This window comes from Paenibacillus glucanolyticus NBRC 15330 (assembly GCF_004000885.1).
In the GTDB taxonomy this organism is placed as follows: Bacteria; Bacillota; Bacilli; order Paenibacillales; family Paenibacillaceae; genus Paenibacillus_AQ; species Paenibacillus_AQ glucanolyticus.
Window position 1 is genome coordinate 1 of sequence record NZ_BIMC01000013.1, and the last position, 57671, is coordinate 57671.

At 39.7% G+C, this 57671-nt stretch carries 59 protein-coding genes, 1 tRNA gene and 1 pseudogene (1 of these 61 running past the window's edge); 39 read left to right on the forward strand and 22 right to left on the reverse strand.

Annotated features, from left to right (window positions below; translation table 11 throughout):
• From PGL02S_RS18145 to PGL02S_RS18160, 4 genes and pseudogenes are all read right to left on the reverse strand, one after another.
• A pseudogene (locus PGL02S_RS18145) lies at positions 1 to 248 on the reverse strand (IS3 family transposase); the annotation flags it as partial.
• A gap of 207 nt (positions 249 to 455) precedes the next feature.
• The gene (locus PGL02S_RS18150) at positions 456 to 1016 is read right to left on the reverse strand and encodes a cupin domain-containing protein (protein ID WP_036643448.1); all 561 of its coding nucleotides are present in this window, start codon (positions 1014 to 1016) and stop codon (positions 456 to 458) included.
• Between the two features lie 235 nt (positions 1017 to 1251).
• Positions 1252 to 1671 (reverse strand): universal stress protein, encoded by a 420-nt coding sequence (locus PGL02S_RS18155; RefSeq protein WP_036643449.1) that lies wholly within the window; start codon positions 1669 to 1671, stop codon positions 1252 to 1254.
• A gap of 16 nt (positions 1672 to 1687) precedes the next feature.
• Positions 1688 to 3151 carry a SulP family inorganic anion transporter gene (locus PGL02S_RS18160; protein WP_076152815.1) on the reverse strand — a complete coding sequence of 488 codons (1464 nt, stop codon included), beginning with the start codon at positions 3149 to 3151 and terminating at the stop codon, positions 1688 to 1690.
• Positions 3152 to 3311: 160 nt separating this feature from the next.
• On the opposite strand from PGL02S_RS18160, the gene PGL02S_RS18165 reads away from it, so the two are divergent.
• Both PGL02S_RS18165 and PGL02S_RS18170 read left to right on the forward strand, forming a co-directional pair.
• Positions 3312 to 3854, forward strand: a complete 543-nt coding sequence (locus tag PGL02S_RS18165) for a recombinase family protein (protein ID WP_036643451.1) — start codon at positions 3312 to 3314, stop codon at positions 3852 to 3854.
• 502 nt (positions 3855 to 4356) lie between these two features.
• On the forward strand, positions 4357 to 5526 hold the full coding sequence (locus PGL02S_RS18170; RefSeq protein ID WP_036643452.1) for a cation:proton antiporter: 1170 nt from the start codon (positions 4357 to 4359) through the stop codon (positions 5524 to 5526).
• A 533-nt stretch (positions 5527 to 6059) separates the two neighbouring features.
• Here the strand turns inward: PGL02S_RS18170 and PGL02S_RS18175 are convergent.
• Positions 6060 to 6587 carry an arsinothricin resistance N-acetyltransferase ArsN1 family A gene (locus PGL02S_RS18175; protein WP_036638462.1) on the reverse strand — a complete coding sequence of 176 codons (528 nt, stop codon included), beginning with the start codon at positions 6585 to 6587 and terminating at the stop codon, positions 6060 to 6062.
• 225 nt (positions 6588 to 6812) lie between these two features.
• Entirely contained in the window at positions 6813 to 7262 is a 450-nt protein-coding gene (locus tag PGL02S_RS18180; RefSeq protein ID WP_036638464.1) for a MarR family winged helix-turn-helix transcriptional regulator, read from the reverse strand.
• Between the two features lie 212 nt (positions 7263 to 7474).
• On the opposite strand from PGL02S_RS18180, the gene PGL02S_RS18185 reads away from it, so the two are divergent.
• The 12 genes from PGL02S_RS18185 to PGL02S_RS18240 all read left to right on the forward strand — a co-directional run bounded on the left by PGL02S_RS18185 (position 7475) and on the right by PGL02S_RS18240 (position 19730).
• Positions 7475 to 7789 (forward strand): ArsR/SmtB family transcription factor, encoded by a 315-nt coding sequence (locus PGL02S_RS18185; protein WP_036638466.1) that lies wholly within the window; start codon positions 7475 to 7477, stop codon positions 7787 to 7789.
• Between the two features lie 60 nt (positions 7790 to 7849).
• Positions 7850 to 9256 (forward strand): NAD(P)-binding domain-containing protein, encoded by a 1407-nt coding sequence (locus tag PGL02S_RS18190; RefSeq protein ID WP_036638468.1) that lies wholly within the window; start codon positions 7850 to 7852, stop codon positions 9254 to 9256.
• 69 nt (positions 9257 to 9325) lie between these two features.
• Positions 9326 to 10288: a thioredoxin-disulfide reductase gene (gene trxB, locus PGL02S_RS18195; RefSeq protein WP_036638472.1), complete on the forward strand. Its 963-nt coding sequence runs from the start codon at positions 9326 to 9328 to the stop codon at positions 10286 to 10288.
• A 159-nt stretch (positions 10289 to 10447) separates the two neighbouring features.
• Positions 10448 to 11791 (forward strand): MATE family efflux transporter, encoded by a 1344-nt coding sequence (locus PGL02S_RS18200; RefSeq protein WP_036638475.1) that lies wholly within the window; start codon positions 10448 to 10450, stop codon positions 11789 to 11791.
• Positions 11792 to 11819: 28 nt separating this feature from the next.
• Positions 11820 to 14147 carry a bifunctional glutamate--cysteine ligase GshA/glutathione synthetase GshB gene (gshAB, locus tag PGL02S_RS18205; RefSeq protein ID WP_036638478.1) on the forward strand — a complete coding sequence of 776 codons (2328 nt, stop codon included), beginning with the start codon at positions 11820 to 11822 and terminating at the stop codon, positions 14145 to 14147.
• Positions 14148 to 14551: 404 nt separating this feature from the next.
• A complete protein-coding gene (locus PGL02S_RS18210) occupies positions 14552 to 14875 on the forward strand; it encodes an ArsR/SmtB family transcription factor (protein WP_036638480.1) in 324 nt (107 codons plus the stop codon).
• A 120-nt stretch (positions 14876 to 14995) separates the two neighbouring features.
• On the forward strand, positions 14996 to 16291 hold the full coding sequence (locus PGL02S_RS18215) for an arsenical efflux pump membrane protein ArsB (RefSeq protein ID WP_036638482.1): 1296 nt from the start codon (positions 14996 to 14998) through the stop codon (positions 16289 to 16291).
• Positions 16292 to 16318: 27 nt separating this feature from the next.
• Entirely contained in the window at positions 16319 to 16738 is a 420-nt protein-coding gene (gene arsC, locus PGL02S_RS18220; RefSeq protein WP_028407113.1) for an arsenate reductase (thioredoxin), read from the forward strand.
• A 63-nt stretch (positions 16739 to 16801) separates the two neighbouring features.
• Positions 16802 to 17161, forward strand: coding sequence for an arsenite efflux transporter metallochaperone ArsD (gene arsD, locus PGL02S_RS18225; protein ID WP_036638485.1), 360 nt, complete (start codon positions 16802 to 16804; stop codon positions 17159 to 17161).
• 23 nt (positions 17162 to 17184) lie between these two features.
• Positions 17185 to 18948 (forward strand): arsenical pump-driving ATPase, encoded by a 1764-nt coding sequence (arsA, locus tag PGL02S_RS18230; RefSeq protein WP_036638834.1) that lies wholly within the window; start codon positions 17185 to 17187, stop codon positions 18946 to 18948.
• Between the two features lie 36 nt (positions 18949 to 18984).
• Positions 18985 to 19269, forward strand: coding sequence for an iron-sulfur cluster assembly accessory protein (locus PGL02S_RS18235; protein WP_036638488.1), 285 nt, complete (start codon positions 18985 to 18987; stop codon positions 19267 to 19269).
• Positions 19270 to 19295: 26 nt separating this feature from the next.
• Entirely contained in the window at positions 19296 to 19730 is a 435-nt protein-coding gene (locus PGL02S_RS18240; RefSeq protein ID WP_036638491.1) for a protein-tyrosine phosphatase family protein, read from the forward strand.
• Positions 19731 to 19973: 243 nt separating this feature from the next.
• Here the strand turns inward: PGL02S_RS18240 and PGL02S_RS18245 are convergent, their stop codons facing one another.
• The 3 genes from PGL02S_RS18245 to PGL02S_RS18255 form a co-directional block, all read right to left on the reverse strand.
• Positions 19974 to 20438 (reverse strand): putative iron-sulfur cluster-binding metallochaperone, encoded by a 465-nt coding sequence (locus tag PGL02S_RS18245; RefSeq protein ID WP_076152817.1) that lies wholly within the window; start codon positions 20436 to 20438, stop codon positions 19974 to 19976.
• Positions 20439 to 20489: 51 nt separating this feature from the next.
• Positions 20490 to 21476 (reverse strand): arsenic resistance protein, encoded by a 987-nt coding sequence (locus PGL02S_RS18250; RefSeq protein ID WP_036638493.1) that lies wholly within the window; start codon positions 21474 to 21476, stop codon positions 20490 to 20492.
• 185 nt (positions 21477 to 21661) lie between these two features.
• Positions 21662 to 21997, reverse strand: coding sequence for a hypothetical protein (locus PGL02S_RS18255; protein ID WP_225595923.1), 336 nt, complete (start codon positions 21995 to 21997; stop codon positions 21662 to 21664).
• A 283-nt stretch (positions 21998 to 22280) separates the two neighbouring features.
• Between PGL02S_RS18255 and PGL02S_RS18260 the strand changes: the two genes are divergently transcribed.
• The 3 genes from PGL02S_RS18260 (at position 22281) to PGL02S_RS18270 (ending at position 25234) form a co-directional block, all read left to right on the forward strand.
• The gene (locus PGL02S_RS18260; protein WP_036638494.1) at positions 22281 to 22676 is read left to right on the forward strand and encodes a MerR family transcriptional regulator; all 396 of its coding nucleotides are present in this window, start codon (positions 22281 to 22283) and stop codon (positions 22674 to 22676) included.
• 228 nt (positions 22677 to 22904) lie between these two features.
• Positions 22905 to 24149 (forward strand): MFS transporter, encoded by a 1245-nt coding sequence (locus PGL02S_RS18265; protein ID WP_036638495.1) that lies wholly within the window; start codon positions 22905 to 22907, stop codon positions 24147 to 24149.
• A 20-nt stretch (positions 24150 to 24169) separates the two neighbouring features.
• Positions 24170 to 25234 carry a flavin-containing monooxygenase gene (locus PGL02S_RS18270; RefSeq protein ID WP_036638496.1) on the forward strand — a complete coding sequence of 355 codons (1065 nt, stop codon included), beginning with the start codon at positions 24170 to 24172 and terminating at the stop codon, positions 25232 to 25234.
• 274 nt (positions 25235 to 25508) lie between these two features.
• On the opposite strand, the gene PGL02S_RS18275 is transcribed toward PGL02S_RS18270, so the two are convergent.
• Positions 25509 to 25721 (reverse strand): SHOCT domain-containing protein, encoded by a 213-nt coding sequence (locus tag PGL02S_RS18275; protein ID WP_255308649.1) that lies wholly within the window; start codon positions 25719 to 25721, stop codon positions 25509 to 25511.
• Between the two features lie 344 nt (positions 25722 to 26065).
• Between PGL02S_RS18275 and PGL02S_RS18280 the strand changes: the two genes are divergently transcribed.
• The 3 genes from PGL02S_RS18280 to PGL02S_RS18290 all read left to right on the forward strand — a co-directional run bounded on the left by PGL02S_RS18280 (position 26066) and on the right by PGL02S_RS18290 (position 29301).
• Positions 26066 to 26401 carry a metal-sensitive transcriptional regulator gene (locus PGL02S_RS18280; protein ID WP_036638840.1) on the forward strand — a complete coding sequence of 112 codons (336 nt, stop codon included), beginning with the start codon at positions 26066 to 26068 and terminating at the stop codon, positions 26399 to 26401.
• A gap of 227 nt (positions 26402 to 26628) precedes the next feature.
• Positions 26629 to 26829: a copper ion binding protein gene (locus PGL02S_RS18285; protein ID WP_036638843.1), complete on the forward strand. Its 201-nt coding sequence runs from the start codon at positions 26629 to 26631 to the stop codon at positions 26827 to 26829.
• 33 nt (positions 26830 to 26862) lie between these two features.
• Entirely contained in the window at positions 26863 to 29301 is a 2439-nt protein-coding gene (locus tag PGL02S_RS18290; RefSeq protein WP_036638497.1) for a heavy metal translocating P-type ATPase, read from the forward strand.
• Here the strand turns inward: PGL02S_RS18290 and PGL02S_RS18295 are convergent.
• Entirely contained in the window at positions 29295 to 29945 is a 651-nt protein-coding gene (locus tag PGL02S_RS18295) for a hypothetical protein (RefSeq protein WP_127502889.1), read from the reverse strand. The two genes, PGL02S_RS18290 and PGL02S_RS18295, sit on opposite strands and share 7 nt — an antisense overlap.
• 257 nt (positions 29946 to 30202) lie before the next feature.
• On the opposite strand from PGL02S_RS18295, the gene PGL02S_RS18300 reads away from it, so the two are divergent.
• The 5 genes from PGL02S_RS18300 (at position 30203) to PGL02S_RS18320 (ending at position 35738) form a co-directional block, all read left to right on the forward strand.
• Entirely contained in the window at positions 30203 to 31606 is a 1404-nt protein-coding gene (locus PGL02S_RS18300; RefSeq protein ID WP_082834220.1) for a fused MFS/spermidine synthase, read from the forward strand.
• 179 nt (positions 31607 to 31785) lie between these two features.
• The gene (locus PGL02S_RS18305) at positions 31786 to 32001 is read left to right on the forward strand and encodes a hypothetical protein (RefSeq protein ID WP_063477376.1); all 216 of its coding nucleotides are present in this window, start codon (positions 31786 to 31788) and stop codon (positions 31999 to 32001) included.
• 96 nt (positions 32002 to 32097) lie between these two features.
• Positions 32098 to 33369, forward strand: coding sequence for an IS110 family RNA-guided transposase (locus PGL02S_RS18310; RefSeq protein ID WP_063477375.1), 1272 nt, complete (start codon positions 32098 to 32100; stop codon positions 33367 to 33369).
• Positions 33370 to 34062: 693 nt separating this feature from the next.
• Positions 34063 to 34662: a hypothetical protein gene (locus PGL02S_RS18315; RefSeq protein ID WP_063477374.1), complete on the forward strand. Its 600-nt coding sequence runs from the start codon at positions 34063 to 34065 to the stop codon at positions 34660 to 34662.
• A 29-nt stretch (positions 34663 to 34691) separates the two neighbouring features.
• Entirely contained in the window at positions 34692 to 35738 is a 1047-nt protein-coding gene (locus tag PGL02S_RS18320; RefSeq protein WP_197477050.1) for an ADP-ribosylglycohydrolase family protein, read from the forward strand.
• A 123-nt stretch (positions 35739 to 35861) separates the two neighbouring features.
• Here PGL02S_RS18320 and PGL02S_RS18325 read toward each other — a convergent pair whose 3' ends face one another.
• Together PGL02S_RS18325 and PGL02S_RS18330 are read right to left on the reverse strand one after the other, a co-directional pair.
• Positions 35862 to 36419, reverse strand: a complete 558-nt coding sequence (locus PGL02S_RS18325; RefSeq protein ID WP_063477373.1) for a hypothetical protein — start codon at positions 36417 to 36419, stop codon at positions 35862 to 35864.
• A 251-nt stretch (positions 36420 to 36670) separates the two neighbouring features.
• Positions 36671 to 37009 carry a helix-turn-helix domain-containing protein gene (locus PGL02S_RS18330; protein ID WP_063477372.1) on the reverse strand — a complete coding sequence of 113 codons (339 nt, stop codon included), beginning with the start codon at positions 37007 to 37009 and terminating at the stop codon, positions 36671 to 36673.
• 501 nt (positions 37010 to 37510) lie between these two features.
• Here PGL02S_RS18330 and PGL02S_RS18335 point away from each other — a divergent pair.
• Entirely contained in the window at positions 37511 to 37669 is a 159-nt protein-coding gene (locus PGL02S_RS18335; protein ID WP_082834219.1) for an aspartyl-phosphate phosphatase Spo0E family protein, read from the forward strand.
• Between the two features lie 489 nt (positions 37670 to 38158).
• Here PGL02S_RS18335 and PGL02S_RS18340 read toward each other — a convergent pair whose 3' ends face one another.
• Positions 38159 to 38386 (reverse strand): hypothetical protein, encoded by a 228-nt coding sequence (locus PGL02S_RS18340; protein ID WP_063477370.1) that lies wholly within the window; start codon positions 38384 to 38386, stop codon positions 38159 to 38161.
• Positions 38338 to 38679 carry a sigma-70 RNA polymerase sigma factor region 4 domain-containing protein gene (locus PGL02S_RS18345; RefSeq protein WP_063477369.1) on the reverse strand — a complete coding sequence of 114 codons (342 nt, stop codon included), beginning with the start codon at positions 38677 to 38679 and terminating at the stop codon, positions 38338 to 38340. Before PGL02S_RS18345 ends, PGL02S_RS18340 begins: the two co-directional genes overlap by 49 nt.
• A 172-nt stretch (positions 38680 to 38851) precedes the next feature.
• Between PGL02S_RS18345 and PGL02S_RS18350 the strand changes: the two genes are divergently transcribed.
• From PGL02S_RS18350 to PGL02S_RS18380, 7 genes are all read left to right on the forward strand, one after another.
• Positions 38852 to 39043 (forward strand): hypothetical protein, encoded by a 192-nt coding sequence (locus PGL02S_RS18350; protein ID WP_063477368.1) that lies wholly within the window; start codon positions 38852 to 38854, stop codon positions 39041 to 39043.
• 100 nt (positions 39044 to 39143) lie between these two features.
• Positions 39144 to 39911 (forward strand): hypothetical protein, encoded by a 768-nt coding sequence (locus PGL02S_RS18355; RefSeq protein WP_063477367.1) that lies wholly within the window; start codon positions 39144 to 39146, stop codon positions 39909 to 39911.
• Positions 39912 to 40327: 416 nt separating this feature from the next.
• Positions 40328 to 41452, forward strand: coding sequence for a hypothetical protein (locus tag PGL02S_RS18360; RefSeq protein WP_063477365.1), 1125 nt, complete (start codon positions 40328 to 40330; stop codon positions 41450 to 41452).
• Between the two features lie 37 nt (positions 41453 to 41489).
• Entirely contained in the window at positions 41490 to 41690 is a 201-nt protein-coding gene (locus tag PGL02S_RS18365; protein WP_063477364.1) for a hypothetical protein, read from the forward strand.
• A 415-nt stretch (positions 41691 to 42105) separates the two neighbouring features.
• Positions 42106 to 43581: a COG1470 family protein gene (locus tag PGL02S_RS18370; protein ID WP_197477049.1), complete on the forward strand. Its 1476-nt coding sequence runs from the start codon at positions 42106 to 42108 to the stop codon at positions 43579 to 43581.
• Between the two features lie 83 nt (positions 43582 to 43664).
• Positions 43665 to 46931 (forward strand): RCC1 domain-containing protein, encoded by a 3267-nt coding sequence (locus tag PGL02S_RS18375; protein ID WP_063477362.1) that lies wholly within the window; start codon positions 43665 to 43667, stop codon positions 46929 to 46931.
• Between the two features lie 85 nt (positions 46932 to 47016).
• Complete coding sequence (locus tag PGL02S_RS18380) at positions 47017 to 47622, forward strand: WxL domain-containing protein (protein ID WP_063477361.1); 606 nt, start codon at positions 47017 to 47019, stop codon at positions 47620 to 47622.
• 207 nt (positions 47623 to 47829) lie between these two features.
• On the opposite strand, the gene PGL02S_RS18385 is transcribed toward PGL02S_RS18380, so the two are convergent.
• Entirely contained in the window at positions 47830 to 48345 is a 516-nt protein-coding gene (locus PGL02S_RS18385; protein WP_082834217.1) for a site-specific integrase, read from the reverse strand.
• Positions 48287 to 48760, reverse strand: coding sequence for a phage integrase SAM-like domain-containing protein (locus PGL02S_RS29125; RefSeq protein ID WP_409372509.1), 474 nt, complete (start codon positions 48758 to 48760; stop codon positions 48287 to 48289). The genes PGL02S_RS18385 and PGL02S_RS29125 overlap by 59 nt, the downstream gene beginning before the upstream one ends.
• 712 nt (positions 48761 to 49472) lie before the next feature.
• Here PGL02S_RS29125 and PGL02S_RS18395 point away from each other — a divergent pair.
• Positions 49473 to 50591 (forward strand): hypothetical protein, encoded by a 1119-nt coding sequence (locus PGL02S_RS18395; protein ID WP_063477358.1) that lies wholly within the window; start codon positions 49473 to 49475, stop codon positions 50589 to 50591.
• Positions 50592 to 50641: 50 nt separating this feature from the next.
• Here PGL02S_RS18395 and PGL02S_RS18400 read toward each other — a convergent pair whose 3' ends face one another.
• The 5 genes from PGL02S_RS18400 to PGL02S_RS18420 form a co-directional block, all read right to left on the reverse strand.
• Positions 50642 to 51271 carry a copper amine oxidase N-terminal domain-containing protein gene (locus PGL02S_RS18400; RefSeq protein WP_063477355.1) on the reverse strand — a complete coding sequence of 210 codons (630 nt, stop codon included), beginning with the start codon at positions 51269 to 51271 and terminating at the stop codon, positions 50642 to 50644.
• Positions 51272 to 51755: 484 nt separating this feature from the next.
• Positions 51756 to 52172 carry a hypothetical protein gene (locus PGL02S_RS18405; protein WP_063477354.1) on the reverse strand — a complete coding sequence of 139 codons (417 nt, stop codon included), beginning with the start codon at positions 52170 to 52172 and terminating at the stop codon, positions 51756 to 51758.
• Positions 52173 to 52190: 18 nt separating this feature from the next.
• A complete protein-coding gene (locus tag PGL02S_RS18410) occupies positions 52191 to 52652 on the reverse strand; it encodes a hypothetical protein (RefSeq protein WP_076153587.1) in 462 nt (153 codons plus the stop codon).
• A 765-nt stretch (positions 52653 to 53417) separates the two neighbouring features.
• Positions 53418 to 53654: a glutaredoxin family protein gene (locus PGL02S_RS18415; RefSeq protein ID WP_063477352.1), complete on the reverse strand. Its 237-nt coding sequence runs from the start codon at positions 53652 to 53654 to the stop codon at positions 53418 to 53420.
• Positions 53655 to 53685: 31 nt separating this feature from the next.
• Positions 53686 to 53757, reverse strand: a tRNA-Cys gene (locus PGL02S_RS18420).
• 135 nt (positions 53758 to 53892) lie between these two features.
• On the opposite strand from PGL02S_RS18420, the gene PGL02S_RS18425 reads away from it, so the two are divergent.
• From PGL02S_RS18425 to PGL02S_RS18445, 5 genes are all read left to right on the forward strand, one after another.
• Positions 53893 to 54825, forward strand: coding sequence for a S8 family peptidase (locus PGL02S_RS18425; RefSeq protein WP_255308650.1), 933 nt, complete (start codon positions 53893 to 53895; stop codon positions 54823 to 54825).
• 249 nt (positions 54826 to 55074) lie between these two features.
• The gene (locus PGL02S_RS18430) at positions 55075 to 55305 is read left to right on the forward strand and encodes a hypothetical protein (RefSeq protein ID WP_063477350.1); all 231 of its coding nucleotides are present in this window, start codon (positions 55075 to 55077) and stop codon (positions 55303 to 55305) included.
• A gap of 17 nt (positions 55306 to 55322) precedes the next feature.
• The gene (locus PGL02S_RS18435; protein ID WP_063477349.1) at positions 55323 to 55571 is read left to right on the forward strand and encodes a hypothetical protein; all 249 of its coding nucleotides are present in this window, start codon (positions 55323 to 55325) and stop codon (positions 55569 to 55571) included.
• A gap of 254 nt (positions 55572 to 55825) precedes the next feature.
• Complete coding sequence (locus tag PGL02S_RS18440; RefSeq protein WP_063477348.1) at positions 55826 to 57016, forward strand: PD-(D/E)XK nuclease family protein; 1191 nt, start codon at positions 55826 to 55828, stop codon at positions 57014 to 57016.
• A gap of 278 nt (positions 57017 to 57294) precedes the next feature.
• Positions 57295 to 57671, forward strand: partial view of a competence protein CoiA family protein gene (locus tag PGL02S_RS18445; RefSeq protein ID WP_063477347.1) — the 5' portion only. 952 nt of this gene lie beyond the right edge of the window; 377 of the gene's 1329 nt are visible here — the first part of the coding sequence; the start codon lies at positions 57295 to 57297; its stop codon lies off the right edge, out of view.

Sequence of the window (57671 nt, forward strand, 5' to 3'; positions counted from 1 at the left end):
ACAGCGGTATCCATGAGAGAAGCGTCTGATTGAGCCATATGACTGAGTACGTCCAGTTTAAAGCTTGCCGGATAATTTGTATAGCCGTTAGTAAAGACAGTCTCACCATGCATCTCATAGAGCTTCAACCAATATTGGAATTGAGACTTGGTAACGCCCACTTGATTTGCGTATTCGGTCTGAGATAGAAGATCAGAGTCATACCCTTGAATTAATGCCAATTTGCTATCCTTAGTAAATTTAGTCATAAAAAAACTGCACCTCCAACTATTAGATGTGTCTAACAATTGGGGTGCAGTTCAGTCCATCAAACCGACAAGCTTTTTTTATGGCTAACACGTTAAATCTGATGGGATTCTTTGAGCAGGATGAGGCGGAGTTTTGAAAGGGGAATAAATACAGCGGCTAACTGAGATGTCAAAACCCAAGTTTGCCGCTGTTTTAATTTAATGTTACTATCCTTTATTGTACCTAGCATACATGGCATCTGCTTTTGTTTCATGAACCGTGCCATATGGATGCTCAGGAGGAGCATAGATCACGTATACTTTTAGTGGTACATTACCCATATTGGTTACATTGTGCCATTTTCCAGCCGGTATCATGATCGCATAATCATCATAGGCCATTTTTTGAAAATCCAGATTATCTTTACTATCACCCATTTGAACAAGTCCCTGACCTTGTTCAATTCGTATGAATTGATCAGTTGTTGGATGAACTTCTAAACCAATGTCATCTCCAACATTAATGCTCATTAGTGTCACTTGTAAGTGCTTCCCTGTCCATAAAGCGGTTCGGTAAGTATTGTTTTGTTTAGTTGCTTGATCAATATTCAACACAAGCGGTCTTTGCCCATAATCTGTTAATTTCAAATTTTCATTATAACGACTCCAGTTGGTATTGTTCCAACTTGAATAATGAGGATTCAAATAATTGCTCCAGTTTTGGTTATTACAGTAGTTATGCGTAGGATTATGCCCTTGATAAGGGTGGCATGGATGATAGCGATACATATTCATTCTCCTCTTTATGGTTTCGTAATTTTCTTTTCATCCTATGCAGTTGCCTATTTAAACGATTCGAAAATGGGCTGGAGCCTATGACTTAAGAATGAAGGTGGTTAATCGTAAGGCGAAAACTTTGAAGTTAATGAGGTTTTTGAAGAAGCGTTATCAGTTTGATTAAGTACTTAAAGATTAAAAAAACATGCCCTATGCTTTTGACATAGGTCATGTTTAATTATTTGTTCTACTTTACCACCATAACAGGGCACTGAGCTCTCTTGACTACTTTATGGCTGACACTTCCTAAAACAAATTCTTGAAATGAATTAAGGCCTCGACTACCTATAATGATAAGATCAACACTTTCCTTTTTCGAGTAATCAACAATTGTGGGGCCCGGATCACCAATGACTATTGTGATTTGATGATTCACGCTTTTGTTTCCCAGTTCTTCTGTAACTGGTAATAGTTTTTGCTTCCGTTTTAATTCAATTTCTTCATGGTTTTGTGAATGGAGCACCTCTTCTTTTATTTTTGTTGGATCTACAGCGTACAGAACTTCTACTGTTGCACCTTCAGCAAGAGATGCTAACCGAGCTGCTTCAGCTGCAGCGCGAACGGAGTTCTTTGAACCGTCCGCAGCAAGTAAAATATGTTGATACATGGATATCACTCCTGTTCTAATGAGATTTTAATTGCGCGTTAGAATCGTGGTATACAGCTAATCTATTTACAATTTTTTCACTTGATGCATTGAGTCCTTTAATGGTGACACGATTATGATTAGCACGGTACTTAATTACAACTTTATCTACGGCGCCGACCCCTGAGTCATCCCAAATGTGCGCATTCGAAAAGTCGAGAACAATGTCTTTGTCTGTGACGTTGTAATCAAATGCGTTGACGAATCCTTCTACAGATGCAAAAAAGAGTTGGCCAGAGATCTTGAACGTTGTTTTATTCCCCCTGATTTCGCTTGTAACACTTACCTTTGATATTTTAGAAGCAAAGAATATGGCACTTAAGATGATTCCTAAGAGAACCCCAATTGCAAGGTTGTCCGTAACAACGACAACAATGACAGTAGCCAGCATGACAAAAGCATCACTTTTAGGGGCTTTTCTTACATAGGAGAATGATGACCAGTCAAAAGTACCTATTGATACCATGATCATGATCCCAGCCAAGACAGGCATTGGAATTTGTACCACAACTCCACCTAGAACAATAATCAGAAACATCAGAAACACACCAGCTACAAATGTCGACAACCTAGTACGACCGCCCGATTTTACATTGATGACAGACTGTCCGATCATCGCGCAGCCAGCCATGCCACCGAAGAAACCCGTAATGATGTTTGCGATGCCTTGTCCACGAGCTTCCTTATTTTTGTTACTCTCTGTTTCGGTCATATCATCTACAATCGAAGAGGTTAGAAGAGATTCAACCAAACCCACAACGGCTAGGGAAATCGAGTAAGGGAAGATGATTTGTAACGTTTCAAGATTAAATGGGATGTTAGGGATTAGAAAAGAGGGTAAGGATTGAGTGATGACTCCCAATTCACCGACAGTTCCCAAATCTAGATTGCCCCATATTGCTGCGGCAGTGAGCACAACAATAGCGATAAGAGGCGCAGGAATAGCTTTGAAGAAGCGGGGTAATACATATACAATAATGAGAGTAACAGCCACGAATATATAGGTCAGAGTTGAAATTCCTACAAAATGCGGTACCTGAGCCATAAATATTAGAATAGCAAGAGCATTAACAAAACCAATCATGACAGCTCTCGGTATGAATTTCATGAGTTTGCCGATTTTGAATATTCCAAACAGCAATTGGATGATGCCCGTGAGGACAGTTGCCGCCAATAAATACTGAATGCCATGTTCCTTTACGAGCGGAACCATAAGTAAGGCCATTGCTCCGGTAGCAGCGGAAATCATCCCTGGCCGACCACCTATAAAAGATATAATTACAGCGATACAAAATGAAGCATATAGTCCTACCATTGGATCAACACCAGCGATAATTGAAAATGCAATCGCTTCTGGAATAAGAGCCAAAGCTACCACGATACCAGCTAAGATATCGCTTTTGGTGTTAGAAAACCATTCTTGTTTAATCCGTTCAATCACTTGTACTTCCACTCCTTATCATTTGCTATGACTTTTACTTTTAAAGTCATGACCGGTTCTAGTACATTGATATTATCACGGATTGCACCAAAATGGAACCTTTTTGGTCCCTTATATGTGTTATAATTTTATAAAGTCATACGTGATTAGGAGTTTTAATATGATATTTGGTTACATGAGACCCTCTCAGGATGATCCACATTGTCAAAATCAACTAGAAATTTTAAAAAGAAAGTCCTGCGATCACTTATTTAAAGAAGAACACTCATCTGCGAAAAAGAGAACTCAATTAGAATTGATGTTGGATCGACTCATGCCTGGAGATACAATAGTTGTGACCAGACTATTTTCGCTCGCTGACTCGACGAGGCATCTTAGTGAATTATTGGATCAATTTCAAATCCGACAAGTCCATTTGTATTCATTGAATGAAAACCTAAACACCCGAGAAGATTCCGGTCGTTTATTCCATAAACATGTGGAAACTATCCTAGAATTTCAAGGGGATTTAATTAGTGAAAGTACCAAAAAAGGGCTGGATGAGGCTAAGGAAAAAGGTACGAAGTTAGGACGTCCACGCAAGCTTGATGAGAACGTGATGAAGGCGATCCAGATGTATGAAAGCAATAAATATACACTTGCACAAATACGTGAAGAAACAGGGATTAGTAAAACAACCTTGTATCGATACCTCGAAAATTAAACGTAATTTAATCAACGGGGCGATAGTTATTTATTCGTTGCTGTTACTTGGAAACCACTACTTATTGTTTGCTTTAGGATTTGTGAATAAGGTGGAGATTGTGAGACGCGGTTAGGTTTGACAGTAAAATGAACACGAACTGACCGTAAGTTGACTCTATGTTGAACACCACATGACGGTTTGCCCGTGACAGTATGTAACCATAGAAAAGGCGAGAATGACACGCACGGCTGCATGAATGCGGCAAATGACCGGGGCGTAACTCTTCTCGCTTTTTCTGTTGTTGAGAAACCAATAAACAACACGCGTTTTAATACGCCCTTAGATTGAGTTTTAACGAATTTTATGTAGATAATCGTATACGGGGATGTATTCGGGGGTTTAATGGTCTTTTAAACCTATTTAAATAGCTCTCATGCCTATATTGACCTAGGATTTTGAGTAGATTATATTTATCCAGAACGCGTTCGAATACGAGTTAAAGACAGAGGGAGAAGATAGGATGGAATTTGTTTGGTATTTAGTTCTTATTTTGCTTTTCACTAAACTAGCTGGAGACTTATCAGTACGTTTAGGTCAACCAGCTGTACTTGGAAAACTAATTGTCGGGATACTTCTAGGTCCTGCCGTACTTGGTTGGATAGATAGTAATGAATTTATCCATTACGTATCAGAGATAGGAGTATTGCTGCTTATGTTTATTGCTGGTTTGGAAACAGATGTAGAACAACTGAAGAAGAATTGGAAATCAGCAGTCGCTGTTGCTGTTGGTGGAATTATACTACCTTTCATCGGAGGGTATGGAGTTGCAGAGTTATTTGGTTTTTCAGTTAATTACGCCCTTTTCATGGGAGTGTTGTTTAGCGCAACTTCCGTAAGCATTTCTGTTCAAGTATTAAAAGATCTGGATCGTCTTGGTTCGAAAGAAGGAACGACTATCCTTGGGGCAGCTGTAGTAGATGATATTTTGGTCGTCATTCTACTCGCTTTCATGATGAGTTTCCTGGGCACGGGTCAGGAAATATCCATGGGCCTTCTTATAGGTAAGAAGGTGTTATTTTTCGTCGGTGTTATTATTGCAGGATGGCTTATTGTTCCTCATGTCTTGAAGTGGCTCTCCAGTTTAAAGGTTACAGAGCCTGTGATTTCAATTGCACTTGTCGTGTGTTTTGGATTTTCTTATTTCGCAGATTTGATGGGGATGGCCGGTATAATTGGTGCATTTGCTGCGGGAATAGCTATCTCACAAACGGCCTTAAAGCACACCGTTGAACAAAAAATCGAGCCCATCGCGTATTCGATTTTTGTCCCTGTCTTTTTTGTAAGCATTGGGCTCAATGTATCCTTTCAAGGAGTTAGTCAACAAGTAGGCTTCATTGTAGTATTGACCATAGCCGCAGTTCTGACCAAATTGCTGGGAGGTGCTCTTGGAGCGAGAATTACAGGTTTTAATAACTTATCATCATTTGCTGTCGGAGCTGGCATGGTATCAAGAGGGGAAGTTGCATTAATCATTGCTTCCACAGGCCTACAAGCAGGACTTCTACTACCAGAATATTTCACATCTGTTGTCATTGTGGTTATTCTGACGACATTAATTGCTCCACCGTTGTTGAAGATCCTTTTTCAACCACAAAGTAAATTGAATAGCTCCAAAGAAATCGGGCTATAGTGGACTATAAGGGGTTGATTTAAATATCGAAGCTCTATCTGTTTTCATATAAGCCAAAGAACGAAGGTTGGACCGAAGATTGCGTTAATTTTCATCTGGATAGTTTGTATGACATCAAACATCTTCATGATCGTGTATACCTTATCAAGACGGATGATGATGTTGATTTATTAGATAAGTATCTCCTTGAATGTTTTAGGAACAACGATAGTTACTTTCTGTTGCAAATTAGCGAAATGCCTATTAGGCACCGTCATCAAGGTCTCATTTCTGAGGATATTTCCACGTGGTTGCAGCTATAAAGGAGGAAAGAAAAGCGAACTATCCTCTGATAGTTCGCTTTTCTATTGCAATAATGAGGAAATCAGAGAATGCTTGCGAAACACTATAATTGATATTGTTATATCGAATTCGTTCAATGTAGAATATAGCCGAAATAATACAAAAAAATATACTTTCATTTATAATTGTAGGTATACTAAGGTCATCATATTCGAAAGTACTGTTAAGCACTAATCCGAAATAATAGTAAATTAACACTGGAGGAACGCTTTAGGTTTTTTTATATTTATTAATTTCTCCATGATCTTAACATCCACATATCTCCCATCCAAGACCCCTTGCTTTTCAAATACCCCCACATCACGGTAACCAAGTTTATGATATAAGCCTTGACCATTTTGATTAAATGGAAAGGTGAACAACACGATTTTATAAAAGTCTTTTTCTTTAGCAATCTCCTCAAGACGCTGGAGAAGTATACTTCCAATTCCTTTACCTCTGAAGGCTCGATCGATGTATATGGATAGGTCGGCAACACCGTCATAAGCACATCGTTGAGAAAAAGGGTTAAGGGAAGCCCAGCCGATTACGACATCTTCGTACTCAGCTACAATGACTGCATAACGATTTTGGTGTTGTTGAAACCAGTTATTCATGTATGCAATATCTTTTTGATCAACTTCTAGCGTAGCTATACGATCCTCGATTCCTTGATTATAAATGTTCAATATTCGTTCCACATCATCAGTGACTGCTGCTCTAATCGAAGTGGTTTTCATAATCAGTTCCTCCTATGTAGGAAATTTAAGCTTAGCAGCAGGAAACACAGCAGGCATTCCTGCGCGGTTGCCTTGAAAATGAGAATGAAATACGAGATTTTTTTCTATTGAGTTCTTTATTGGTTATCTCTCGGCTTTTTTGAATGTGAAGGTCACTTTTCATTAAATACTCTGCAACGTAAGAATGGAGCAGCATCGTAATTCATCTCCTATATAATAAATTTATTATTCAGATAATGGGCCGCAGCATTTATTGGATTTCGCCATCGCGTCGTTAAAAATTTTAACGGAATGAAGAACTGTTTCTTTTTCGAAATCGGTCATATAAGAGAATACTTCGTTAAGATAGTCATTCATCTGCATATCAATTGTTGTTGCTACAAATTTACCCTCCGTCGTAAGGGCAAGTGTGTGAACTCTTCGGTCCTGCGGATCTGGTGTTTTTTTAACTAAATTCATTTTGATTAGGGATTGGACCTGCCGGCTAAATGTCGTAATATCGGTTCCTAGTGTTTCAGCAATCTGTTGCATCGAAGGATTGTGCTGCCGGTCCACTTCGTATAAGATGTGGCTTTGAACTAAAGAAACGTCGTTTCCTCCGATACTGCAGCAGTTTTTATTAAGTAGACCAAACCTTCGGGTCATGATTTGAAACAACTCACGAGCATTTTCCATTTTCGAATCACCTCTTGTCATAGTTATACAACATATATTTGCAACATGCAAGTAATACAATTCTATGGCTTGTGATCAGTTCTTTTGTATATTGGAGTTTGATTTTGAATATACTCCAATATAAATCAAAAAAAATTGATGCTTGACGTGTTTAATGCGACTTGCTACAATGGCCACATCAAAATAATTTGATGGAAAGATGAGGTGACAACATGAAGGTCTCCCTTATACAAGAAGACGTTTTGAGCCTATACGAACAAAAGTTTAAAGCCCTATCTGATAAAAATCGGCTGAGAATCATTTATGAACTAAATCAACGAGGTAAAGTATGTGTTTGTGACCTAACTGACATGCTGGAACTGCCTCAATCAAAACTGTCTTACCATCTAAAAATGTTGCTAGATGCAAATATTATATTGATGGAACGCATCGGAAAATGGAACTATTATCAATTAAACGATGAAGAAATCAAAGGATTATTATCCGAAAAGCTATGCTGTGTTTTCTATCCTAATACAAAAACATAATTTTTTTATCTCATACATCAAAAAAAGTTGATGAATCAAAAACATAAGGAGGGTTTCTGTATGAAGAACATTGAATTTAAGGTAGCCTCATCTTCTTGTTGTACTCCCCAAGTACCGTCAAACACTAAGGAAGCTGTAAAGGAGGAGCATGCGTCCTACAACTCTAACCTGCCGGTCGCGATTATCGGTGCCGGCCCTATTGGTTTGGCAGCAGCAGCTCACTTGGTGGAGAGAGGGCAAAAATTTATCCTTTTTGAAGCCGGATCCAGCATTGGTCAGAACATTCTACAATGGGGACATGTACGTCTTTTTTCACCATGGCAATATAACATCGATAAAGCCGCTGAGCGTCTTTTACGTAAGCATGGATGGCAGCCACCCGTCCTAACGGAATTACCTTTCGGTCAAGAGATCGTTCATCAATATTTGAGACCTTTGGCGAAGGTGCCTGAACTGGAGCCCTATATCCTGTTGAATTCCAGAGTGGTTTCCATCTCGAAAAAAAACACAGATAAAATGAAATCGGCTAAGCGTGAAGCTGCGCCATTCGTACTTTATGTTGAAACGAATAACTCCACGGAACGCTTTGAAGCCAGGGCAGTCATTGATGCGTCCGGAACCTGGGGACAGTCGAATCCGCTGCATGCAGACGGGATTTGGACACGTGAAGAGCGTGATTTGAAAGAACACATTTATTATGGAATTCCGGATTTATCGGCAGAACAAAAGCAGAAGTACACAGGGAAACGCATTGCAGTCGTAGGAGGCGGGCACTCTGCGATCAACACATTACTAGATCTAGCCAAGCTGAAAGAAACAGATCCGAGCACGGAAATTATTTGGGTGATGAGAAAGAAATCGGTTGAAGAAGCTTACGGTGGTGAAGAGAATGACCAGTTAGAGGCTCGAGGAGCACTTGGAAGCCACATTCACCAGTTGATTGATGCCGGCCAAGTCCAGGTGGTTACTCCATTTATGATCGAGAAGGTTTCCCAAAACGATGGAAGGATTCATATCCAAGGGACTGCAAATGGTGAAAGCAAGGCGATACAAGAAATCGATGAGATTATCGTAAATACAGGAAGCCGGCCGGATTTCTCATTCTTGAGTGAGATTAGACTTAGCATTGATCCTGCAACGGAGAGTGTTGAAGCACTTGCGCCCCTTATCGATCCCAATGTACACAGCTGCGGAACCGTAAGACCTCATGGTGAAAAAGAGCTGCGCCATGTAGACAAGAACTTTTATCTCGTTGGAATGAAGAGTTATGGCCGAGCGCCAACCTTTCTTATGGCAACGGGCTACGAACAGGTCAGATCTATTGCAGCATACCTGGATGGCGATCTGGAAGCTGCATCGAAGGTTGAATTAGAGCTGCCAGAGACTGGCGTATGTGGTATTAGCAGTGCGCCGAATGCCAACGATTGTTGCATGCCAGTTTCATCTGCTAAAACGAGCTGCAATTAATAATTAGAGAAGGGGGAGAATCGAAAGACAGGATTCTCCCTGTACAAACAAACGAAGGAGTGAAGAGTTATGTACAAATCCATCATTATAGGAACGGGTCCAGCAGGTTTAACAGCAGCTATTTATTTAGCTAGAGCTAATTTGAATCCGCTTGTTATTGAAGGACCACAACCGGGTGGCCAATTGACATTAACTACAGAAGTTGAGAATTTCCCTGGATTTGTTGATGGAATCATGGGACCTGAGCTCATGGATAATATGAGAAAACAAGCGATTCGATTCGGTGCTGAGTTTAGGAATGGTTGGGTGCATGAAGTGGATTTCTCTTCACGTCCGTTTCGATTGTCCGTTGAGGGGCTGGGTCAATTGGAAGCTGAAACGATCATTCTCTCCACGGGAGCATCAGCGAATTTACTTGGCGGTATACCAGGCGAGAAGGAGAATATCGGCCGTGGCGTAAGCACATGCGCGACATGTGATGGTTTCTTTTTTCGAAATAAAGAAGTGCTGGTCGTGGGCGGGGGAGATTCTGCCATGGAAGAAGCCAATTTCCTTACGAAGTTCGCTTCTAAGGTAACGATTGTCCATCGTCGTGATGAACTGCGTGCTTCGAAGATTATGCAGGAACGTGCAAGACAAAATCCTAAAATAAGCTGGGCTCTTAGCAAAGAATCCACTGAAATTATCGCAGATGATCGCGGAGTTACCGGACTGCGAGTCAAGGATATAAAAACAGGAAATGAAGAAATCATCGAGACCAACGGAATTTTTATTGCGACGGGTCATACGCCCAATACAGCATTTTTAAAAGGACAGATCGATACCGATCCAGTTGGGTATATTCGTGTGAAACCTGGTACGACCGAAACGAACATTCCCGGGGTTTTTGCTTGCGGAGACGTACAAGATCCGAAGTACCGTCAGGCGATTACAGCTGCAGGTACAGGATGTATGGCTGCTCTTGACAGCGAAAGATTTTTAGAAGTAGAATCCGCGTTTATAAAATCAGTCACAGATTCGGCTGAAATATAAGCGTATGCTTATGTATGAATTAGATTTCACTTAAAAAGACAACAAAGCAAATTCGAAAAGAAAACGATACGGCACAACTTAATTCAGTAACAGGCTTTCGCCCCGACCCTTGCGGTCGGGTTTTACCTTAACATGAGAGCAAGAAGGAGCAACTAGATCATGAAGGGCACGAATGATTTAACCCAAGGTCCTATTATGTCTACTTTAATGAAATTGACGATTCCCATCATTGCAACCAATTTTATATCTACAACCTACGGTCTTGTGGATATGATTTGGGTTGGAGGACTAGGAAGTGGACCGGTTGCTGCAATTGGCACAGCAAGCTTCTTCATTAATTTAGCGATTGCGTTATCGACCATGATAACGATTGGTACTGGCATCAAGGTCTCACATTGTATGGGGGCCGGTCAGGGAGAACAAGCTAAGTCTTATGTAAAAAACGGATTTATCATGTCTATTGTATTAGGGCTGCTCTACATGGTTTTTATCATATTGACCCAGGACCAGCTGATCGGTTTCTTCGATCTGGGAAGTGAAAAAGTTGAGCAGATGGCGAAGCAATTTCTATTGATTTCGATAGTAGGTACCCTATTTTCAATTCTGAACACCTTATATGCAACCATTTTGAATGCGATGGGAAACAGTAAACAACCATTTTATATTTTTTCAATGGGTCTCATTTTAAATATTATTCTTGATCCATTTCTAATCTATGGAGTTGGCAGTTTTGAAGGTTGGGGAGTTGCAGGGGCCGCTATTGCTACATTAACGGCCAATGTATTAGTAACTTTGCTGTTTATCATGAAAACGAAAAACTTAGAAATGATCTCTAAGCAATCGGTCTGGAACAATCGTCTCATGAAAGAAGTTATCCGATTGGGAGTTCCGATTACGATTCAACGGGTCACCTTTACGATCATTTCGATCATTATTGCTAAAATTATTGTAAGGTGGGGGGCTGATGCCATTGCGGTTCAAAAAGTTGGCATTCAAATTGAATCGATCTCCTATATGACGATCGGTGGTCTACAAGGGGCTATCGCGGCCTTTTTTGGACAAAATTACGGAGCACGTCGATTGGATCGAATTCAGCAGGGTTATCGAAAAGCGTTGCTGTTGACCTCCATATTTGGCACTTTCATTTCGCTCATATTCATTTTGTTCCCTCAGCAACTCTTTTCGCTGTTTCTATCTGATGATACGAGTATGAAGCTCGGAGAAGATTATATGCGAATTATCGGCTTCTCCCAATTATTTATGTGCATGGAACTGATGACCGTAGGTGCGTTTAACGGTATTGGTAAAACACATATTCCGCCGATCTTCAGCATTTTATTTACGGCGCTAAGAATACCCTTGGCTTTGCTCTTATCTGAACCGTTTGGTTTAAATGGGGTGTGGATGTCGATTGCGCTAAGTAGTGTTTTTAAGGGTATCATTTTGGTCATCTGGTTTAGAAAGTCTTTGCGCAGTATTCATAAATCGTTTGCCACTTCTTAATGAACAAGGATAAAGGACGGTCATAAACATGAAATTGTTGAATCGTGAACTTATAGAGGTTGTAATAGACCATGCACTTCAAAATGATCTGCTTCGAGGTCATTTCGGTTTAGAAAAAGAAAATGTACGGGTCGATCAAGATGGAAAGCTTGCACTGACACCTCACCCAAAGGCTTTTGGAAGCAAGACGGAAAACCCTTATATTCAAACTGATTTCTCAGAAAGTCAAATTGAGATGATCACTCCAGCCTTCAAGTCGATTGAAGAGACTTATCATTTCATGGAAGCCTTGCAAGACATTGTTTCTGTGGAATTGGAAGGAGAGTATTTGTGGCCTAGTAGCAATCCTCCCATGCTTCCTGAAGAGAATGAAATACCTATTGCCAAAATGAGCGATCCCATCGCAGACGACTATCGAAATGAATTGGCGGATAAGTATGGTCGTAAAAGACAATTGTTAAGCGGAATTCATTATAATTTCTCGTTTGATGAGAAATTTCTTACAAAGCTATATGATACCCAGGGACGGCATAAAGACTTTAAGGAGTTCAAAGATGCGATTTATTTTAAAGTAGCCCGTAACTTGATGAGGTATCGATGGCTGCTCATTTATCTAACAGGAGCAAGTCCTGTTTTTGATAATACCTATATTGAGCAATGTGTTAACTTGGCGGATTCCCATGATAATAAAAGTTATTATTTTCCGATTATGAACTCACTTCGGAACAGTATGTGTGGCTATCGGAACGAAAAATCGTATTATGTTTCTTTTCATTCGGCCAAAGAGTATGTTCATGACTTAAACAGGCTGATTCAACAGAATGAATTACTGAGCGTAAAGGAATTTTACAGCCCCGTTCGCTTAAAAACCGCTAAGGGGATCAATCCGTGCCAAGAGCTTGTGGAAGATGGAGTAGCATACTTAGAGCTTCGATTTATGGATATTAATCCACTTCATAAGATTGGAATAAGTAAAGAAATGATGCACTTTATACATTTGTTTATTCTCTTTATGCTGCTTAAAGTAGATGAATCCTTCCATGAGGAAGACCAAAGGATAGCTGATGTAAACCAAGATCAGGTGATTATGGAGGGTATAAAAGGCTATTTAAACGAGCCTGAATATAGTCATTTCACGATGGAGGAAATGGCACTCGCTGTTATCGATGAGATGAAGGATATGGTGCAGCTTTTATTTCCTAAGAATGAGGATTATCAGCACATTCTGGACAGTGAAAAGCAAAAGATTCTTCATACTGAGTTGAATGTTGCATCTAGAGTGAAGTCCGAGATTCAAAAATCATCCTATCTGACATACCATTTGGAAAAAGCGAAAACATACGCTCAGAACAGTATTCAAAATGGATACCGTTTTGCAGGGTATGAGGATCTCGAATTATCAACTCAACTTCTCTTAAAGGCAGCGGTGAAACGAGGCATACGCTTTAAGTGGATGGATCGGGATGAGAATTTTGTATTACTATCAAAAGGTAATCATCAAGAGTATGTGAAGCAAGCAACGAAAACTTCCTTGGATTCCTATAGTACGGTGTTAATTATGGAAAATAAGGTGGTTACGAAAGAAGTTCTCAAACAACATGGAATTCGTGTACCGTCAGGGGAAGCGTTTCAGAGCTTGGATGAAGCAATGTCCACCTATGAAACATATCGCGGTACTCCCATTGTGATAAAGCCCAAATCAACCAATTTTGGGTTGGGCATTACGATCTTCAATCAAGATTATTCGAGAGAGGATATGAAAAAAGCGTTTGAAATCGCCTTTTCGCATGATCAAACGGTTCTTCTTGAAGAATTTATGACAGGAAAGGAATATCGCTTTCTGGTCATGGGGGATCAGGTTGTAGGGGTACTGCATCGTGTCCCTGCAAATGTCGTCGGTGACGGTATCCACACGATCGAACAGCTTGTTCATGAGAAGAATAAAGACCCACTTCGAGGTAAAGGGTATAAGACTCCCCTTGAGAAAATTCAGTTAGGGGAAGCAGAAGAGATGTTTTTGAAGAACCGAGGTATGAGTTGGAACGATATACCCCAGCTAGGGGAAGTTATCTATCTAAGAGAAAATTCGAACATTAGTACAGGTGGAGACAGTATCGATTTTACGGATGAAATGCCAAACAGCTATAAGGAACTTGCCATTCAATCAGCTAAAGCTGCAGGAGCGACTATATGTGGTGTGGATATGATGATTGATTCCTTAGAGGAAGAAGCAACCGATACCAATTACAGCATTATAGAAATCAACTTCAATCCAGCGATTCATATCCACTGCTACCCTTACATCGGAAAGAATAGAAAGGCAAATGAAAAGATTCTGGATTTACTGTTTGGTTAGTTCGATTACGGCTGTGTAAGTTGATTCCATCGGGGAAGGTGTCGCAGTAAACCAGGATGCTTAGACAAATCAAATGAATTGAATTGTGATTGACACAAGGTGATGATGAAAGAAGGGCGGGGGGAGACCTGCCCCCCCAAGAGAGGGCGGGATTCGGATATATAATTTGCTGATATAAGCGATAATGCATAAAGATTTTATAACCACATTCGTAGAAAACCTACTTGCGGTAAGAACCGAAGTATCGTTCAAGCCATCCCCACTGCAAGTAGGATGTGGTGTTGCTTAATGGGAAATTTTTGGAAGTTGCGTCTACACACTTGAAATCAAGCGCTCTTTCGATTAATATATAAGCATTAAATTATATGGTTATGATTTAACTTACAAGAATGGGGTGAATCATATTGGAGCAAATGAACGAAATTGCCGAAAAGCTAAAACTGCTTGGAGATAAAACAAGGCTTACTATGTTAACGCTTCTTAAACAAAAAGAATGGTGTGTTTGCGAATTCGTTGATATTTTCGACATGTCCCAGCCAGCGATTAGCCAGCACTTAAGAAAGCTTAAGTCTCAGGGGATTGTAAATGAAGCCCGTCGTGGCCAATGGGTTTTTTATTCCTTGAATGTTGATGATAAGCCATATATCCAAGCCGTGTTAAATGAGATGCCAAGTGCTCAAGAAGTACTCTCATCCATGAATAAGGAAGTTAACTGTGCTTGTGATTAACAGGAATATTTAGCAAATGGTTGAGTGATGCTAAAAATGATCTCTGTTTTTTATATAAGCATATAGTTATATATTGATTCTTGCTGTACTTAAGTCATCGCATAATTGGAGGTTTGAACATTGGTTTCTGTTGTCCTGGCTAGCATCATTTTTCTTGTTACCTTAGTTTTTGTCATTTGGCAGCCTAAAAATCTATCCATTGGATGGTCTGCCTGCGGTGGTGCTGTACTTGCACTGCTCGTTGGAGTCGTTGACTTTCAGGATGTATGGGATGTCACCCAAATCGTATGGAATGCAACGCTCGCCTTTGTCGCGATCATTATCATTTCATTGATCTTGGATAAAATCGGTTTGTTCGAGTGGGCCGCCTTACATATGGCGAATGCAGCTCGAGGAAACGGTATCCGGATGTTTGTGTATGTATCCGTTCTTGGAGCTGTTGTCGCTGCTTTTTTCGCAAACGACGGTGCGGCTCTAATCTTAACTCCGATTGTGCTTGCCATGGTACGAGCGCTGAATTTTGACGAGAAGAAGGTATTCCCTTTTATCATCGCAAGTGGTTTTATTGCGGACACAACTTCGCTGCCACTTGTAGTCAGCAACCTGGTGAATATCGTATCGGCCGATTTCTTCGGCATTACGTTTATCGAATACGCCAGTCGCATGTTGGTTCCCAATCTGTTCTCTTTAGTAGCCAGTATCTTTGTGCTTTATTTGTTTTTCCGCAAGAGCATCCCGCGTAAGTTCGATGGGACGCAGCTTAAACAACCCTCAACGGCAATACAAGATCCTAAGATGTTCCGTTTATCATGGATCGTATTAAGTGTGCTGCTGATCGGTTACTTTGTGTGTGAATTTGTGGGTATCCCCGTTTCGATCGTAGCTGGCGTTATCGCGATATTCTTCCTGCTGATGGCGAGAAAAAGTCCGGCTGTGCAAACCAAAGAAGTACTCAAAGGGGCTCCGTGGGCCATCGTATTTTTCTCGATCGGTATGTATGTTGTGGTCTATGGCTTACGTAACGCCGGTCTTACGGACCTTTTGGCAAGTGTCATACAGAGCGTAGCGGATCAAGGTCTGTTTGCTGCAACCATGGGGATGGGCTTCATTGCTGCGATTATTTCTTCCATCATGAACAATATGCCGACCGTCATGATTGATGCACTCGCCATCGATGCGACAAACACGTCGGCTGCCATTAAAGAGGCCTTAATTTATGCGAATGTGATTGGTTCCGATTTAGGTCCCAAAATTACACCGATTGGTTCACTAGCCACCTTGCTTTGGCTGCATGTCCTTTCGACCAAAGGCGTGAAGATCAGCTGGGGGACTTACTTTAAGACAGGGATTATATTGACCATCCCAACGTTATTTATAACCCTTTTAGGATTATATATCTGGCTAACCATACTTTAATTCAAGTGATAAGGGAGAGAAACGATTATGGAAAAAAAGACACTTTACTTCTTGTGCACAGGCAACTCTTGCCGCAGCCAAATGGCGGAAGGTTGGGCCAAAAAACATCTGGGTGATGATTGGAATGTCTACAGCGCCGGCATCGAAGCTCATGGCCTAAACCCGAATGCGGTCAAAGCAATGAACGAGGTAGGGATCGATATTTCGAACCAAACTTCGGATATCATTGATCCGGTGTTGTTGAATCAATCCGATTTGGTGGTCACCCTATGCGGTGATGCTGCCGATCGTTGTCCGATGACACCTCCTCATGTTCGCCGCGAGCACTGGGGATTTGACGATCCTGCCAAGGCTCAGGGTACCGACGAAGAAAAATGGGCTGTTTTTCAGCGCGTTCGCGATCAAATCGGCGAGCGTATTCAAAAGTTCGCTGAAACCGGCGAGTAATCAAATAGAACGTAGGAGCCGGGAACTTTTCTCGGCTTCCTTTATTACAGGAGGGAAACGACCATGATATCCATTGAAATTTATGATCCGGCCATGTGTTGTTCTACAGGAGTATGTGGGCCAAGCGTGGACCCTGAATTGATTCGCGTATCAACCGTTGTCCACAATCTAAAAAGCAAGGACATCGATGTTGCTCGTTATAACCTAGCAAGTGAGCCAGATGCATTTCTTACGAAACGTGTTGTCAATCAGCTGCTTACTGAACAAGGTCCGGAAGTTTTGCCGGTAGTTTTGTTAAACGGTCAGGTAACGAAAATCCAAGGCTATCCCTCAATGGAGGAATGGTGTGCTTGGACTGGATTGGCAGAGACGGACTTGGTGAAAAAACCGAAGTTGCGTATTGAGCTCAAAACGAAGCAATGACAGAAGGAAGTAGGTGCACAATGATGAGTAGATCATTTCATCCAAATGATATTCCACTAACGCCGTATCTCTTTTTTACGGGCAAAGGCGGAGTAGGAAAGACCTCTACCGCGAGCGCGACAGCCATATCCCTTGCAGATGCGGGTAAGCGAGTTTTGCTAGTCAGCACAGACCCGGCGTCGAATCTGCAAGACGTTTTCGGTATGACGTTATCCAATCATCCTGTTCAGATTCAAGGAGCGCCTAACCTGTATGTCGCCAATTTAGATCCGGAGACGGCAGCAAGTAAATATAAAGCACAGGTCGTTGATCCGTACCGCGGCAAACTTCCGGATACCGTGATTGCTTCGATGGAGGAACAACTTTCAGGTGCTTGTACGGTTGAAATTGCCGCCTTCAATGAGTTCTCCACCCTTTTGACCAATCAAGAGCTGAAAGCCGGCTTTGACCATATTCTTTTTGACACAGCGCCAACGGGGCATACGCTTCGGTTGTTGCAACTTCCTACCGCTTGGAGCGGATTTTTAGATGAAAGTACACACGGTGCTTCATGCTTAGGTCCATTAGCAGGATTGGAGTCGAAGAAGGAACTATATAGCAACGCACTGGCAACGCTGAATGACGAACAACAAACAACACTCGTGTTGGTGACGCGTCCAGATCGTTCACCGCTGTTGGAGGCTGCCCGTGCTTCATCCGAATTAAGAGAGACGGGAATGAATAATCAGATTCTTGTTATGAACGGCACTTTTGTTCTTCATTCAAACCCGGATCCCATTTCAGAAGCATTCTATAAACGCCAACAAATCGCGTTAGATGCGATGCCGGAGAACCTAAAGACCATTCTCCATTATGAGATACCTTTAGTTCCATATAACCTAACGGGACTAACCCATTTGCGTCAACTATTTTCACTCATAGAACAATCATTAAGCTCTGAAAACGTGGAACAGATTTCAGCACCACCATTAAGCACTCTCATTCGTGATATAGCATCATCCGGAGTACGTATTGTATTTACGATGGGAAAAGGGGGTGTCGGAAAGACAACCATCGCATCAGCTATTGCGGTTGGCTTAGCTGAACAGGGGCATCGAGTACATCTGAGTACAACCGATCCTGCCGCACATCTTAACCACATTTTAGATGAGGAAGGAAACAAACATTTATCGGTGAGTCGAGTCGACCCAAGAGTCGAACTGGAAAAGTACCGTAATGAAGTATTGAGCCAAAATGCCGATTCCTTAGATGAAGATGGTCTTGCTTATTTGGAAGAAGACTTACGATCTCCTTGTACAGAGGAGATTGCTGTCTTCAGAGCTTTTGCAGACTTGGTTGAGCGTTCACAGGATGAGATTGTCGTGATTGATACGGCTCCAACCGGACATACGCTGCTGCTTTTGGACGCAACTCAAGAGTACCATAAGGAAATTGAACGTTCTTCTGGAGAGATTCCTAATTCGGTGAAGCATCTTCTGCCGCGCCTGCGAAATCCTGAGGAGACCAGCGTAGTTATAGTTACTCTGGCAGAGGCCACGCCTTTTTACGAGGCTTCCCGATTGAACGAGGACTTGAAGCGAGCAAATATCCCTACAAAATGGTGGGCGATCAATCAGAGCTTCGCTGCAACGCAGACAACGGATCCGGTGTTACAAGGCCGAGCGAGTTCGGAGGCACAATGGATCTCACAAATCAAAGAAGCATCGGCAAACCACAGCGTGATTATTCCGTGGGAACCGGAGGAGATTAAGGGATACGATCGGCTCAAAAAACTGACGGAGAAGTAATGACAGGTAAGATTCTACTTATAAGGAGTGATCATCATGATCATTACGGATGAGGCTAAAGCATACATCGAAGAGATGATGAAAGAAGCTGAGACAACAACGTTAAGATTCTTTAATGCAGGTGCTGGGTGTTGCGGACCAAGTTATCAGCTGACGCTGGATAAAGCTCAGGAAAATGACATTGTCGAGCGTATAAATCATATAGAAGTGGCTTTCGATCCAACGATTGCGGACCTCGTACGGAATGTTATATTGGATATTGACCTAGATGAAGAAGGTCCTGCATTAATCGTCAGTGGCGGCAGTAGCAGCTGCTGCTAATTCGAAAATAGGAGGCAACGAAGAACATGGAGAAGAAATACCATGCACTACATGAAGATAAGATCTATATGGGCGGAGCCGCTGATGTCGAAGAAATGGTAAAACAAGAAGGTGTCCAAGTCGTGGTGGACCTTCGAGAAGAAGCCACGGAGTGCGCATCAACAGATGCCAACGTGAAATGGATTAAGATCCCCTTGGGCGACAATGCAACGGAGAGCGAGGAAGTTTTATTTAAAAAGGCGATCGATGAAGTAGTTAGTGCCTATCACAATGGCCAAAAAGTTGCTTTTCATTGTGGGGGAGGTAAAGGAAGGACAGGAACCGTTGCCATTGGAACCTTGCTAGCCCTAGGAGAGGCCCAAACCATTGCCGAAGCTGAGGAAAAGGCCCAGAGCATTCGCAACATTATTCAAATAAAGCCGACCCAAAGAGAATCCCTCGAAAAGATATTTGAAGCATAGTTTCAAGAATGAGGACTTTAGATTCTACACGCAGATCAAATAAGTGGGCTGGGATGAAGAAATAAATAAAATACTACGGTTATGAGGTTTCTTAATATCTTCTAAAGGGATGGGACTGGGAAGTCCCTCCTTATAAAAGATAATGCATTGAATGAACATGGTGAGAGTAGATCTTTTATGAAGTTGTTATCAGGAAGGGCTGTTAACTTATAAAGAAATAACCTGCGAAAACAGTTTTTATACTTAGCGAGGATTACTTCCTGAAAGACTCCCTATATAAATGTTCACGTTTCCTAGACAGCAAGAACCTTGGGGGTTGTTTACCTCGCAACCACAACGACCCGCCTGAACATGTGATTTAATTTGTTTGGTAGGTTGTTCGTCGGTACCCGCCGCTTGAAGAAGTCGATCCCTAGTCCAATCGAAGCAGTAACACACGGGCACATTCATACTCGGGTTCTTTTGGTACACAGGTACCTTCAGGTCGCTTACAACGAATGTTTGCGAATGGTCGGTGCTGAAATAGACAGTAGGACAAGTAGAGCTTGAGCAAAAAAGGAAAGAGTTCTTAGGCTCAATGTTTTCAAGAGCAGAAGCCTTTAACAATGATTTAAGCGTAATGAGCTGTACGCTCTTACCCTTTTCCCTACAGGAAGGACAATCAGTTCTAACGGCTACTATATGGTTGGATGAGTTGCAGCAATCCATTTTAACAACACTCCTTATGTGATTTGAATGAGCGCAAGGGTGAGACCATAGCTATTTTGTAAACTTCTTTTCATCGCTTTCTCGTAAAAGGACCTTTGGAACAAGATGAATATAAATCAATTCCCCAATAAGTTCTACTATTGTCTGAGTTACGATTACTGCTGCCACTAACCCGTTCAGAGGCTCAGGTAGAGCTAAAGCAAAAGGAAGAACAACTAGTGAGTTACGCGTCCCCGCGCTAAAAATAAGTGCCCGTCCTGCTCCGGTATCCAATCGGAATATACGAGAAACGATACGAGCGATCATTGGAGTAATGACCATATATACTACATAGACTGGAATCACTTGGCTAATAATGTCAAATGAAGTGTATAGTTTACTGATTTGCGATGCAACAACAACAAAAAGAGTCAGTGCCATAAAAGGCACAGGGAGCCATGCTGTAGCATCAAGAAAACGTTCTCCCGTTTGCTGTTTTCTTGCCCACCATTGTGTAAGCAGTGCAAGTACTAAAGGAACTACAATAAGACCTAGGAATGCTTCGAGAAACGGTCCAACACTCACAATTTCGGCTGCCTGTGTGCCCATAAAAAGCCATAGATAAATAGGCAATAAAAGCATTTGGGTAACAAAGAGTAAGGGGGTTGAAACTAAAACAAGCTTCTCGTTCCCACGACCAAGGTGTGTGAAGACAATGACATAGTCAATACACGGAGTAAGCAAAACAAGAAATACACCCAATAGCAAAGAGGGATCAGCAGGAAGAAACCGTGTTAATCCCCAGACTAGGATAGGTACAACTATATAATTCATCATAAGTAGTGCGTAAATAAACTGTCGATTTGATAGTGCTTCTTTTAAGCGGAAAAAAGGGATTTGCGTAAACATTCCGTACATTAATATGGTAAGTACAATTGAAATCACATGATCAAAACTTGCGCTTGTTTCAGGCCAAAATAACCCAATGCCAGTAGCAAGAATTAATACCAGAGCATAAAGCCATACTTGATTCCTTTCTAACTGTTCTCTTGAGACCATTTCAATCCTCATTTCACTTGTGCTTGATTATCGCAACAAAATAACGTTAAACTTCACAACTGTTCTTGATGCCTATATTAAAGGCGAAAGTATCATGTCTACTCTGACTAGTCAAGAATTAAAAGCTCAACAAAGACGATCGGTAATGAGGAATAGGGTTAACAGGCGCTATTCGTTTTTTGGCTTTACGTAGTAAGTACATTTATATTTTCGTCAATTTCATTTCGTAAGAATGCTTTTACTTCCTCGTTCCCAGTTAATTGAAGCTTGATCGTTTTATCTTCATTGTTTGTGATCACCGTAAAAGTTAAAAAAGGACAGCATCTTCTCTCCAAGCCAATCCATTCATTCAAAAGCCGTAGTGTTTCTGAATCACCAGGGAATAGGTGTTGGTATCCTTTTTCAATCTCCGTAATACTGATCCTTCTTAGTTCTAATCCTCTCCAAATATTTTTGTATTCAAATCGTTCCTCCTTTGTAAAGACTGTATAGCAACATGAAATAGGTATTTCTTTAGTCATATTATTTGCCCCTTTCAATTAGCATAAGAATTACAACTGCTTCTTTTATACGAATTGATTTAGTTGCCCTTATGGCGGCGGTGATGAAATAACTGCACCGATATTTCAAAAAGGAGAGCTAACACACAGCTACTCATAAGGTTCAAAAATGTGCAATGCTCTAGGCTGCTCCACCCTCGAGTTAAGTTTCGTGTTAGCCTAAGATTTTATTAATTCACTATCCAGAATGAGTTATAATTAAATCATAAAACTTAAAGGTAACTTTAAGTCAAGGGGGGATTTAATGACAAAGCTTAGCATTGGTCAGTTGGCGGCAAAGGCTGGTATGAATGCATCAACTTTGCGCTATTATGAATCGGTCGGTTTGCTGCCTGCTCCTGAACGGAGAAGCGGCCAACGCCGCTATGATGAGAGCCTACTTGACCGTATAAGTTTTATTAAAGTCGCTCAGGAGACAGGATTTAAGATACAGGAAATTATCATTTTATTAGAAGGTTTTGAAGTGGATGATTCACTTTCAGATCGATGGGAGCACATGGCGAAGTTGAAACGCTCTCAACTTGAGGAAAAGAAGAAACTAATTAATTCCATGATAAAGATTCTAGATAACGGCTTAAACTGCAAATGCCTAACTTGGTCGGAATGTTTAATGAAAATTCAAAATAACGGATCGTGCTAGATGTATGTAATGCATAATACGTGATAGCCACCAGTAGAACAGGTGGCTATTTAAAATGGACTCATTTTAAAATAAAAACTTGCAAAATACAAATATTCGAGTTATAACTGATCTAAGGCTTGATACATGTAATGCGACTGGTTTTAATTATTATGCACATGGAAGTGAACTAAGGGGCCTATTATATGAGTTATTACTTGTAATTTACAAATAATTTGGAGGTTGATTATGATTCGGAGCACGGCTGAGAAAAACATGATCATTGCCGCCTTCATCACAGCAGTTAGTTTATTTGGAGACGCCATGTTATATGCCGTGTTGCCGGTAAACAGTGAGGAATTCGGGTTAACAGCCCTTTGGCAGATTGGGGTTTTATTATCGATCAATCGGTTTGTTCGTATACCGATACATCCACTCATTGGCTGGTTCTATACACGATATCCGGTTCGAAATGGTCTATTCATCGCCATCTGCCTAACGATCGTTTCTACATTTGCTTATGGTTACTTTAATGAATTTATCGCGCTCTTGATCGCTAGATGTGTGTGGGGAGTGGCATGGGCTTTCATTAAGCAAGCCGGGCAGTTATTAGTGGTTGAAGCTGTTACGGAGAGCAAGCAGCCAGGGAAACTAACAGGTTTGTTTAATGGGATTGCCGGTGCTGGTGTCGTTATCGGAATGGTTGTAGGTTCCTTATTATCTGAAAGCTTTGATACTTCGTCGGTGTTAATCGGTTTCGCGATCCTCAGTGCTTTAACTTTTCCGCTTTTGTTAGCTATCAAAACAAGCAGTCGAGGTGTAGTGCAGCATGTAGAGAACAAAAATTCGAAAGCACTGCTGTTCATGGTTAAGGATCGACGTTTCATTGTACTTCTACTAACCGGATTTGTGATTTCTTTATTATTCCAAGGGTACGTGAAATCGACACTAAGCTACTGGATAGAAATGCGGGATTTTAGTGCTTTATCTTTATTAAGTTCGATTAGTGCTGCAACGTTAACAGGAATATTACTCACCCTCAAATTAGCTGCGGATCCTTTCCTTGGTTATTGGGTTGGAAGGTTTAGTGATATCAGGCAGTCGAGAACAGAATGGTTAACGGGAAGTATCATGGCGGTGGGTATTCTTTTTGTTATCATCGCATTCCATCTCCAAACTGTTGTGTGGCTCTCAACGCTGATCTTATTACTTCTCGTATCTTCAATCGTAACTACATTATTAGATGCTGATGCCGCTCAATATGCAGCTGATTCATCCAATAAACATTACGTCGTATCTTCGTATTCCATGACGGTTGATATAGGTGCTGCGCTAGGTCCATTTCTGGGTTTCACATTGCTCTCTGTAATTGGAGATACCTTCTTGAATGTTGGAGCTGCTCTATTGTTAGTATTGTGTGGATTCGTATTGCTTCGAGTGAAGAAGAGGAATCGAAAAAATGAAATCCTAATTGATGTTGATAATCATACATAACGTGAGAGGAGAGAATGACAATGAATCATGTTTTAGATGTCCTAGTCATTGGTGGCGGGCAATCGGGATTAGCATCAGGGTATCACCTGAAACAAAGAGGTTTATCCTTTTTAATTTTGGAAGCAAGTGGGGAAGCTGCAGGGTCGTGGCCGAATTACTACGATAGTTTAAAGCTGTTTTCGCCGGCTAAATATTCATCCTTACCGGGACTATCCATACCGTCTCCAGGTGACCGATATCCTAATCGAGATGAGGTTGTTCAATACCTAAAAAACTATGCGTCTCACTTTCAGTTACCGATTGCCTTTCATCAACGTGTTGAGCAAGTTTCTAAAGAATCAGGTGTTTTTCAAGTTCGTACGACTTCGGGAGAAACCTATACTGCACGCAACGTGATTTGCGCTACCGGTTCTTTTAACAAGCCATATATTCCATCGATACCTGGACAAGAAGATTTCAAAGGTACAATCATACATTCCGCGGTGTATAAGACACCTGATGCCTTCAGGGATCAATCTGTTATCGTTGTCGGCAGGGGAAACTCAGCTGTACAAATCGCGATGGAGTTAGCAGATAAAGCCCATACCACGTTAGCTGTTCGCGAGCAGGTCTCGCTTGTGCCGCAGCGTTTTCTAGGAAAGGACATTCATTTTTGGTTTATTATCACCGGTATCGATTCCCACTGGCGGATAGGGAAGTCATTAGCCAACGCATCTTCCGTTATGGACCTGGATGGGTACAAACAAAGGTTGAAGGATGGCAACCCAAAGCAAAAGATCATGTTTACTTCGTTTTATGAAGATGGGGTGATTTGGCCAGATGGTTCTAAAGAGAAGGTGGATAGCGTTATTTTTGCAACTGGGTTTCATTCCAATCTTTCCTTTATTAAGGACCTGGGAGGGCTAGATGCTAAGGGAGATCCATTACAAGACCGCGGCGTCAGTACGGTTGTACTCGGTTTATACTTTGTGGGCCTATCCGGGCAGCGATCCTTTGCCTCAGCGACCCTCCGCGGTGTTGGTTCGGATGCAAAGTATGCTGTGAAACATATTCAGAAGAATACAATTGTTCCTTATGCGGAGTAATGGCTAGTTAAAATGCAACATGAGGAGAGAAGGGGATCCCAATGAAAATTCTCTTGTGCTTATTGCTCATCCCTAAATTCAGCATTCAAAAATCAACAAGCGTTGGAATGAAGAACTGGAAGGCAAGGATCATATAATAGTTAATGATCTTTATGAGCAATATCCGGATGAACGCATTCTTGTCTCATCAGAAATATCTCCATAACCCAAATGCCCCGTCAAACCCTGCAACAAGAGCGATTAGATACAAAATTTCATCCAGGCAGGTGCTCCCTTATTTCACGTAATGGATGACTTTTCTCATTCGCAAATATTCATCGTCATTAATTTCGCCTCTAACGTACCGTTCTTTCAGCATCATCAAGGGGCGATCCACAACACGGCTTTTCATCATCAGCAATCGAGCAACAACGTAAACGGTCGCTCCAACAATCAGTATAAAGATAAGCGCCCCGATACACATCATAGCACACATCAAAATCATCATCGAACGATCGATCATCATTCCATCTATCAGTGTGAACACCTCCCAGTCTAAGGATTCTTAAATTTTGAAAAATTTATTCGTTCACTTGTTATTCATTTTTAAATCTTAAAAAAAGTGAAGGGCCTTTTGCATAAATTTTTTATGTGTAGAAAATGGTGTGCAGGTTTTGCTTGACAATATAGGGTGGGGGGCTATATATTCGGAGTATCAAGTAAATATTGTATTAGGAATTTCACAGCAACAATCTCAGTTTCAAATTCCTTATCAAAGTGAATACCGTTTATTTTTGTATAGGGTGGGAGAGTATATTAACATGAAGGAGGAGAGATTAAATGAGCATTAACATGGAACTGGTAGATCAATCGAGTGTACAATCTAGCCACTGTTCAACTGAGGATTGTGGGCGTAAGAGCCATCACTCAGATAAAGTGAAAAACAGCATAGTTTCTCGTTTGAACCGGATCGAGGGGCAAGTAAGAGGCATTAAGGGCTTAATTGATAAAGACACTTATTGTGACGATGTATTAAATCAGATTGCCTCGGTCCAATCAGCTCTAAACGGCGTCGGGAAGCTTTTGCTTGAACATCACATGAGAAGTTGTGTTATCGATCGAATACAAGAAGGCGATACAGAAGTATTAACGGAGCTGTTAACGACCATGAACAAATTAATGAAATAACAATTCTTAGAAGCAGCAGTGATGCTGCTTTTTTCTTATCAATCTTTAATTGGCTGGGGAATATAAAAAATAAAATTAAAAAGGTGTTGACTAAATATAGGGTACGGGGGTATACTAAGTTCAAGAAATGACATTGGCAATTAATGTTAGATCACGATGTAACATGTAGTAATAAAAAGATAATTTAAACAATTAAAAACAACCAATGAAGGGATGTAATGATGAAAATGAAAAACATGACATTAGAAGTAGAAGGAATGAGCTGCCAGCATTGCGTCAATACGATTGAAGGGGCACTCAAGGAAATTGGTGTGAAGGGAAAAGTTGATCTCAAAAACAATACGGTAGATGTGTCGTTCGACGAGAGTCATATCAAGATTGAACAAATTAAAGAAACCATTGAAGAACAGGGATACGACGTAAAATAAATCCAATGTGTAAAGTGAAGGTGGGAACCATTTATGGAAGCAGTAGCAACGAACCAAAAAAAACAATCAACTTTGCAAATCACTGGGATGACTTGTGCGGCGTGTGCCAATCGAATTGAAAAAGGATTAAATAAATTGGAGGGTGTGGATACGGCTAACGTAAATTTCGCCCTCGAAAAAGCTAGTATATCGTACGATCCAACAAAAGTTGATACTGACATTCTGGAAGAGACAATTAAGAAATTGGGCTACGGTACGGCTAAGGAAGTTGCTCAATTTAAACTGGAAGGTATGACCTGTGCAGCATGTGCGAATCGAATCGAGAAAAGCTTAAGCAAGCTGCCAGGCGTTACGAATGCTACGGTCAACTTTGCAATGGAAACAGCACGGGTAGAATACTCACCTGGAGAAGTATCCATCACCGAGATGCAAAACAAGGTTAAACAAATTGGATATAAAGCAATTTCGAAAGAAGATCATGCGAACACAGGTGATCGTCGTGAAAAAGAATTACGCCAGCAGAAACAGAAATTACTTATCTCAGCCTTACTTTCATTACCGCTTTTATGGACGATGGTTGCTCATTTTTCATTCACTTCATGGATTTATACACCAGAGATTTTCATGAATCCATGGTTTCAGTTGATCTTGGCGACCCCTGTTCAGTTCTATATCGGTAAACCTTTTTATGTAGGTGCTTATAAAGCACTACGTAATCGCAGCGCAAATATGGACGTATTGATATCGCTCGGGACTTCAGCTGCATATTTTTACAGTTTGTATCTTACGATTGAATGGTTCATTAACGGCGCGGGCATGCACCATGGACCATCACTGTACTTCGAAACAAGTGCAGTTCTGATCACACTGGTTATCACAGGGAAATTATTTGAATCACTAGCAAAAGGCCGAACCTCTGAAGCCATTAAATCATTGATGGGATTGCAAGCCAAGACGGCATTAGTTGTTCGTGACGGTCAAGAGCTTTCCATTCCGGTAGATGAGGTAATTGTAGGAGATGTGGTGCTTGTACGTCCTGGTGATAAGGTGCCGGTGGATGGTCAGGTGCTGGAAGGTCTATCGTCCGTGGATGAATCCATGTTAACTGGTGAGAGTCTCCCAGTTGAGAAAAGAGAAGGCGACATGGTCATCGGAGCAACGATTAACAAAAATGGCATGTTGCGAATTAAAGCAACAAAAGTTGGTAAGGAAACAGCGCTTGCACAGATCATTAAGGTTGTAGAAGAAGCACAGGGCTCGAAAGCTCCGATTCAACGGGTGGCGGATGTGATCTCAGGAATTTTTGTCCCAATTGTTGTTGGCATAGCGGTTGTGGCCTTCTTGATTTGGTACTTCTTCGTGACCCCAGGCGATTTTGCAGAAGCATTAGAAAAAGCGATTGCAATTCTTGTCATTGCTTGCCCATGTGCACTCGGTTTAGCTACGCCGACATCGATTATGGCTGGATCCGGTCGCGCTGCAGAACTAGGCATTTTGTTTAAAGGTGGCGAGCATCTGGAACAAACCCATAAGATCGACGCCATCATACTTGACAAGACCGGTACGGTTACGAAAGGTAAGCCAGAGCTCACGGATGTTTTATCCGATAGAGATGAGACAACATTTTTACGGCTGGTCGGTGCAGCAGAGAAAAATTCGGAGCACCCTTTAGCAGAAGCAATTGTTGCAGGAATACAGGATAAAAATATTGAGTTGCCTGGTACAGATTCTTTTGAAGCCATCCCTGGATTTGGAATTAAGGCCGTCGTAGAAGGGAATCAACTTCTTATCGGTACTCGCAGGTTGATGGACAAATATGGGGTGGATGCTAAGCATGCATATGATACGATGGCTCGCTTGGAGGAAGCCGGAAAAACAGCCATGCTTGTTGCGATCAATAACCAATATGAAGGTATGGTTGCTGTAGCGGATACGATTAAAGAAACATCAAAGGCAGCAGTTCACCGTTTGAAAGAAATGGGTATCCAAGTGATTATGATTACGGGCGACAATGAACGGACGGCAAATGCTATTGCAGCGCAGGTCGGCATTGATCATGTTCGAGCAGAAGTTTTGCCTGAAGGAAAAGCAGAAGAAGTGAAGAAATTGCAAGCCCAAGGCAAGACAGTAGCTATGGTAGGTGATGGAATCAATGATGCGCCTGCTTTGGCGACAGCTGACATCGGGATGGCAATTGGAACGGGTACAGATGTAGCGATGGAAGCTGCAGATGTAACGCTCATGCGGGGAGATCTCTCCAGCATTCCGGATGCAATCTATATGAGTCGCAAAACGATGAGTAATATTAAACAAAACTTATTCTGGGCTCTTGGTTACAACACACTTGGAATTCCAATCGCAGCGATCGGTTTATTGGCACCTTGGGTGGCAGGAGCTGCAATGGCACTGAGCTCCGTATCCGTTGTTCTCAACGCGCTCCGGCTGCAACGTGTAAAAGTGCGTAATCAATAATAAATATCTCTTTTAATGGAGGTTGTCATGGGAGAATCGGTGAATGAATGATCGATTAAGCATAAACCTACACGATATCGACGCCCCAACATCAGTAGGCTACGGAGTTCTTCATCGGATTTGTAAACTAATGGGGTTTCAATCATTAGAAAGACAGGGATACGTTTTTCATCAGCTGATCGCCTAAATGCACACATACTAAATGCTGAAATAAAATGATCAACTAAACGAAATCGGAAGAATGGGTCTATCGATTTTGATGGATGCACGAGTACAATCCCCCCATTAGTCATGGCATCCGAGATTGAGGCGTAGGCCAAAGGATTAGTTGCTATTTGGGTGGTATATAGTGGAGTAAGATTGTGTATCATTGACTCAGATACTTTGTGCTTTATCAGAATGGCCTCTATAGCCTCCATGAGTTCTAGATCTTCTGATAGTATGAATATACCTACTGGTTCACCAGACACCAACTTTTCTATGTCTTGTTCGATTCGCGGTAAAGCTGCAAAAGTGATTAATTCTTGTTTTGAAGGCCCGATCAGGAGCTCATGTTTGAAGCGATCTTCTTCCAACATTACAGTCTGGGTTTCACTGAATATATCGTGGCCCAAAACCACATCGAATTGTTCTTTTATGACCAATCTAAACACTCCTTTTAAATAAAAAATTCACCGGCCCAAACAAGCCATGATGGCTTAATGGACCGGTGCTTCCGGTTTGTATAATATCAACTTTAGTTCGATCTTATCAGAATATTTCTCAAGATTCAAACGAGCTTCTTGAAGAGGCTCAGCCATGGTATAATAGGCTTTAAATTAAAGAAATCCACATTGAATCGGAAGCACCGAAATAACCCGTGATAGGGTTATTTCGGTGCTTTTTTTATAAGGAGGTCAATTTGATTAAACGGTATTATACTATTATGTTTTTAGTTTCTTTTGTTTACATGGGATTGGAGATGCTAGCCTCTCGAATATTTACCCCATATTTCGGCAGTAGTCAGTACATTTGGGGATCAATCATATCTATTTTCCTTGTTGGTTCAACTATTGGCTATTGGGTTGGGGGAAGGGCAGCTGATACCAATAAGAACAGAATGATCCTGACCGTATTTCTTTTGGCCGGAGCGGGAAGCATGGCAATAATCCCATTCTTTGCACCATATGTACTTCCGGTTTTGAACCAGTTACCACAAGGGATTGGAATACTAATTGCATCCATACTTCTCTTACTCCTCCCAAATATATTCTTAAGCGGGATCGTGCCGGTAATATCTAAGATTGTTTTAAATGAGGGTGTAAGCGGAAAAAAAATAGGTCATCTTCATCAGATACCTGCAGTTGGCAGCATTTTTGGAACCCTTTGTACTACCTTTCTGGTGATTCCAAATTTTAATGTCGCATTCGTAATTTGTGTTTACTCCGTGATGATTTTACTCTCAAGTTTCCTCATCGGTAAAAAAGGTGGTATCAACTCCATGGTAATCAGTATTCTAATTTTACCTGTTTGCTTTATTCCTATTTTGGGCATGGCCATCCATAATAAAGATCAAGGTTTGATGTACCATACTGAAAGCATCTATAACCCTATATCAATTGTAAAACTGGAATCTGTCTACGGGAAGAAAGGGAATTACTTGGGGATGCAGTTTAATAAAAACAGCTATCAAGGAATCATGGATATGGATCAACCAGATGAGCCACTACTGAAATATACTAAAAGCATGATTGAAATTGCTGATTACTATATGCCTGACTTCGATCGGGGGGTTGTGATAGGGCATGGTATTGGCACGATCCCCCAATTTTATAAGGATAAAAATCTTATCAGCGTCGAGTTGGATTCCGAAGTTGTAGAGCTGAGCAAACAATTTTTTGGTTATAACGGTGACCATGTGATAGTTGGAGATGGTCGTAAGGTGTTAGGCCAACAGAGAGATGCATCTTTCGATCTTATTTTCCTTGACGCTTATCAAGATTTAACGATCCCTTTTCATTTAACAACAAGAGAGTTTGTGCAAGAGGTACTTAAGAAGTTAACTTCTGATGGAATAGTTATTCTCAACTATGCAGGTAATCAAAGTGATGATTTATTAGGAGGGATAAAAAGCACTTTCGGTACAAGTTTTACCCATATTAGGATGTTCGGAACAAACGATAATAAGGCGGGTTCTCAAAATATTATCCTAGTAGGTAGTAATAAACAATTGGATCCTCATGAATTTAGAACCTGTGTGGAGATTACTGTAAAGGATGGAAAGGTTATAACTGACGCAAACACGCATTACAATCAACTTAATTAATTTTTTATAGACACAGAGCTTGTTTGGGGGAATTTTCTTATTTTATTTACTCCGGTCGTTTTATATCCTAAAAAGCTGGCCTGTAGCAGCGTCTCATTTAATCATATTCTCGATATTTTTTCTTTGTGATACCCTAAGGATAGATAGAGAGCGCATATACAGACAGAGGAGCACGTCATATGATTGGATCGGACCTGGGTCAGGTTTTTAAAGACGGAAATTTACTCCGTTTAGAAATTGTAAAAGCTAGGGGGAAACGACAAGTTATTTTCGGTAAAGTACTGCAATTTGATAGAACACGAGAAATATTATTGGTTTATGAGCTGGATTATAAACGAGTAGAAATACTCAGTTTAAATGAAATAGAGAACGTTAGCATTCCTGTAGAGCGTTAATTATCAGCTTTGCAAAAATAAAAGCGCCTCGGTACGATGGGAGTACGCAACGGGTCATAGCCCTTAAAATCCCATCATCCAGGAGGACGCTCTACTATGAAGTTTAAAGCCCAGGACAAACAAAATCAACTCATTGAAAAAATTACCCCTCAGCATCTCGTCGTCGGAATCGACATTGCACAGCTAACGCATGTCGCTCGTGCGGTAAACTTCCGTGGGATTGCTATTGGCAATCCGCTATCTTTTTCTAATGACGAAGAAGGATTCCAGATCCTTCTTCGCTGGATTCAATCGTTGCAAGCAGCCCATAATCTTAACTGCGCTATCATCGGCATGGAACCGACGGGGCATTACTGGCTAAACGTCTCCAGATGGCTATACGAGAAACAATTCGAAGTTGTTCTTGTTAATCCACATCTCGTGAAAAAGAACAAGGAAAACCGTGACAATACACCATCGAAGAGCGACAAAAAGGATGCTCTGGTCATCGCAGACATGGTTAAAAACGGCTACTATTCGTTCATTCGCAACACGCCTGAAGCGTTTGCGGAACTTCGTGTCTTACTTTCAAACCGAGACTCCATCGTTACAAGACTCGTTAGTGCGAAGAACCAAATCCATCGTTGGGTTGACGTAGTGTTTCCTGAGCTGCGACAAGTCTTTAAGAACCTGATGTGCAGAGGTTCATTGGCCACATTACGTCTTTTCCCGACGCCTGAAGAACTGAGCAAGCTAACGCCTCAGGAAGTGGTAAAGGGCTGGAAATCCATTATGCAACGTCAACCCGGGGACAAAAAAGCTCAAACCCTTATTGCGCTTGCTCATCATTCAGTTGGCTCTAAGCAGGCAACGAAGGCGTACAAGCTCCACCTAACGCAGCTTCTCGCTGAATATGACCTAGCTTGTGAGCAGCTGCAAGTAGTAGAGGCAGAGATTGCAGCAGTTTTAGCCCGTATTCCTTTTGCTAAATCAATGCTTGCTGTCAAAGGGATTAGCGCCATTTCACTCGCTGGTGTTCTTGGTGAGGCCGGAGATTTAAGTGGTTTTTCTCATGGTAATGCACTGCTTCGCCATGCTGGTCTCAATCTTGCAGAAGCAAGCTCAGGTAAATGGACGGGGCAGATGAAGATTAGTAAACGTGGACGATCACGCCTTCGCCGTTTCATTTTCATGATGACCATAAGTTTAGTTGGTAACAACCCAGAGTTCAAAGCGATGCATGCGTACAATGTACAGGTCAGAAAGATGAAGAAAATGAGGTCTCTAATGAAACTTTGTGGTAAATTAGCACGAGTACTCGTTGGAATGGCTCGTAGTAAAGAGGCTTACAATCCGTATAAAACGAAGCCAATTCAACAAGCAGCTTAAGTTTAATTTAGCCGTTTCGTCGTATGAATTTTGGCTTATTCGCAGGATTTCAAAGAAAGCACGGAGTACCGGATGTATTGAACCAAAGGGCACCGACCCGTAACGTTAGCAAGACCGGCCTCCACCCCTTGGACAGGCGTAACGAAGGAATGAGAGGGCACAGACCCGTTGAGACATGGGAGTGAAAACCTCCAGGGCGGCGTGGAGAATGCGTGCAGTATATGGAATTATATGGGGTTTGTAGCTTTCCCCTCTATTTCCTCACGCCTTCATGTTGTCTTGGTCTACTACGAGGGTTGTCTTACGTTCCTTCTGCAATTCTGGACAGGGGTGAAATCCTGCGAATAAGTGAGTATTCATGAGTAAATTGAATCGTACTGAGGGAGTTCAATTAATTGATTGGAGCAAGCAGCAACAAGATGTTTATCTTTGTTAACACATTACTAAGCATACTGGGCAAAGATTTCACTTAAGAATAACCAACAAAAACCAGATTTTTTATAAAGATCGAAACACAATGGCGTCTTGCTACCTAAATTACAGGTGTAAGGCGTTTTATTTGTTTATGATTTATTTCTGGAAAATAAGGAAGTCTGATATAACATTGGTATCGAGTGTTTATCTTACATTGAAATAAAAAATTGTACTAATATATCCTTGCTTAATCAGTGCGAGGGCAAGGGAGGGACGATAATGTCTGAAGATATAAGAAAAGTCTTTGACAGCGATAGTAAGACAAAAAAGCGGGCGGCAAATGGTTCGTTTAGTAGGGTTAAAAGCGGTAGAGGTGGTATGGTAACTGCTTATACCTTAATGACCAAGGAACAGCAACTTGAATACACTCAATGCGGGGATGGAAAAAGTTACAATATATATGAACAGATTATTCCAATTGAACAGTTTAAACATTTACCATTAGATATCCGAAAGCGTTGTTGGTCTGAATGGATAGATAAGTTTTTCATGAAGGATATACTACAAACTTGGTCAGTGAAATCGATTGATGAATTAAATTTGATTCTGGATGAAATTGATATTCCACTTGTAAATGGCCATTGGGTAGAGGATACATCTGTGTTCTTGGAGGAACTCCCTGCAGGCGTTAACATTGAAGAAGATTCATCGATGACTCTTAGTGACTTAATTGCCAGTGATGCAACAGTTCAAAACTTTAATGTGGATGGAGAGATGATGACAAGGGATCTAATACGAATATTAGAACAAGTAATTACCGAGGTTAGAGGAAGTAATCGAAAATTTTATGTAGGCCTATCAATCCAAGAAATGATTTGAGTTAAATTAAAATTGAACAGGAGTTATTGATGAAATCGATAAGTGGATCTTTTTTCAGAAGATTGTTTAATCCGGAAAAGTATACAGGGCCGAAGAAGGAAGAAATAATTCCAACATTCCTTAATCAAAACTTTGAGTTAACTTTACAGATTTATGGAGCGATTATGGGAAGCTGTGTTGGTGATGCATTAGGTGTACCGGTTGAATTCAAAGGCAGAAAAGAGCTGAGAGCGCGGCCCATCAGAGGATTGACTGGGTATGGTACTTGGAATCAGCCGCCAGGAACATGGTCAGACGATAGCTCATTATTCTTATGTACACTAGAATCATTACTCGAAGGTTATTCTCTTCAAAGTATTTCAGATAGGTTCCTTAAGTGGTATAAGGAAGGATACTGGACTGCAAATGGAGTAGTTTTTGATATAGGAACAACAACCAGACTTGCTTTAGATAGATTATCATATATTACGCCAACAGATTCAGGTCTACATGATGAAGATAGTAATAGCAATGGTTCATTAATGAGAATTCTTCCGCTCGCTTTCATATCATATAATAAGGATATCCAAGAAAGAGTAGAACTTGTTGAAGAGGTATCTTCTATTACACATGCCCATCGACGTTCAGTTCTCGCCTGCATTATTCTCATAGAAATCGCCTCGAATCTACTTAAAGGGCATGATCGAATCTCTAGTTATTATTTGATGCAGGAAACTATGAGAACTCATTTTGGACATGAATTTCAAATCACATATTTCCCTTCGGTATATTATGATATACAAGATCGTCCAGAGGATGCAGTTTTATCAACTGGTTATGTAGTGGATACTTTAGAAGCTGCCATTTGGTGCTTTTTAAAACATGATTCATACAAAGATGTGGTACTCGCAGCTGTTAACCTGGGTGGGGATACGGATACGATAGGAACCATAGCTGGAGGGTTAGCTGGAATGGCATTTGGTTACAACGACATCCCGAGAAAGTGGGTACTAAAGATCGCAAGGAAAGACGATATTGAGGATCTTGCAAAGCAGGTATGTGAATATATAGCAACAAGAGATACTAAGGATTTGTAATTATTAGTTTATTACTTATTGTATTACTCACCTTATAAGGGGAACGAAGTCTTGTTCATTATCAGAAAATTACCCGATCTCAATTCCCCATGAATTGAACAGAATACTTAATTCGGAGCTCCATTATGTAATTATTTTTGTTATGGTATTGATCATCTTTATGGTTTCAGAGGAACCCAAAAAATCCTTGACATGATTACCGTACTGGATGAGCCCTCTTTCCAATTTTACATAAATTTCAACTGGTAATGAAATGAACCATCGCTTCTGTTCTAATGCAAAAGGATCTATACCTAAATGTTGATATTCAACTGGAGAAAGAGTTAGATCACCTTGATATACTATCTCAATGTCTCCAATACAAGATAATAAGGTGATATGTGAATCTAAACTGAAATTTATGAAATAGAGAAAATAAGGATATTTTTCAAATAATCCTAAAACCCAATTCCTAACCTCTTTTAATTCGTACAATTCCGCTGGTATGTCTCCATATCCATCGAACATAATAATGACCGTTCCAAATGCAGAGGAGCCCATTTCTTCTAATAGCAAAACGCATTCATCTATAAACTTGTAAGACATATTATCAATTGATGACTTTGCTATGTTCATGAGATAAAGAGTTCCAGATGCAAGTTCAGTTTGGTTCGATATATCAATCATGAATTCATCGTTCATTAGTTTTCTCCAGTATTTTTAGTATTGTAAAAGCATTTATTACGTGAAAAAGACAACCATAATAATATTTATAATGAATAATTGCATTATAAGTGAAAACATCCTATATTGAGAAACAAGTTTAGAAGAGGGTCTCTATTTTTTATTGATTTGTTTGTATAGTTCACACACACTTTTAATACGTGAAAGGGTCGCCAAATAGGCGACCCTTTATAAATATGGCATGAAGTGAATGGAGATACATACGTTACTCAGTCTGTTTCCTCTGCTAACATTTCAAGAAGTACACGATAAATTTTTCTTTGTTTGGCCTCACTTTGCTGCAGCATAAGTGTAACACTTTCCCAGACCCAGTTCTTCTGATAGAGATATTCTTCATTGTCGTTATCCATAAGATTGAAGATGCTTACATCAAGAGCGTCTGCGATTTTAATGAGTGTTTGGATCCTAAAATTCTTCTCTCCTCGTTCAATTTGACCGACATAAGATCCTGTTGATCCTATAGCTTCTGCAAGTTGTTCTTGGGTCCATTGTTTTGCCATTCGATAAAGTCGGATTCTTGAACCTATCAGTTCCATCACATTATTCATCTCTACACCTCGTAGTCAGTGTAGAACATGAAATAGTCACAATTGGAGTTCTTATAACGACTATTTTCATGTTGTTATTGTCGTTTTTGTTTGTGTTAGTTATAATTTTCCATGAGCCTCCATATTTAATATGTAATTCGCAAGTTTACTGAGGAGGCCAAAGTTAACAAGAGAGATGTGTTTCAAGCATTATTCTATTATGTTGCTAGATGGGCCAACTGTCCAAGGAATAAAAGTGAGGAAATGAAAATGAAGGAATTTAAGCAGGGGGATTTTTTGTACAGTAGCTCAAGACTGTATAGGTCAGTTCCAGAAAAGAAACAAAAACGTGGGTTAAACATATTGTTATATTTCATTAGTGCTGCTTATCTTTTGACAACAATAGGTGCTGTTATGTATTATTGCTATATTTTTTTAAAGTTTGCTTTATGATATTTGCCGCATTAATACATACATATTGAAGACTCCCGAGATATGGGGATATTTCAAGGAGAGAACTAAATGAAAAGAGAAATTGAGAGAGCACGCATAGAATTATACGAGCTTGTAGAAGAATTCAACCTCACTGATCCTATTGTACTGTTGAAGTCAAAGGAATTAGATGAGCTATTAAATCAATATGATGAATTGCTATTAAAAGAAAAATCATCATTAAAATAATAGCGACTGTTTAGCTTTCTGTTTATTCGTGAGACCTAATTTAGTTCAATAACTATGGCTGCTTTTCTGGTTGAGCTCATCGAAAAGAGAAGTGAATGATTGCTTTCAAATAAATTGAGAAAAAATAGATGGTTTATTTGCACATAAAAAATCCCATCAATATTTTTATTGTTGGGATTTTTACATGTTTTATTTTATATGCTAAGGGGATTCAAAACAAAAGTATCGTATACTTATATTGGTGCCAATGGAAAAGGTTAACTTATTCCTGTGGTGAAATCGTTTCTAAAATGAACATTACAAATCCCAAACGGTGGGTTTTGTATAATATTGATCTAGTAAAAAGATTGCTTGAGCTCTGTAAATCGCTCTATGACAAAAGTGTATAATACAAGATCTTATGATGCAATACGATTATTATTTGAAACAGATAGAAGAAACGATATAAGCGAGATCTAGTAGTATCTTCAAAGAAAGGGTTGTGTCTTGTTAGATGATTTCATCATCGCTTCTTTTTATAAACTCTAGTATTTCTAATGTAATTTCTGAGATGGCATCCTCTTTAGGTAGATGAATGTATCTACTAATAGAGAGGATGTCTTTTTTAAATAAATCAATGAGTGCCAAAATTGATTCGTGATCATTATTCTTGGCAGCTTGTAATAATTCTAGGAATTCATGGTCTGTGATAATTTTCTTAACATTTTCTTTTTCCATTTATTCACCGCCTGTTGCGTCATGTTTAATTGATTGGCGACCTCGGATTCGGTTTGTTCGAATAAATACAATTGAGAAATAATAAATTTCCCCTGAGGTGGTAATGCTTCTAATAGTTGTTCTACGATAATCCTGTCCTCACTACTCAAGGTTGAACTAGTAATTGTGAACTGCTCCATTCCATTGAAATAACATTCTCTCCGTTTAATAGTTTTCGCGCGGTATTGAACCCTCCAACCAATACGGTATACTTCTTTCTTAAATCGTTCGTAGACATTTACTTGCTTCTCCATTGATCTATCCTCCCTTCATCCTTTCTAAATATAGGGAAATATATTGGGTGTTTCCACAACCAAAATAGGAACATTTGTTCCCCATTATAACACTTTTCTAATCTTTCGAGTTGTGAAGTTTAACTTATATGTTCCCTACATTATAAAAAATAAGGTGCGGAGGGGATTTCCTATGCAAGTAACAGATTTTGCAACATTAGTTACTAATGTCGGTTTTCCAGTAACACTATGTTTTATCCTCATTCGTTATGTATTACAAACCATTGTAGAGAAATTGGATTCTTTGGATGAATCTCTGAATCAATTAACTGAAGTTATCCATTCCCTTAAAATGAATGAGAGCGAGAAAAAAGATCAGGATTAGAATATATTATATGTAGTTTGAAATTATATATGTATACTTGAATGGCCTGCACTCAGGGGGTATCCCGCTTCACAACCTATTTATTGCTAAGGAGGAAACCATGAAAATAATCGATTATATTTACGGGATCGATGTTTCAAGCAGAAGCAAAAATTTAGGCTGGGTAAAAATTAATGCAATGGGAGAAATCGTAGATGGAGGCATAGGACTTAATAGATTGCCGTACATTCTTGATCAGGATATCAAAAATAAGAGTCTCAGCATTGCAATTGGAATAGAAGCAGTGATGTGGTATCCTTTTCCGGACATAACTGATGGAGTTTACGAAATGAAAGGCAGATTTCCTGAGGAATTAGGAATGTACAGGTGCCACCAAGGAGTAGCAGCAGCAACGACGGTCAAGACAATGTTGCTAGAAAGATCTATTTTTCTTGATAAGGATACACTAAAGACGGATGCGACCAAAAATGTCAAGAAAATGCTAATTGGTGATTCACGAATATTTCTGTACGAGGGATTTGGAGCTGGTGAATACAAACCTAAGGGGAACTATAATCTATTTATGAATAATGCGTCTTTGTCAGTCCCCAATGGCCCCTTACTTAAAGGAGAAGATTCTATTGATGCGTTTGTTATTGCATCAGCAGCTTTATATGGTTTAACTTCCTATATAAACCCCAATTTCCCAAACCAATATACAAAGCATTTGGTTGTAACATATGACAACCAATACAAAACGATTTTTCAGGGACTCCACGAAACAATATATCATGCTGGGTACCATTGTATTTGGGAATCGATAGTGGGACACTCTTTTAAGGAAGACGAACCTAAAGTGTGTAATATTTACGGGTTTAAATGGAAGTGATGACGATTTATAAATAAAGTGTTTTTCTCTTCAATGATCTATTCTAATTCGAAGATAGAGAGGAGCAACACCACGAATGAAAAATCCAAACGACATTACATATCACGCTACGTACGAACCAGATATGAAGAAGATGGTTAAAGCATTACAAATTATTTTTGAAGCTAGGGTTGATGATACGAATCAGGATAATGCGAAAGATACAAATACGAGTTGTATTGAGAATGAATCCTCAATTATTATTAGGAACTCAGAGAACTCAAGAGTATAAAAGAAGATCAATGAGCTGATTATTAGAACCTTGATATATTTTTAATTACTAAGAGATGAATGATCTAGTAAGAGGACCTAGCCAATTAGTACTACATATGATACCTTATGATAGGTAAGGATATCCATATAAGGTGGGGGAACTCATGAAAAAGGCACTAAAGCTACCTCTTTTAATCGCCACATTAGTTTCAGTAATACTGTTTATAAGTCCATTAGCTAAACTAGAGGCTGCATCCAATATTATCCCTAGTAATGCATATGCCTCTGAAGCAATTGCGATATTTTTAGATGGGCAGCTAGTTGTAACGAAAGAAAAAACATACACCCTTGATGGGATCAAGAAGAGTGGTATCTATTTACCAGTAAAACTTTTAGCCAAGCTCAAGAATGTAAAAGTAAATTATACTAAGCCGATTACGGTCAAATCTGATATAGGCACTTTTAAACTGGATCATACAAATTCATATTTGTATGATGATACGACTTATATAACAATTGAAGATTTTTATAAAATGACAGGCTTATCAGGGAAGTATCTTTATGAACCTAATTCCCTTTTTTTATGGAGTGACACGAGTGGGAAATCTAAAACTACACAACTAATTGATCAAATTAATAAAGTTTCAGATGATCTAAAAAATTATATGGGTAAGAAAGTATACATATATAAAGGTGAAAAAGTGGGTCACGTCATTGAAATAGATCCAATAACCGGTGATTCAGTTAGATTTAATATCCTCCTCAATAATGGTAAGGTAATTGAGGAGATTGTTATTGGTGAGATACCCGATTCATTTTGCACTTATTTCCACTATGAGCTCATGAGTTATCTTTATACAGGAAAGTATTTCTGGGCAAATAAAAATCTCTTACCATCCTCAAATCCCTTGTTGAATATTGAAAAAGTATATTTCAAATCAATTAAAATGAAGGGGAAAGATTTAATTATTCAAGCAAAGCGTGCGAGCGGGCATGATGTCACTTTTAAGCTGAGTTTTTACGATGATCCTAGTGAACCAATTAAGAATGGATTTTATTCAACGAATCCGAAGAGTGTTTACACCAACTGGTCTTCTAATGTCTGGACTAAAATAACACAACAAAAAATAAGTATAGGTATGTCTCAGGATCAAGTTTTCTTGTCTTGGGGGGCACCAGACGAAATAAACTCGTACACAAGTGCTAAGATGAAAATTGACCAGTGGGTTTATGGAAGAACGTACATACACTTCCATAATGGAAAACTTAACTCTTGGACTGATTTCTAATAAATCTTTCAGAGAAATATTATAAGGAGACAAAGACATGACAGAAAAAAAGGAAATTCATTTAGACAAACAAATGTTTCCTTTGTCGATTGATGGAAAAATGGTCACTCCACATGAATGCGTAACAATGATAGAAACTGTTCGTACAATGCGCTTAGAAACGTCTAATGAGATAACAACTAACCAGAAAAAACGGGTTAAGTTTCATGAGGATAGAGGCACATCGAAGAGTCTATGAGTGTTGGTTTTGACTATTGTAGCTGGATAGATTGGTCTAACTTGCAAAAGAAATATTTTGGGTTTAGCTCTGGACAAGGGGAACCCTCCTAAGAGCTGAAATATCTCTTATATATCTCACACTATTATGGATAAATCGATTCCTTTTGTCTTTACGACTCGTAGACAGAATGGTATATTTATAAATAACTAAATGATTTCAAAAGAGGAAGCACCTCTATATTGGCTCTAGTAGCCATTATAGAGGTGCTTTTTTTTATTTCAAGAATTTGGGTGAGAAGTAAGAACCATGTAATTACTTTCTGGAAATATAAATTTAACCATGCATGAGCACCTCACTCATTTTGAATTGCTTTCAGACAATACAAACTAATTTCAGTAGGAGATGAGTAAAAGAAATGAAGATAATTTCAAAGATGAAAACTATCTATCAGCAATTTGGTCTAGTGAACAGAAGAGCATCAGGACATTTGAGGAGAAAACTATTTTCTTTAGCCATGATGTTAATCGTCACTTTAAGTCTTGCTCCAGAAAATGTTAACGCTGCAGAAATGCATCGGTTTGAATATGCATCATCTGAGAATTTGACTCAGCAGGAAATCGACCCAGCCCTTGCTCCAGAAGCTTCATTCTTATTATCACCAAGTAAAGAAGCAAGAAACGGCCTTGGATATTATCGAGATGAAGTTATTCCAGGAGAGAAAAGAAAATACACATTCTATGTGAAGAACCTGCTAGATGAGAAAATTAATCTCAAAATTTATGCTACAGATGCATTACCGGCTCAGAACGGAGGTAGAGGTTTTGGTAGTTATAACACAGGAGTGACGCTTGGAGGCTCGTGGTTTTACCCACAGGGGCCCAAAGACATTACATTGGGACCGAATGAAATGCGGGAATATACCTACACAGTTAAAATCCCCGAAAATCTAGAACCCGGACAGCATATCGGGGTAGTGGGAGTATCGCAGTTTAGAGAGGGTCAAGAAATAAAGACGAATATTGAGAACGCAACTTTAACTCCAGATGTATTAGAAGAACTCGGTATGTGGGTTGTTATGGATTATAAAATTGATAAAGCTAAACATGGCATGTCGATTAACTCTTTGAACCACGATTATGTGGCATCAGGGGAATCGAGATTTACAATCGATCTTGAAAACAAAGGCACCATTCTAGAACAACCAACAGGTTACTTGGAGATTAGGGATAGTGCTAAAAAAGTCGTATTCCGTGAGGATTACGAAGCTGGATCCATTTACTACGGAACGACTGCCAAAATGGTAAGTATTGCCGAAAACCAGCTGCTGCTGCCTGGTAATTATGAAGCTTACTTTGAAGCTAATTTCAATGGTCAGAAAGAATGGAGAATCTTCCAGTTTACTGTAACTCCTAAGGAAAAGGATGAAGCTCAAGCGGCGATGGAGCACAGCCAAAAGCTCGAAGTAACCGATGGCATTCCAGACTGGCTGAAATATGTAATTGTCATTGGTTTGCTTCTGATCCTGCTTCTATTAATTCTTCTATTACTATCTAAACGGAAGAAAGGCGACATTGAGGATCGAATTAAAATGTACTTGGAAAAGGGATTTACTTTTGACAAAGCAAGGAAGAAAGTGCAACTTGACCAAAAGACATTCACTCTTTATGTTGTCAAACTCGGGTATGTACCAGATGGTAGTGAACCTGAGTGGCATAAAACTATTCATACGAGCAAGTATGGAAAACGCATCGAGAGGGTTGAGAATTCCACTGCAAATTTAGAAGATACGTTTAGAAATACTAGTGGTGCTGTGATAATACTTGGAGAAGAGCAAGATGTTGTAACGGAAGGATCTGCATCATCTGAAAACCTGAAGAGGGGTGAGGACGATGTAGGCAAAGGAGCATAATCAACTAAAGAAGTGATACGGTTTCCGTTAGAACAAGTCGGAAAGCAGAATGGAAAATAAACGTAATTTGGAGGTCTGTATACATGGCTGCAGAAAGAGATGTACATAAAAACAGGAGAAAACCTGGTAAGAAACGTTATTTAAGCGCACTGCTGGCTGCTTCGTTATTGATACCGAGCGTATTAATGCCAGGAAAGAATACGGTAGAGGGCGCTGGGCATGCGAATATTGAAGACATTGGATACTATTATGAAGATCATCAATCACGTACTCGTGCATATCTAACTTTGAGTGATGGCAGGAAGATTCTCTTCAGAGACAGGGGAGAATACTCCGGTCCTGCTGATAAAGATAAACTAGACGAAATAGGCTCGGATATTAAAAAGTATAATGCGCAAAGCCCTGATGACAAAGGTGTAGGTATGCGCCTGATGTCTAACGGGGACTTTTACTACCGGAAAGACTCAGGTTACAATCCGGCGAGTTCTTTTGAAAAGATAGCGTCTGGGTGGACAGATTTCGTGTACAATTCCGAGGGTTATAATGCATATACCTTTTATGGTCTGACCGCAGATGGTAGGGTAGAGTCATTAGGGGCTGGAACTTATGGGCAATTAGGTAACGGCATAAAAGCAGATACGACTGTTCCTGTTGAGGTTGTAGATCCTGATCTATTCGATACCCCACTAACAGGGGTCAAGAAAATGATACAAGTAGATAGAAACGTTGTTCTATTTGTTACAGAATCGGATGTATATAAAATCGGTCGCGAGTTTGGTGATACTTCTTACACTAATGCGAAGCCCGTAAAAGTAACATCGATGTTTCCGGGATTCTCCGGTCCAGCTACGTTTGATATGGGCTATATCGATGAAACGTCCTACGGGACAAAGCAAATATCGTATACCTCGGATAACACTCGAATCGGAATGCGTTATTTCGAAGTTAACGGGAGCTTTTATACATTAAGGGATACGTCGGTATACCCGAAAAATACAGATCGTTATACACCCGGAGCTACCACTGAGATCAGTACTAAGACTTTATATCCATTTAACGGTGATCCGACGAATATGAGTAGGGAAGTTTCAAATTTGTCGGATAAGACTGATGGCAGTATCTCTAACACAAGCAATACGTTCATGTACTTGGATGGCAGCGGTAATCTGAAAGCATGGGGTCTTCCTGCTAATAGAATAGGTGCCGATTATGTATATCACACCGACTACACAACGTCTGAATCGACTGTGATGACGAATTTGAAAAAGTATACGGTAAACGCGAATCGTGATGTGTCTCTCGTTGCCGGACTAGGTACTAACGGCAATGTATATGTAATTGGGAGTAACGGTAACACAGCGTACAACGGCATCGTAAACGGTAAAGGGATAACGGGTATTGCGGGTAGAATCGAAACACAGACAAGATTATCTGGACCGGATGGAGCCATTAAGGATATCACTGATCTGGCATTCGATACAAAATCACTTTACCTGTTGAAAAATACAGGTGATGTATATGTATTTTCAAGCAATGCAAAGTACACCAACACATCAGCATCAGGCGTAAAATTTGTTGGCTTGCTTGAAATCGCATTGGACCTTAATGTCCAAAATGTTTATGGAATTGGTTCCGATGGTAACCTGTATAGATTGGATGAAAATGGTAATACAATCAAACAGGATGGGGCAACTGGTATCTATCCTCCGGGGTATACACCTGCACCGACAACGATTGATAAGCCAACTGAATCACGTTCTACAGATAAATTCGAAAACACAGTTGTAACGCTCAACTACCCTGCAGTAGCAAATAAGAAAGAGTACTCGTTGGATAACGGGGCAACTTGGTTAGAGTACACAGCACCAATTACGTTAACAACTGCGGGTCCTGTAAAGGTTCTAGCCAGATCCGGACTCGATTCGTTGTATAGTGAAGTGCTCGAAGTGACGGTAATTAATAATCCAATTGTGATTCCTGTAGGATACCCTAAACTACTGGAGCAAGATGGGGTACTTACGGTTGATACGGGTGCTATCGACATGAATCGGGTCAAATTGCAAGTAGAAGTAGATGGAAATATTCTCGATTACACAGCGCCTATCCAATTATTAGAAGGCGATCATGTAGTATCCGCTATTATTACAAACAAAAACACGAGTGATGAGCTTTCAAAGATTACAGAAAATATCACTGTGGCACCAGCTGCGCCGGGAACGCTAACAGCCCCTGTCGGAAGTGTAGGTGAAGTAGATGTTAATAATCAAAGACCACTGTCTATTAGCTTTAATCCAACTCAAGGTTCACTTCAAATTCAGCATGATGGTGGATCGTGGGTCGACGAACCAGAAATCTTGAATCAATATTCCGGCACCACTGAAGAACCTTCTTCCACAGAACGTAAATATACGCTTCTCGTTGATAATGTGGTGGATTCCGTATACAAAGCTCGTGTGACTGATGGCACTAATTATAGTTTTGAAACGATTCTGGTTGTAACGGCTCAAGTCTATGATCCGTCATTATCTCGGGATATTGATGATAAACTATTAATCGATTTCAGCAATTTACCGACAGGAAATTGGATGAAAGAATACTCTTTGGACAACGGGGCTTCTTATCAAGAGTACACAGGCCCAATCGACATCGGTGCTTCGTTACCTATCAAAATCCGAGTAACAGATAGTGGAAGTGGTAATGTACTGATTGATAAAGAGTATATAACTCCTCCGTTAAATGGTGGTGCAAATCCAAACCCTAATCCAGGAGTTGACCCAACTTGGGGTGCTGAGGTTACTGGCGCAGAGCAAGAGGCGATTCTAAACGTTATTGGAGGAGCGCTATCATCTAAGTTTAATGGTTTGATGCTGGATAACATCGAGATTCAAACTGTAAATCAGTATCAAACGATTAATTCGGTTACAAACACCTTGATTGAGGATAGCAGAGGTACCGCAGATGGTTGGACGTACTCGCTGTCTATCACTGACTTTGTAAGTGATCCGGTACTGGATACAGGTTTGGGCACTCAAGATCTTGTTGTAAAAATCCCGGCATCTTCCCTGAATGTAGATGTCAAATCGGCAAAAGTGCTGGCTGGTTCCCCGGATCAAACAGCGAAGACGGGGAGTTACGTACTTGATAGCACGAAACAGGTACTAGCGCAAGCGGAACCATTTAAGGGCATGGGATACTATGATATCCCAATGGATTATATGTTCCGGGTTCCTAGTACGGTAGATGTTGTTTCTACAAGTAATGGAAGTGCACATCAAGTTGGAGATAAAGTCGGTTTGAGAGTAGGCGTGTACAGATCCTTATTTACATTCTCTTTGGCATCGGGGATCTAAGCTGCGGATTGTGGGAGCCGGCAAAGCAGGTTGGTTCCCATCCGAATTTATCTAACAACAAAATGAAACAATGGAGGGGCAATACATGATCAAAGGGTTCAAAAAACAATTGCTCGGTATCATAGGTTTGTCGGTGCTGCTGCTATCTCTGGGCACTTCTGCTTATGCGGATGTGACCGAGCAAAAAGTGGAAGTTGTCGGTTCTGGATTGCGTGTGTTTCAGACCGCGTTAAAATTCGACGATATCAGGCTAGATGTTAAAAAGAGTCAAGCATCTAAGGCCGAAACCACTATGACTGTTATTGATGGCAGGGGTTCAGATGCTGGTTGGACAGTTAGTATGAGTTCAACCGATTTCGAGATAGAGAAGTCAGTGAACGGAACTTTGGAAAAATTCTACATTCCCGCTTCTGCAGTTGAGATTACTACAGATTACAAAGGGCCTGTTACTGGGGCAACGATTAACTTTGGATCAGGCCAAGGAACACTTTCGTCCAAATTAATCGTTTCCAATGCCCCACAATCCATTATCCAAGCAAAGCCATCTTTCGGAGGGGGAACACATCAATTTAATGTTCGATATGATTTGAAGTTACCCCAAACGATAAGTAAACAAGATGGCACAAAGATCGGTGTGCTACAAGGATCGTATAAAGCTCTGTTTAAGTATCAAGCTACATCTGGTATTTAACTCGAACACACTTTGATATACCATTATTAGAAACAGTTTTCTTGATATTCACCAAAAATCGCTGCCGTCTTCCTTTATAGGAGGATAGCAGCGATTATTGTAACTGTAATGCTTTTATAGGAAGAATATTGAATTAAATGATACATAAACAGATCCGCGGTTCATTAAGAGGAGAAGTCAGTACGTATCAAACTAAGTAAAAAGAGGTTATTCATAACTGTCTAGGAAGTGACCAGAATCTCCAGAAATTTTATTTATGTTTTCCTCGTAATATACAATATATCGTGAAGCTCTCTGAGTATCGGTAGAACCCATCAAAACAACCAAATCATCAAGTTTCATACCTTCCGATATTTTTCTTAAAACGAATGTATCTCTAAACGACCGACTTTTCAAGGAACTGAGATTGAGCTCATTTGCGAGGTCATTTATTTTCTTCTGAATAGTTCTTGATGAACTCTTTTTATTAAAAAGATTTGAATCAGGTTTATCTATAATTTTAATTGATTTCATATATTTAACAATTACATCCATGCTTTTTTTTGGTATATGAATCTTACGAGCTTTAAATCTTACATTATTCCCCTCAAAATTTATAACACATGATCTTACATCGATATCTTTAACAAGTATTTTACCTATTTCAGAAAGACTACATCCAGTATCAGCTAAAATACAAATTATTGCTCGATATAAGTAAACTATCGTTTCGAGAGTTTTTATCTATTTTTGAAAATATACTTAATATATTTGAATTTGATAGAAAAACTGGATCTTCCAAAGATAACGTATTGCTACGTCTAGATAGTCTAATAAGTATAGGGGATAGTTCATTTTCAAAAGCGAAGGTATGAACTGCATTTAGAATATATACATTTTTAATGTTGGTTTTGTGAGTGAACTCTTTAGAGCCTAAAGACTTTCGATACGTTAAAAAACCTTCATACAAATCGTAATTTAATTCATAGAGTAAAAGTGAAGTTTGCTCTGTAATTTGTAGATATTCAAGAAATCTATTAAGGAATGATCTGTATGTCGAAGATGATGGATTTTCTTTGTATTCGTTATCCTTAGCAAGATTTGAAATAAAACTTTTTATTGCTGATTCTATTGAAGCGAATTTTTGTAAATATTGTATCTTTTTTTAAAAATCCTCAAAAGAAATTTTAAGCCCCTTGCAGAGTTCATCATAATTTTCAAATTCATTCAAAATTCATATTCCCTCCATTTAAAAGACCATGAAAAAAAAGAATCTTATGATATTAGCGATTTTTACACTCAAATAAAAGAACACAAGTCCATCATAATGCAATAATTTGTTTTCAAGAAACAAACATCCTCATTAATGAGAACTACAGTTATGAATTCTTATATTCAAACAAACATTCCAAAAAGTGGTTGTGCAAAAATAAACAGATCCATCCTTATATAGAGAAATAAATAAGGAAGGAGTTGAAGTACTGTATGCAAGTAACAGATGTAATTTCACTTATAACGAATGTTGGATTTCCGGTTACTCTTTGTTTTATTTTGATTCGTTATGTCTTACAGACCATAGGAGAAAAGATGGACAAATTAGATAACTCACTTAACGAACTGACTAAAGCCATTCAATCATTTGAAAGTAACAGAGACAAGAATACAGACTTAATTTCATGAATTTTGTTTTGAGGTTGTTATTAGAGCTTTGAATCTCTCTTTTATAAGTACAAGGTGAGGGCAACTGATACCTTGATAAAGAGAAAAGGAGGCAGGAGAGAGTGATGTTGATGACACTCTCGGATAATAAAGTTTTAAAGGAACAAATTACTAGGTATCAAAAATCAAATTAAACTTTGGAGGAATGTTAAATGACTTGTACAACAACTGATTTGCCTGTAATCACACACCCACTGCTTACCACAGCCCCACCCCATATTACCGGTGTAAAATCTGGCTCTACGCGTTTTATGATTTCGGACAATCCTGAAACCATCGGCAAACCGACTGATGCCAACTGGCCAGTGAAGTTTACAAATGGATTTGCTACATTGTGGCACGATTATGTCGCAAATAAGAATACACTAACTTACCGAATCTTTGTTTGGCATCTCAATACTACCGGAAAAACACTAAAATACGGGGTAACGATTGGTAACGGTTCTAACTCGACCTCGACTCCTGGTACAATCCAAATTTCGAACTTGAAACATTCCATTGTAACAACAGGTTCCTACGTATCGCATGGGATTTGTTCAGCTCAAGCGTTGCTTGCTAACACATTGGATAGTGCTTCCCCAGTTGATACAAGTATAACAGCGGGTAATGTTGGTCTTGTAAAAGAATGGCCAGTGGAAAGTGGCAAGCTGATCGGTGGAATAATTGAGTTCACACTTAAAAATACATCCTCTTCGACAGCTCCGATGGCCTTCAGAGTGAGGTCCTCGGTTGCTGATACTACAACTGCAAACCTAAGAACGAACTCAACTCCGGTTATTGATAGGCTGGGCACGCATCCTCGTGGTTCTTGGGATTTTGCCGACATTCAGAGTAATATCAGTTTCCAAACGGGTGCTTTGAACTCTTATCAGTACTACAGCTTTTCTAATGGTACAAATGATAACTTGATGACACAAACCAGCAGTTATGATGGTGGGGTTAATGGGCAAGCATACGGTGACAACAAAGGTCACTATGGTGTTAAGAACAAAGTGAATATTACTTTCAAAAATACATCAACAACAGAAAGTCGTAAAATTAAGGTTTTTGTTACTTCACGAGTAAAACCTTTTGGAGGGGCTATCCAATGGCATAACAATGCTGCTGTTCGTGTCCCCGCACTAAAAGTTGGGACCTCTACTCAAGATATGGTCCAGGTTGTGACATTTACACTAGCACCTAACGCGTCGGCGACCTACGCTCTTACTACATCGACTGCTGGTTCACTCTCTACTCCTGGAGTTATTGCGATTCAGACTCTAGCACCCTAAATGATTAAAAAAGAGAGCCTCTATTTTCGTGATAGAGGCTCTCTTTTTATTTATTTATTATTATAAGTAAGACCTGGGATTACCGTATATTCGTTAACATCAAACAGTTTGGCTTTTTTCATTGATTTAATTTTGCCTTGAGTGATTTCAATGTCCCATTCTTCTCCAAAGAGCTTTTCTTCTTCAATGATTACTCTTACTCTGACCTTAAGCGTTTCCTTGGTTTGCTGAGCATCGACAATCTCATAATCAATAATGGATGGATACATACCGCCGATAGGGATCATGTCAAATCCTTCAACGGAAATTGATTTGATTAACTTATCATCACGAGTATCAAAACCTACGATATAAAGCGCAATAAGGTTTTTGACTTGTGACCAGCTACTGCTTGACATATCAAGGTTTTGATTCCAGACATCTTCCTGTACGTCTGAATTACTACTCTTTATTGAAACTGTTTGATTCTTTTGGTCCCAACTTACATTAGCACCCAGAGCCTTCGAGATGAAGCTTATTGGCACCATTACTCGATTGTTGCTCATCTGCGGGGCAACATCCGATTTAATCTGTTCGCCATTTACGACGATCTTGATTGCTCCCTTTGCAAAGGCCATCCCTACCGCAGCTGTTAAAGCGATGACTATTGCAAATAACGAAATGAATAACTTCTTTTTCATTTAATATCCCTCCACGTTAAATGTCGTACATAATAAAGACGTAAAAAATTGGATATAGTTTCAATTTTATAACCAAAAAAAATTAATTTCAATCAGTTATTGTAAATACTTTTGAAAGCAATTCCTTTTTTGGGTGAACGATGGCGTTACTTAATCTTGAAAAGCAGCAGCAGAGGATACAGGCCGGCAACGCGATTAAAGACAATATCATTGACGCTTTTCATGAGATATTGGATAGGTTTCTTAGTCTCTCGGGCTATCTTCGAGTCTTGTGCGGTCTAATTCTGTGAGATCGAGATTCTCAAGGTTGAATCCAATCCTTTTTATTTAGATCCTCACGGTCGGTAATTTAGATCCATAATGAATGCATTCTCTATATCGATCATGGACCACAGTAAACATAAAATAAACTGTCGCCAGTAGAGTACCGACGACAGTTTAAGCCTAGATAATTTCTTGAGTCTACAATGGTGGGGATTATAGGTTATTCAGAAATTGTCTCAATTTCAACCTCACTATCCCCTACTTGTTGGATATTAAATGTACCTATTTGTTTACCATTAATATCGTATAAAGGAATTGTTCGAACGCTATTCAAAGAAATGCTTTGTTGTTTAGACAATGCTTCTTTAGGGCTTTTGGGCGGTTCGGTTTCCAGGTCTTCTGCACGTATATACCCGTGAGTGCCATCAACACCAATTGCTTGAATTAAATCTGGTGCTGCGTTTGATTCCACGTTTTCTGCAGATCCATACGTCTCGCCTTTCTCGTTTACCGGGAATGTGGGAGTATGTTCTTGAGTGAGTGTACTGGCAATAGCAGAACCAAATTGCAAGCCCCCTAAAGTCACACCAAGAACAAAGGTGACACCAAGTAATACTGTTTTCTTTGTAAACTTCATTACGTTCACCATCCAATCTTAATAATTTCGAATTGCAGGAGTTGTATTTATTGAGAACTCATCGTATCCGTTACCATTATATGCTCTGGTCGAACCATTAGCTGTGTAGTTACCATTTCCACAGTTTCCACCCACAGGAATTCTCATACTCACAGTACCTGAGCCTGATGTTTCATTATAGTACCAATCATTCGAGGCACACAAACTACCATTGTAGTAGAGTTTAGTCTTTGCACCCATATAGCCAGTTGGAACACCGGTACCTGCAGGATTAGCAACATGTGCATAACCTCCAACTTGAGAGTCGCCATTATTATGTTGAATTTCGCCTTGATTTTGATAACGGTAACCGAGGATAGGGCCATATGCTTTCGCAGTGCTAAATGCTTGTGCCGCATATACAACAGACGAAATTGTTCCAATAGCCATACCCACAATGAAAACACACACAACAGTCCTTATTCGCAACTTTTTACTCAAAATTTTGTTCTCCTTCCTCCTGGTTTGCAATTTAGATATTCCAGACAACTTCAAATCGCTCATCCTTTCTGTTTAAATATGTATTTCATAGAATATAATACCATAATTGGAATGTTGAAGGAACCTATATTTTGTAATATGTTACAGTTCAAAGATTCTGAACAATCCAATAGAACGCTTTGCTTCGTGAGCGGCTCTAATACTAGAAGCATTCTAATTTTGAAAAGGTTTTTTATAAGCCAAAAGACGTAGCAGGATTAGTCGTTCGCAGTGACCATGTCCTCCATGGGAGTGCTCTTTATCGCATCTCAATATGGAAGGACAATATACTTGACTCATGGATGATTTGGGATATTTCAAAAAGCATAATGAAAAGTATTAAAATATTTAAGATACTTTTAGCAAAGAATGCACAGATCAGTTCCTTTAGCCATGGTAACAACTATAAAACTCGTGGTTGGATGATACTATAATTCTTTTGAGCAGATATAATTTACTGAAAGAAACTTAACTGTATATATATATAACGTAGAATTATGATGTTGGTTATGGATTAATTTGAAAAAATTTGAATTAATGTGATATCAATAGGTGTAGATTTCCAAATTCTTAATACCAAGAATTTATTTGTTATTAACTCCTTGAATATAAATTTCAAAAAATACAATAGAACGTCGAAAAACTCGTGTATTAGTTGCAACACGAGTAGTTCCTTTTGGTTGGGCTATTCAATGACACAACAATCCACGAAAAGCTCATATGGTATTAGCCGAGAAAGATCCGGGTTAATTTTTCCTCATTAAACCCAAGAACTACTTCCTTATCGGCTCCGTTTTGTATTACCGTATAGGGAACACCTTTGATCTGACTTTTCAATTCCAGATCTGTCATTGAGGAAACATCAACCTCCTCGAATTGAAGTTGATTATTTCTCATCCATTCCTTAATACGCATACAGTAGACACAACCCTGTCGTGTATAAACTGTTACTTTCATCTCCATGAATTTGCACTCCTTTTGGTTTTTTAGAAAAAGGGGACACTCGGATTTGAACCGAGGATGAAGGTTTTGCAGACCTTTGCCTTAACCTCTTGGCGATATCCCCTAACTTGTATAACAAAGAGTGTCTAGTCACCATAATCACAACCTGTATTCAAAAAAATCTGGATGGTTGTTGAATTATTTTCTTCTCTCACTTTAATAGTTAGTAAATTAAAGGCGAGGGAAGGAGAAGATAATGATGGATTTCCACCAATTGGTTAGTTTGTTAAATCATGAGGTTTTGGATAGCAGTGATGAGAAAAACAATGGCCTCGATATGATTCATGTACATCATTTTTGGAACCGTGGAATTTTTGGATCGGGTGTGGTTATTGCAGTCTTGGATACTGGAATTGACATGAGTCATGAAGATCTGAAGGAGAACGTGATAGGAGGACGAAACTTCACCCAGGATTACCAATATGACCCCATGCAATTTCAAGACGAACATGGGCACGGCACTCATGTAGCGGGCATCATTGCTGCGCGTAATGATATGATTGATATTGGTGTGTCTCCAAAGGCTAAACTATTGATTCTTAAGACTTTGGCGAATAATGGGAATGGACTTATCAACAATGTAATCGAAGCTATATATTATGCCATCCTTTGGAGAGGGCCCAACGGTGAAAGAGTTAACATTATAACCATGTCGTTAGGAACTAAAGTGAATAATCCATTGCTACATGATGCTATCCGTTATGCGTTAGCGCATAATATTTCGGTTGTTGCAGCTTCCGGAAATGATGGTGATGGACAAGTTACTCAAAAATATAGATACCCTGGTGCGTATCAGGAAGTCATCCAAGTAGGTGCTGTGAATAGCACAAAAAACTTAGCCAGGTTTTCTAATTCAAATGAACAACTGGATCTTGTAGCCCCAGGGGAACATATTTATTCCACCTATTTGAATAATAGCTATAAGTCTCTAAGTGGCACTTCGATGGCAGCTCCTTTTGTTGCTGGTGCTCTTGCCCTTATTATTGAGGAAAGCAAAATGTTATTTAATAGAGATTTTTCTGAACAAGAGGTATACGCACAATTGATAAAAAGTACAAAGTATCTCTTTGGCCAGCCGGCCATCGAAGGAAATGGCTTACTCAATCTTTCAAGATTCCTAGTAATCGGTTAGATTGCTGAAATTCTATATTTTTCTTTGCTGTTGAGAAAGCTAAGCGTATTTCAATTACTGGGCTGATTAGGATTTAAAAAGATGAAAAAAGAGAAAAGGCTAAAGTCTCTGAATCCCGGAGATTTTAGTCTTTTTTATATACGGACCATCTGTTTCTCTAATATCGACATCATAAGGTATGATGAAGCAAATATAGATCTTACGACAAGATGATGAATGATTGAGGAATATTAAGGGGGAGACAAGGAAATGGTAGCAGGTATTGAAATGGTAAGTTCGATGCTCTGGACCATGGCGGGGTTACTTTTAGTTTTGATCCCCATAAAATTTTATATAGAAAGGGAACAATGGTGTGAATTTTTCGCTGTATACTTTAGCGGCGAGAATGGTGAATTTCGGAAGGTTGCTATAGCCGGAATCAGTGGTGCAATTGTTATTGTTGTTGTCGGTTTGTCATTTCTCTACCAAATAACCAATTGATTAAGGAGGTTTTTTAGATGAACAAAGAAAAGAAAATCAGATCTATTGGGGAAAAGGTAAGTGCACGATATAAATCGTTCTTTAACCAAAAGTTAGAGCGAGTGCATTCTGCTTGGATTCCGTACATTCAAGCAGATGGTGAGATGCTTCCCATATATGATCCAGGTACCATAAGTGGTCAAAAAGAAGCTACCAGCAAGTACAAAGCCCTCAAACTAGCTGAAAAAACTAGGGATGAACTTGTTTCCCGTTCGAGTAAAATATGAGCAGTTTATTCTGATCAGAAATCAGGGAATATATTGTATCCTCACTAAAGAGGTGGGATAATTCAGATTGATGAGAAAAAAGTATTGCGTAGCAAAAGGACATTAAACCTTTGACTTGATTCACGAAAAATGACTGCGGTTGAAGTGCCAAATACAGTGTCTGACAAGTTGATTGTGTGGACGCGTATGGGATAGGGATTCTTTAATCGGATCTGAAGGTAAGAATTGAAATTGAATGGAGTGCAGTGAATTCTATGGCTGAACCAAGCAAACAAAGAGAAGAGGGGAGCGGGATAGACAAATTGTCTATACTTGAAGATTCCCCGCTTTTCAATCTATCTTTATCTTCAAAAGAGCTTTTTCATAGCAACATGATCGTCTGGCTGTTTCAACAATATCCGATCCTGGGAGCTGAAATTTTATCTCATTGGATCGGGGATGATGAATCGAACTATTCGCTCGAAAGAATTACGAGAGAAGAGAAAAACAGAGATATCGTTGCATATTTCCGCAGTGATACAGGAATTGAAAGAACTCTAATTATTGAAAACAAAGTAAAAAGCCATCCCAATCGATCTCAGTTGGAGAGGTATTCGGACAATGCTGCCAAGAATGATTATTTTCTGCTTCTTAGTTTATCCATTCCAAAATATATTAAAGGTGCTTCATTTCAATTGAACAACGGGGTCACTTGGTCGTTCTTAAGTTATGAAGAGCTGGCTAATCAACTAGAAACCCTAGTTGAGAAAATAAAGAAACTCAATTTTTACCATGCGCAAATATTAGGTGACTATGTTCAATTTATTCGGCAGCTACATCACATAAGTTACTTGGCTACTGTCGATATCGTAAATGATACATATAATTGGTATAGCACAAAACATCCACTGGTCTCCCAGCTGCGTAAACTTCGTATTCATGACTTATATTTGAAGCACATCCATGCCTATTTGGCTGATGAATTGGAAGTTACAATGAAGTCAAGAGTCCCTAGCTTACCTCATACCAGTGAGACTGATTGGAAAGTTACCCCGGCTGGCCATTTCTTTACAAATTCAGGATTCACAAAGGGTACGGGACTTTCGGAAATAAAATATGCTGTTGGGTTATTACGCGGAAACGTGATCATAATTGGTGTGCAATTTCAAGGAGATCAATTTAGACTTTTTATTGAATGTGAGTCGGGGGCAAATGAAATTGCAGAAAAGCTTAATGCGGCCGGTGACTGGTTCAGGTTTAATATAGGCGGGATTACTAACAACCTAGAATACCCTTCAAAGGGAACGCTATTTAATAAGTACGGAAACACGTTTCGATATCGTTACGTGAAAATAAACTCCAACACATCTATAAAACAAATAGTAGATACGGCGGTAGAGTACATAGTTCACGCATATAATAATCAATCGGAAATTCAAGTAAAACTGGGATTGGATCCTATGTAATTGAGTTTCTTCGATGAAGAGTATCAAGGTTGCCACGATAAATGAAACCACCTATTTCATACCACATGACATTTGTTCGATTAATTATCCCCCTATGCTTTCGTACAGTAAAAAGGATGGCAACAGCCATCCTTTTTTTGTTTTCCTCATATCGACTGAACCATGTATACATGATTGGAATACCCTGGTGAAAATTATATAATCTATATAAAATTATTGTAGTAGAACAGCTCATAAAGAGTAAATCAGTTGTAGTATCCGGCAGGGAGGTACAGATTATGGATATAGGTTTCTACAATAATGAGGTTATAAATATAAAGTCCCTTCTCCTCAGTACAGAAGATAAGGATAACGCTATTGACAGGTATAGGAAAATTGCAGAAAAAGGGCATATCACCTGCCCTTTTTGTATGGAGAAGTTATACCTGCGAGCTGGTGATGTTCGTGATATCCATCTAGCTCACCGTAGAGGTCGTACATGCCAAATTGCTAAAGCTTATGATACATACCAAGCTCAAGTTACCAGAGAAAATAAGAGACACTCAGTAATTAAAGAAATAATCTACACCGATCTTAAAGGGCAGGAGCGGTTTAAAACCGATTTAAGAGTCAAGTATGGGTATGAAGAAAAAGGCCATGAATCCTGGAAACACTA

Excerpts from the sequence above, each read along its gene's own strand:
- PGL02S_RS18150 (WP_036643448.1), bottom strand. The coding sequence starts at position 1,016 with ATGTATCGCTATCATCCATGCCACCCTTATCAAGGGCATAATCCTACG.
- PGL02S_RS18155 (WP_036643449.1), bottom strand. The coding sequence starts at position 1,671 with ATGTATCAACATATTTTACTTGCTGCGGACGGTTCAAAGAACTCCGTT.
- PGL02S_RS18165 (WP_036643451.1), top strand. The coding sequence starts at position 3,312 with ATGATATTTGGTTACATGAGACCCTCTCAGGATGATCCACATTGTCAA.
- PGL02S_RS18170 (WP_036643452.1), top strand. The coding sequence starts at position 4,357 with ATGGAATTTGTTTGGTATTTAGTTCTTATTTTGCTTTTCACTAAACTA.
- PGL02S_RS18175 (WP_036638462.1), bottom strand. The coding sequence starts at position 6,587 with ATGAAAACCACTTCGATTAGAGCAGCAGTCACTGATGATGTGGAACGA.
- PGL02S_RS18180 (WP_036638464.1), bottom strand. The coding sequence starts at position 7,262 with ATGGAAAATGCTCGTGAGTTGTTTCAAATCATGACCCGAAGGTTTGGT.
- PGL02S_RS18185 (WP_036638466.1), top strand. The coding sequence starts at position 7,475 with ATGAAGGTCTCCCTTATACAAGAAGACGTTTTGAGCCTATACGAACAA.
- PGL02S_RS18190 (WP_036638468.1), top strand. The coding sequence starts at position 7,850 with ATGAAGAACATTGAATTTAAGGTAGCCTCATCTTCTTGTTGTACTCCC.
- trxB (WP_036638472.1), top strand. The coding sequence starts at position 9,326 with ATGTACAAATCCATCATTATAGGAACGGGTCCAGCAGGTTTAACAGCA.
- PGL02S_RS18200 (WP_036638475.1), top strand. The coding sequence starts at position 10,448 with ATGAAGGGCACGAATGATTTAACCCAAGGTCCTATTATGTCTACTTTA.
- gshAB (WP_036638478.1), top strand. The coding sequence starts at position 11,820 with ATGAAATTGTTGAATCGTGAACTTATAGAGGTTGTAATAGACCATGCA.
- arsC (WP_028407113.1), top strand. The coding sequence starts at position 16,319 with ATGGAAAAAAAGACACTTTACTTCTTGTGCACAGGCAACTCTTGCCGC.
- arsD (WP_036638485.1), top strand. The coding sequence starts at position 16,802 with ATGATATCCATTGAAATTTATGATCCGGCCATGTGTTGTTCTACAGGA.
- arsA (WP_036638834.1), top strand. The coding sequence starts at position 17,185 with ATGAGTAGATCATTTCATCCAAATGATATTCCACTAACGCCGTATCTC.
- PGL02S_RS18235 (WP_036638488.1), top strand. The coding sequence starts at position 18,985 with ATGATCATTACGGATGAGGCTAAAGCATACATCGAAGAGATGATGAAA.
- PGL02S_RS18240 (WP_036638491.1), top strand. The coding sequence starts at position 19,296 with ATGGAGAAGAAATACCATGCACTACATGAAGATAAGATCTATATGGGC.
- PGL02S_RS18245 (WP_076152817.1), bottom strand. The coding sequence starts at position 20,438 with ATGGATTGCTGCAACTCATCCAACCATATAGTAGCCGTTAGAACTGAT.
- PGL02S_RS18250 (WP_036638493.1), bottom strand. The coding sequence starts at position 21,476 with ATGGTCTCAAGAGAACAGTTAGAAAGGAATCAAGTATGGCTTTATGCT.
- PGL02S_RS18255 (WP_225595923.1), bottom strand. The coding sequence starts at position 21,997 with ATGACTAAAGAAATACCTATTTCATGTTGCTATACAGTCTTTACAAAG.
- PGL02S_RS18260 (WP_036638494.1), top strand. The coding sequence starts at position 22,281 with ATGACAAAGCTTAGCATTGGTCAGTTGGCGGCAAAGGCTGGTATGAAT.
- PGL02S_RS18265 (WP_036638495.1), top strand. The coding sequence starts at position 22,905 with ATGATTCGGAGCACGGCTGAGAAAAACATGATCATTGCCGCCTTCATC.
- PGL02S_RS18270 (WP_036638496.1), top strand. The coding sequence starts at position 24,170 with ATGAATCATGTTTTAGATGTCCTAGTCATTGGTGGCGGGCAATCGGGA.
- PGL02S_RS18275 (WP_255308649.1), bottom strand. The coding sequence starts at position 25,721 with ATGATGATTTTGATGTGTGCTATGATGTGTATCGGGGCGCTTATCTTT.
- PGL02S_RS18280 (WP_036638840.1), top strand. The coding sequence starts at position 26,066 with ATGGAACTGGTAGATCAATCGAGTGTACAATCTAGCCACTGTTCAACT.
- PGL02S_RS18285 (WP_036638843.1), top strand. The coding sequence starts at position 26,629 with ATGAAAAACATGACATTAGAAGTAGAAGGAATGAGCTGCCAGCATTGC.
- PGL02S_RS18290 (WP_036638497.1), top strand. The coding sequence starts at position 26,863 with ATGGAAGCAGTAGCAACGAACCAAAAAAAACAATCAACTTTGCAAATC.
- PGL02S_RS18305 (WP_063477376.1), top strand. The coding sequence starts at position 31,786 with ATGATTGGATCGGACCTGGGTCAGGTTTTTAAAGACGGAAATTTACTC.
- PGL02S_RS18310 (WP_063477375.1), top strand. The coding sequence starts at position 32,098 with ATGAAGTTTAAAGCCCAGGACAAACAAAATCAACTCATTGAAAAAATT.
- PGL02S_RS18315 (WP_063477374.1), top strand. The coding sequence starts at position 34,063 with ATGTCTGAAGATATAAGAAAAGTCTTTGACAGCGATAGTAAGACAAAA.
- PGL02S_RS18320 (WP_197477050.1), top strand. The coding sequence starts at position 34,692 with ATGAAATCGATAAGTGGATCTTTTTTCAGAAGATTGTTTAATCCGGAA.
- PGL02S_RS18325 (WP_063477373.1), bottom strand. The coding sequence starts at position 36,419 with ATGAACGATGAATTCATGATTGATATATCGAACCAAACTGAACTTGCA.
- PGL02S_RS18330 (WP_063477372.1), bottom strand. The coding sequence starts at position 37,009 with ATGAATAATGTGATGGAACTGATAGGTTCAAGAATCCGACTTTATCGA.
- PGL02S_RS18335 (WP_082834219.1), top strand. The coding sequence starts at position 37,511 with ATGAAAAGAGAAATTGAGAGAGCACGCATAGAATTATACGAGCTTGTA.
- PGL02S_RS18340 (WP_063477370.1), bottom strand. The coding sequence starts at position 38,386 with ATGGAAAAAGAAAATGTTAAGAAAATTATCACAGACCATGAATTCCTA.
- PGL02S_RS18345 (WP_063477369.1), bottom strand. The coding sequence starts at position 38,679 with ATGGAGAAGCAAGTAAATGTCTACGAACGATTTAAGAAAGAAGTATAC.
- PGL02S_RS18350 (WP_063477368.1), top strand. The coding sequence starts at position 38,852 with ATGCAAGTAACAGATTTTGCAACATTAGTTACTAATGTCGGTTTTCCA.
- PGL02S_RS18355 (WP_063477367.1), top strand. The coding sequence starts at position 39,144 with ATGAAAATAATCGATTATATTTACGGGATCGATGTTTCAAGCAGAAGC.
- PGL02S_RS18360 (WP_063477365.1), top strand. The coding sequence starts at position 40,328 with ATGAAAAAGGCACTAAAGCTACCTCTTTTAATCGCCACATTAGTTTCA.
- PGL02S_RS18365 (WP_063477364.1), top strand. The coding sequence starts at position 41,490 with ATGACAGAAAAAAAGGAAATTCATTTAGACAAACAAATGTTTCCTTTG.
- PGL02S_RS18370 (WP_197477049.1), top strand. The coding sequence starts at position 42,106 with ATGAAAACTATCTATCAGCAATTTGGTCTAGTGAACAGAAGAGCATCA.
- PGL02S_RS18375 (WP_063477362.1), top strand. The coding sequence starts at position 43,665 with ATGGCTGCAGAAAGAGATGTACATAAAAACAGGAGAAAACCTGGTAAG.
- PGL02S_RS18380 (WP_063477361.1), top strand. The coding sequence starts at position 47,017 with ATGATCAAAGGGTTCAAAAAACAATTGCTCGGTATCATAGGTTTGTCG.
- PGL02S_RS18395 (WP_063477358.1), top strand. The coding sequence starts at position 49,473 with ATGACTTGTACAACAACTGATTTGCCTGTAATCACACACCCACTGCTT.
- PGL02S_RS18400 (WP_063477355.1), bottom strand. The coding sequence starts at position 51,271 with ATGAAAAAGAAGTTATTCATTTCGTTATTTGCAATAGTCATCGCTTTA.
- PGL02S_RS18405 (WP_063477354.1), bottom strand. The coding sequence starts at position 52,172 with ATGAAGTTTACAAAGAAAACAGTATTACTTGGTGTCACCTTTGTTCTT.
- PGL02S_RS18415 (WP_063477352.1), bottom strand. The coding sequence starts at position 53,654 with ATGGAGATGAAAGTAACAGTTTATACACGACAGGGTTGTGTCTACTGT.
- PGL02S_RS18425 (WP_255308650.1), top strand. The coding sequence starts at position 53,893 with ATGGATTTCCACCAATTGGTTAGTTTGTTAAATCATGAGGTTTTGGAT.
- PGL02S_RS18430 (WP_063477350.1), top strand. The coding sequence starts at position 55,075 with ATGGTAGCAGGTATTGAAATGGTAAGTTCGATGCTCTGGACCATGGCG.
- PGL02S_RS18435 (WP_063477349.1), top strand. The coding sequence starts at position 55,323 with ATGAACAAAGAAAAGAAAATCAGATCTATTGGGGAAAAGGTAAGTGCA.
- PGL02S_RS18440 (WP_063477348.1), top strand. The coding sequence starts at position 55,826 with ATGGCTGAACCAAGCAAACAAAGAGAAGAGGGGAGCGGGATAGACAAA.